Source organism: Pseudoxanthomonas sp. 134C1 (genome assembly GCF_057773065.1).
In genome coordinates this window covers 621996-677454 of the sequence record NZ_JBYMTH010000002.1, presented here as the reverse complement: position 1 = coordinate 677454, position 55459 = coordinate 621996, and the positions used below count along the sequence as shown (strand labels likewise).

Sequence of the window (55459 nt, the reverse complement as noted above, 5' to 3'; positions counted from 1 at the left end):
GCTCCGGATTATCCGGCGTCAGCGGGATCACGCACGGAAAGACATCCGTGCGTCACGCCCGACCGCGGACATCCTGTCCGGACAATCAGAAGGATGGTGGCAGCCGCCGCCGACCGCGAACCGTCGCCGTGCAGGGGGAAAAACATGGCGACGGTTGCGGCCGGGCTGGCGCTCCCATCCGGCGGGGCGTCATCGCCTTCCCCTCGATGCTGGAATCCGAAACGCCAGTGGCTGCCGCGCCGGATGCGGACACCGGCGGGAACGTTCCTGCGGTCCCTTTCAGGGCTTCCACCTAAACCGCCTTCGGCGCCCGCCGGCCGAACAGGGCGGTGCCGATGCGCACGGTGGTGGCGCCTTCGACGATGGCGATCGGGTAGTCGTCGCTCATGCCCATCGACAGCGTGTCCATCAGCGGATGCCGGGCGGCGAGTTCATCGAACAGCGCCTTCATCCGTCGGAACGCGGGCCGTCGCCGCTCCACCTCCGCGTGCGGGGCGGGAATGCACATCAGGCCGCGCAGGCACAAGCGCGGTTCGGCGGCGATGGCGGCGGCCAGGGCCGGAACGTCTTCCGGCGCACAACCGTGCTTGCTGGCCTCGTCGTCGATGTTGACCTGGACGAGCACGTTCAGCGGTGGCCGATCCGCCGGTCGATGCCGTGCCAGCGCGGCCACCAGCTTGGTCCGGTCCACCGTCTCCACCCAGTCGAACAGCACCGCGGCCAGGTCGGCCTTGTTGGATTGCAGGTGCCCGATCAGATGCCAATCCAGGGAAAGCTCGACCAGTTCACGGACCTTGGTGGCCGCTTCCTGCACATAATTCTCGCCAAACGACCGCTGCCCGGCGGCGGCCAGCGCGGCCACCGCCGCGGCCGGCTGGGTCTTGGACACGGCCAGCAGGCGGGGGGCTGGCCGATGCGCGGCATCCGCAGCGTTTTCAATACGTTGCAGGGTGTCGCGAAGGGTATCGGCGAGCGTCATCCGGGGGCGGTTGGAAGGTCATTGGGGAGCGCTATACTGCCCTTCGGGGCAGCATCGTTCCAGTTTTGCAGCACTATTTCGGGGAAGGCAAACGTATGGATATCGCCGAGCTGTTGGCGTTTTCGGTCAAGAACAAGGCATCGGACCTGCATCTGTCGGCAGGCCTGCCGCCGATGATCCGCGTCGACGGCGACGTCCGCCGCATCAACATTCCGGCCCTGGACCACAAGCAGGTCCACGCGCTGGTCTACGACATCATGTCGGACAAGCAGCGGCGCGACTTCGAAGAATTCCTGGAAGTGGACTTCTCGTTCGAGATTCCCAGCCTGGCCCGCTTCCGCGTCAACGCGTTCAACCAGAACCGCGGCGCCGGCGCGGTGTTCCGCACCATTCCCTCCGATGTGCTGACCCTGGAAGACCTGGGCTGCCCGCCGCTGTTCCGCGACCTCATCGCCCAGCCGCAGGGCCTGATCCTGGTGACCGGTCCGACCGGTTCGGGCAAGTCGACCACGCTGGCGGCGATGATCGATCACATCAACAAGAGCGAGTACGCGCACATCCTGACGGTGGAAGACCCCATCGAGTTCGTGCATACCTCGCAGAAATGCCTGATCAACCAGCGCGAAGTGCACCGCGACACCCACGGCTTCAACGAGGCGCTGCGTTCGGCGCTGCGCGAGGACCCGGATTACATCCTGGTGGGCGAATTGCGTGACCTGGAAACCATCCGGCTGGCGCTGACCGCCGCCGAAACCGGCCACCTGGTGTTCGCCACCCTGCATACCAGTTCGGCGGCCAAGACCATCGACCGCATCATCGACGTGTTCCCGGCCGGCGAAAAGCCGATGGTCCGCTCGATGCTGTCCGAATCGCTGCGCGCGGTGATCAGCCAGGCGCTGCTGAAGAAGGTCGGCGGCGGCCGTACCGCGGCCTGGGAAATCATGGTCGGCACCCCCGCCATCCGCAACCTGATCCGCGAGGACAAGGTGGCGCAGATGTACTCGGCCATCCAGACCGGACAGCAGTACGGCATGATGACCCTGGACCAGCACCTGCAGGATCTGGTCAAGCGCAGCCTGGTCACCCGCCAGCAGGCCAAGGAATACGCGAAGGACAAGCGGTTGTTCGAGTGAAGCCGGGAATCGGGAATGGAGCATCGGGAATCCTGAGAGCAAATGCAGTTCCCGAACCGTTTCCCAGGCCGCCGGCTTCTGACGATTCCCGATTTACGACTCCCCATTCCCGGCTCCGAAGGAGCATCCCATGAGCAGCATCGACTTCACCTCCTTCCTCAAGCTGATGGCGCACCAGAAGGCGTCGGACCTGTTCATCACCGCCGGCATGCCGCCGTCGATCAAGGTCCACGGCAAGATCTCGCCCATCACCCAGACCGCGCTGACGCCACAGCAGTCGCGCGATCTGGTGCTGAACGTGATGACGCCGGCCCAGCGCGAGGAATTCGAAAAGACCCACGAGTGCAACTTCGCGATCGGCGTGGCCGGCGTGGGCCGCTTCCGCGTGAGCTGTTTCTACCAGCGCAACCAGGTCGGCATGGTCCTGCGCCGCATCGAGACCCGCATCCCGACGGTGGAGGAACTCAACCTGCCGCCGGTGATCAAGACGCTGGCGATGACCAAGCGCGGCATCATCATCTTCGTCGGCGCCACCGGCACCGGCAAATCCACCTCGCTGGCGGCGATGATCGGTTACCGCAACCAGAACTCGACCGGCCACATCATCACCATCGAGGATCCGATCGAATTCGTGCACAAGCATGAAGGCTGCATCATCACCCAGCGCGAAGTCGGCATCGACACCGACAGTTGGGACGCCGCGTTGAAGAACACCCTGCGCCAGGCGCCGGACGTGATCATGATCGGCGAGGTGCGTACCCGCGAAGGCATGGATCACGCCATCGCCTTCGCCGAAACCGGTCACCTGGTGCTGTGCACCCTGCATGCCAACAACGCCAACCAGGCGATGGACCGCATCATCAACTTCTTCCCGGAAGATCGCCGCACCCAGCTGCTGATGGATCTCTCGCTCAACCTCAAGGGCGTGGTCGCGCAGCAGCTGATTCCGACCCCCGACGGCAAGGGTCGCCGGGTGGCGATGGAAATCCTGCTCGGCACCCCGCTGGTCCAGGACTACATCCGCGACGGCGAGGTCCACAAGCTGAAGGAACTGATGAAGGAATCCACCAACCTCGGCATGAAGACCTTCGATCAGAGCCTGTTCGAGCTGTACCAGGCCGGCGAGATCTCCTACGAGGACGCCTTGCGCTACGCCGACTCGCAGAACGAAGTCCGCCTGCGCATCAAGCTCTCCCAGGGCGGCGACGCCCGCACCCTGGCGCAGGGGCTGGACGGGGTGGAAGTGGCGGAAGTGCGCTGAGGCGCGCGTCCGGCTGATACCCAGGCATGGATGCCACCGTCCGCAGTCCCTATCAGGCACCCGAAGGACCCATCGAGGACTCCGCCAGCCGCAAGCGGAAACCTTTCTTCCTCGCACCGCCAGCGCACAAGCTGGCGGTGATGATCGTCGCCACCCTCGGCCTGTACCTCATCTGGTGGTTCTATCGCAACTGGCGCGCGGTGCAGCGCCACGAAGGCCGTCGGCGCGCGCCGGTATGGCGCGCGATGTTCTCGTTCCTGTTCGCCCATGGCCTGTTCAAGGCCATCAACCGCATCGTCGCCGGCCATGACGCCACCGCGCGCCTGAAGATCAACGCGGGCGGACTGGCAATCGCCTATGCCGTGCTTTACCTGTGCGCCTGGCTGCCACCGCCGTACTGGCTGGTGTTCGTCTCCTGCTTGTTCCCCCTGCTGCCGGTGAATGCACTGGCACGCCGCTACAACGAAGCCATCGACGGCGATCTCCATCGCGCGGAAGACGCTTTCAACATGTGGAACTGGCTGGGGATCGCACTGGGCGGATTGTTCTGGCTGCTGATTCTGCTGGGAATGGTGCTGACGGCGATTGCGGCTTGGTTGCCGGCGCAGGATGTGTCGCTTTGAGTCGCGCGCGGTCGGGAGGGCAGTGGACGTCCGGCAGGCGCTCTTCTTCTACTGATCCGAAGTGATACATGTCGTCCGAGGCCTCTTGAAACCCGAGGGGGATCGGATTCACAAGTTGTGCTTGTCCGCTGAGGGGCGTGAGGCTGGAAGACGATGGGATACGGAAAGCCCGGATATGGTCCGGTTCGCGAGCACTATCGAGTGAGCATTTGAGATTCTGCTCGGATGCGGATGGCAAACATCCTGGTCTCCGACGAATTCCGGAGAAGCCATCAGAAGATCAAAGATCCGGATGAACGAATGCATGAGCGCTGCCTGGGCTCGGCGAAGCATTTCATGAGGCGGTTCGTTATTTTAGGCGAATCAATGTGATATCTATCCACCATCGAGGTGGCAACAGGGAAGTGCAATGAAGGGGATGCTGGCCGTTCTGCTTTTTGTATTGTCGATGATGCCTGCAGGTGAGGCTCATGCGAATGTCTATGCGAACCAGGCCGAAGCCTATGCGGCTTGCATGGCGGATACAAAGATTCTGTTCGATAGCAGGGTGGGAAGATGGCCCTACTACGCCACGGACTACCGTTGTGAAATCCAGCCGGAGTTTACTGGCACTCGGCGATACAAGGGTCTTGTGTATGAGATTCCTTGGCAGGGTGGAACGTATGGATGGTCTGCCGGCGGTGTTTTTGATTGGCCTGAGCCGGGAATAGATTACGCAAAGGAGGCCGGCGAACAGAAGTGTTCTTCACCGAAAACGGTTTTCGGAAATCCGATCAGCGCGGCATCCGGAAACAAATTCCAGAAGGAAGTCGATATCGAGGCGCCAGGCCTGTCGTTCGTGCGGTATTACAACAGCACGCGGGACGGGGATGTGGGGTTCGGCCAGCGCTGGACTCATTCTTTCTCGGCGCGGATTGAGGTGGTTCCCGGCTCATCTTCTGATCTCGTTCTGCGCATGCATCGCCCAGATGGACAAACGCTGGAATTCTACAAGCGCACTTCCGGGGACTGGACTCCCGATCTGGATCAGGTCGGGAGAATTGAATCCCAGCAAGGTGGAGGATGGGCCTACTACAGTGGCGAGGCCGGTGAAGTCGAGAAATTTGATGACGCTGGTCGGTTGCAGAGACTGGAGCATCTGGGAGGGAGCTTCCAGCAAGTCATCTATGGTGTTCAGGGGTATCCGCAGAGAATAACGTCGGTCCATGCGAGGGACGGGCGTTCATTGGGTTTTTTCTATGCATCCACCGGACATATCCAGTCGGTAGTCCTGTCTACCGGGGAGGGGGGGACGTATGAAATCAATGGCGCAAACCAGTTGGAGGCGGTTGTCTATCTGGATGGTGGCAGAAGAGAGTATCTCTATGACGAGGCAACACTGCCACAAGGGCAATCCCAGGCGCTGTTGACCGGAATTGTCGATGAGGCCGGATACAGGTTTTCGTCGTACAGATACGACGCCAATTCGTGGGCCGTGGAATCCGTGCACGCAGGAGGCGTGGGGCGGGTGCTGATTCAGCACCAAGGAAACAATTCCACTGTGACACATCCGTCCGGACGTAACGAGTACATCCGGTTTGATTTCCTGACCATGGGCGCCCGACGAGTGTCGCAGTCCTATTCGTCGTGTGTCGGTTGCCAGGAAGATCTGATCAACTATTCCTACAGCCTTGATCGCAAGCTCACCCAGGAAAGAAGGAATGGCGTAACCACCACCTACGTGAATGGGCAATGCGGCGTGGTTCTGGAAAGGGTGGATGCACTCGCAACCGGGGTTTCCCGGAAGATACAGACGGACTGGGACGAACCCGCGCATTTGCCGCTGGAGCGGAGGGTCTTGGATACAAGTGGAATCGTCCGGAACAAGGAAGTTTGGGGTTACAACACGCGCGGCCAGATTCTGAATGCGACGAATTCCGATCCGGTGGCTGGTGTCGCAAGGAATTCGACGAGTTCCTATTGCGAAAGCGCGGACATCGCTTCTGGTTCGTGTCCTTGGATAGGGCTGAAAAAAAAATTCGACGGACCTAGAACGGATGTGTCGGATGTTTCGCAGTACTCGTACTATCAGAATGATGCTGCCACATGTGTAACCGATCCGCAGGATTGTCCACACCGCAAGGGCGACCTCTGGAAAGTCACCAACGCCCAGGGCCAGGTGACCGAGACCCTGAAGTACGACGGCGCCGGTCGCGTACTTTCGGTCAAGGACCCGAGCGGGGTCATCACCGACTTCGAGTACCACCCGCGCGGCTGGCTGACCGCCAGCAAGGTGCGGGGAACGAATGACGCGGTCGAGACCGACGACGCCATCACCCGCATTGCCTACTGGCCGACTGGCCTGGTGCAGCGGGTTACCCAGCCCGATGGCGCGTTCACCCACTATGCCTACGACCAGGCCCATCGCCTGACCGACATCACCGACAACGCGGGCAACACCATTCACTACACGCTGGACAATGCCAGCAACCGTATTGCGGAAGAGACCAAGGACGCCGGAGGCGCACTCAAGCGAACACTGAGCCGCATCTACAACCAGCTCGGCCAACTGGCCACGCAGGCCGATGCCCAGGCCCACCCCACCGACTTCACCTACGACGCCAATGGCAACCTCAACACGGTGACCGACGCGCTGGGCCGGGTGACCGACAACGACCATGACCCGCTCGACCGGCTGGCGCGCACCTTGCAGAACGTGGGCGGCATCGCCGCCGAGACCAAATTCCAGTACGACGCGCTGGATAACCTGACGAAGGTGACCGACCCCAAGGGCCTGGACACCACCTATACCTACAATGGCCTGGGCGACCTGACCCAGTTGCAGAGCCCGGACACCGGCACCACCACCTACACCTATGACAGCGCCGGCAACCGTGCCAGCCAGACCGATGCGCGCGGGATCACCACGACCTACGCCCATGACGTGCTGAACCGGTTGACGGCGGTGAACTACCCTGACACCAGCCTCAACGTCGGCTACACCTATGACACGACGCCGACGGTCTGCGAGGCCGGGGAAACCTTCAACGTGGGCCGGCTGAGTGGGATGGACGATGCCAGTGGCAGCACCCGCTACTGCTACAACCGCTTCGGCCACCTCGTGCGCAAGGTCCAGACCACGAACGGCGTGAGCTTCGTGGTCCGCTACGCCTACACTTTGGCCGGTAACCTGCAGGCGATGGTCTACCCGGACGGCACCACGGTGGACTACGGCCGCAACGCGCAGGGGCAGGTGACCGAAGTGGGCGTCACCCGCAGCGGCCAGCCCCGGCAGGTGCTGCTGAACCAGGCGGCGTACCACCCCTTCGGTCCGGTGGCCGGCTGGACGTACGGCAATGGCCGCACGCTGACGCGGACCCTGGACCAGGACTACCGCCCGCTCACCATCGAAGACCCGGACACCGGCGGCCTGTCGCTGGGCTTTGGCTACGACGCGGTGGGCAACCTGACGAAGCTGGGCACCGCGCAGGGCATGGCGAACCCAGCCATCGGCTTCGGCTACGACGCCCTGGGGCGGTTGACCCGCACCGAGGACGGCCCGACCCAGGCGGCCATCGATGTCTATGCCTATGACGCCACCGGCAACCGCACGGCGCACACCACGGCGGCGGGCACGACGGCTTACACGTACCCCACGACCAGCCATCGCCTCACGGACGTGGCCGGCGTCGCGCGTACTTATGACGCGGTCGGCAACACCACCGCCATTGGCGCCAACCGTGGCTTCGCCTACAACGACGCCAGCCGGATGAGCCTCGTGCAGCAGTCCGGCGTGACCACCCGCCAGTACGTCTACAACGGTCGGGGCGAACAGGTGCGTCGCTACCTCGGCACCACCAGCACCTACACCGTCTACGACGAAGCCGGCCACTGGCTGGGCGACTACGACGACACCGGCACGCCCGTCCAGCAGGCGCTATGGATGGATGACCTGCCGGTGGGCCTGCTGGCCAACGGCCATCAACTCCATTACGTGCAGCCCGACCACCTGGGCAGCCCGCGGGTGGTGATTGAAGCAGCCCGCAATGTGCCGGTATGGACCTGGGACCTGAAGGGCGAAGCCTTTGGCGGCACGACCCCGCAGCAAGACCCGGACGGGGATGGCATTCCGTTTGTGCTGGACATGCGGTTCCCGGGGCAGCGGTATGACGTGGCTTCTACGCTCAACCAGAACTACTTCCGGGACTACGAACCGGCCGCTGGTCGGTACACCCAGAGTGATCCGATTGGTCTGGATGGTGGAGTTGGCACTTACAATTATGTCTATGGGAATCCTGTAAGCGACATCGATCCTTTCGGATTGGTTAGTGGCGGAAAGGGGGAGCGTGGACGCACTCGTTCGCCTGGCGGAACCAACAATCCTGGCAAGCACTGGAGGGACAATCCAGATAGGCCTGGTTGGGGTTGGCAGAAAGATCAAAATGGCAAATGGATACCCAAGAAGAAGCCGCCATACTTGCTTCCGCCCAAAGCAGCTGGCCCCCTTCTTGCACTAAGGATAGCTCTCCAGGTGGCATGTGAAAGCGGGGATATTGCTTCTTGTCAGAGCTTGTGCACTATCTTTCCTGAAGCATGTGCTGAGATGGAGCCTCAATTTCCGGACTTGGCCGTCTGTCCGTCGACAAGCGCAGTGAGTGCGGGTTTTAGGTGAAAATCATGATGAAAAAGTAGTTGTGGCGTGTCGCATAAGCTCTTCTAAAGAAGTTTCGAGGAAATCTGAATATATGAGACCTACTAGAGCTCGTGTCCGAATCGACGATTCTGCTATTTCTCCTGAAGTCATTCGCAACGTCGTCCTGTCACTTTTTACTCGTCGCCATGACTATGGAGACGGGAGTGTTTCTGAGCTTGTTGCCGAGCTAAACGGATTTGGGATTACAACAAGAAAGCAGTTTCGGCTTCTTATGAAAAAGCATCGGAAGGCTATTCGTGAAGATGAGGAGCGGAAAATGTCGCGACCAGAAACGCTGTACCTGACCAAAGAGCTTGGTTGGGGCGGGGTAGACGTTCACGCAAATAAATCGTGGTTTGCAATTCCTGGATTGGTACGACAGGCCATGGAGCTTGAGTATGGTGAGGAAGCAAGCGTATATGTTGAACAGTCGTAGATTGCTTTGGTGATGTTCGGAAGTCCGAAAGTGCATTCAGTGCCGTGGTGATGCTCAATTGAAACGGGAAAGAGCAAAACAGGGATCGGGGGCCGAAACAGGAGGCAGAGTACCTTGTCATAACGAATGGCTCGTTTAGGAGATAGGTGCTCTGACCCTCTATTTCCCACGGCACACACCACCGCAGCGGGTTCATCGGCCTACACGCACCCCACGACCAGCCATCGCCTCACGGACGTGGCCGGCGTCGCGCGTACTTATGACGCGGTCGGCAACACCACCGCCATTGGCGCCAACCGCGGCTTCGCCTACAACGACGCCAACCGGATGAGTGGGGTGCAGCAGGCGGGCGTGACCACCCGGCAATACGCCTACAACGGCCGTGGCGAACAGGTCCGGCGGTACCTGGGCACCACCAACACTTACACGCTCCATGACGAGGCCGGTCATTGGCTGGGTGACTACGACGACACCGGTGCACCCCTCCAGCAGGCGCTGTGGATGGACGACCTGCCGGTCGGCCTGCTGGCCAACGGCCACCAGCTCCACTACGTGCAGCCGGACCACCTGGGCAGCCCGCGTGTCGTCATTGAAGCGGCCCGCAACGTGCCGGTGTGGACCTGGGACCTGAAGGGCGAAGCCTTCGGCAGTTCCGCTCCGCAGCAGGACCCGGACGGGGATGGCATTCCGTTCGTGCTGGACATGCGCTTCCCGGGGCAACGATACGATGCGGCGTCAGGCCTTAATCAGAACGGCTTTAGGGATTACGAACCCAATGGACGCTATGTTCAAAGCGACCCAATTGGGTTGAGAGGCGGGATTAGCACCTATGCCTATGTAGCATCTAGGCCGCTGTCTTATTCCGATCCGCTGGGCTTAGAAGGGCCAGGTTCGTGGAACTCTGCTCCGGTTCTTTACGAAATGGGAAGCAGGCACGGACAAGCCATTTCGGGAGCATATCGGGATTACAGAGGGTGGCGAGTTTGGGGCCATCAGCGATTCCCGGGAGAGAAGAATTCATTCGCCCGTCATTGCACGGTGAGTTGCATTCTTTCCAAGAAATACGGAACGGGAATAACCAGGACCACGGGGTATATCAATGAGTACCAGGGATTCTATGTTCACGACCTTTTGGATTTGCCAAGGAGGTTCCGTGGCGAACGCCCGTGGGCGTTCTAAACGGATGACCTTGCAGCAAATGAAGAAGGGTTCAAGTGCGCAAATAAACAGCAGTGCACGCCATCCGGTTCGGACGATGCTTCTATTGCAAAGGAATGCGAGAAATGCTGCACGACGGGGATCATGTATGGGTACTAACTTTTGCGCGGTTCTATTGATCGGCTTATTGGCATTGCTATTAGCCGGATGTGGTCGTGGCCCAAGCGGTGATGAGCTTATCTCGCAAACCAAACGCATCCTGTCGAAAGCGAACCCTGGCTGTGCGATTGACGTGGCTTTTAATGGCGTTGGCGAAGGTGATGCAGATAGCGCCTATGTGGCAATCCGACTCGAAGCCGGCCCGGCCAATGGCCGCCGATCCAAAGATGTAGAGGTTCTAGTCTCCGACTTGAAATCGGGTCGCTGGGATATCCAGCAAGCGGGTTCTACCCAACTGGTAGATGCGGCAATCCAGCTTTGTAAAAGTTAGAAATGCCATCGAAGCCCCGCCAAGTGCGGGGCTTCTTCTTAGCGGCTGTTGTTAGCGGTAGCCGGGCCAATCCGGCAGGGCTTCGGGGGCTGGGGTGCGGGGCGGAATATCCGTTCAGCCGGTGCTGACGTTGTTGCGCTGGCACCAGTCGTGCATGGTCTGGCCCATGAACCGCCGAGTCTTGTCCAGGTTCTCATCGCGGACATGGCGTTTGCCGTCGCGGGCGTGGGGGATGAAGCGCACGAAGTGGACTTGTCGGCTTCTTCGACGTGACGGGACACCCGCACCACGTCGGCATGAGTGGGTCGGTCGCCCGCGTTGACGCGTTGCGGCAGGCTAGCGTCGATCTCTTGCAGGAAGTGCCGGCTGCTGAGCGGATTGCCGTTGCCGGCTCCGTTGAGCAGGGTGTTGGCCAGCGGCTTATAGGCATCGCCCAGGTCGGCGTTGATCTCGTAGGTGTCGCTGACCTCGAACAGCAGCACCAAGTCGTGTCCCAGGGTCCCAGGTAGGCCGGGGCCAGTTCGTAGGGCCGCACGTCGGCCAGGAACACGCCCTCGAAGTTCAGGTGGTTGTGTTCGATCCGAAAGCGCACGCACTCCATGGGCACGGCGCGCATGTTGCAGGCCGTGCACGCGGCCACGCACCCGGCGGCGAAGCTGGAACGGCGGCACGTACCATGAGCACCGCACCCATTGGACCGGAGACGTGATCGCGGGCTTCCACTTCCGCAGGCCGGTGAGGCTAGGCAACAGGCGATGGATCTCTTTCTGCTGCGCCAATGACTCATCGATCGTTGCCTTGGCATGGCAGAGAAACACTCGATGAGGGTGGGACTCTGGGTTCGATGACGTGGTTTCACTGGTAAGAGAAAGTGATGGTGCTCGACGCTTCCACTTTGCCGCTCGTGATTTTTGATTTGGTTTGCACGTACTGTGCCTGGAAAGGGATGGTGATGTATCTGTTGCTGGCCGAAGTCTTGTCGACATACCATTGATTGGTGTTGTTCTTGCCGGAGGAGTCGGGTCCGAATCTCAACGGGGTCGACTCTCCCGACTTGTACAGCTTCAAGCCGATGCCGACCGCGTCGGATCCCGGGCCCAGGCTGAGCGTATCGCCGGTGTTGGCGGGCGTGATGGCGTCGGTCATGGTCGCGTACACGGAGATATCCGGATCACAGTCCACCGCCACGGAGAATCCCGCAGACTGGGATGAGAGACTGTCTACCCCGTTGAAGTCGCTGGTGCTTACGGGGGCAAGGTAACCGTCTGCAATACGGATCCCGGGGTAACCCTGCAGCCAGTGGCGTTTACATTGATGACGGTTGAATTGAGCCACAGGTTGACGTCGCTGATGCCGGGTATCACCTTGTAGTCCTTGTCCGCGGCTCTCATGGTGGCCACGATTCGGGCCGGGATCGTATAGCTTCCCGTGCGGAGCCGATCCGTCGCGATGAGCGTCATCTGTACGGTGAACCCCAGAGAGTCCTTTCCGCCGCCGGTCTGTCCAGGAGCAGGGTAGGTCTGTTGGTACGGTGGTTTGACGCTCATCCATTCGCTGGCGTTGGGGTCTCGAAGCCCGACCACATAGCCGATACCGTGCACGCCAGTGGGGTAGACGGGATAGGAAGTGCCGTTGGACTCATGGGTGAGTCCGGCAATCGGAGTGTCCACGGGATAGGAAAAACTGAAATGCCCGTTTTTGCTGCAACCAATGAAGTCAAAAACCACGTAGTTGGTTTGCGCGCCGGTCGAGTTTCCGAGTTGCTGTCCGAGCCAGTTGCTGTCGGCGGGGCCTGAATGGGAGTAAGGCGGCGTAGTGACCCTCATGCTTCCCACGGTCGAGCAAGCCAGAGCGGGAAGAGGAGCGAGCAGCAAAGAGGCTATGGAAACACGCCAGCCACGAAATGTATCCAGTGTCATTAAATTGCCTTTGTACTGAAGGTAATGGGCAGCCGGATTCTAGATCGAATATTCGTTAGAGTTGCTGACCATCTGCTTATGTCTGGCATGTCACATCTGAGTCGGTGGTGCTGCCACTTTCGCGAATGAATGTGCGGATGCATCGTGCGAAAAGTTGGTTGATGCACCAATTTATCGTGACGAAGACGGCATCGACACTTGAAACGGATGGACGAGCATCGTATGTGCTACCTGCCGGGCCAGTTTTTTTTGCAAGGTACTGCTCTAGGCGCCAACGTCCCTCGTACCTGCGGCTTGATTCTGGAATGCCGGCGACAATTCAGGCATGTCCATGCCGCCCTGAAGGTGCCGCCTCAACACCGGCGCCACCGTCACACTGGCAATCCCCGGCATCGCCACGATCCGCTCGCGCAGCGCGCTGAGCGCGGCGAGGTCGGTGGCGCGGACGGTGAGTACGGCATCCATCGGGCCGGAGACATGATCGCAGGCTTCCACTTCCGGCAGGCCGGTGAGGCTGGGGAGCAGGCGGTTGCACGGACGGCCTTCGATGCGGACGAAGAAATAGGCGCGCGTGCCGGGGAGATCCACCGGGCCGGTGGTGTCGATGGTGAAGCGCTTGATGACGCGGTTGCGCTTGAGGCGGGCCAGCCGGTCCTGCACCGCGCTGCGTGACAGCCCGACCGCGCGGGCCAGCGCCAGTACCGGTTGGCGGCTGTCGCGGCGCAGGAGTTCGACGAGCTGCCTGTCCACCTGATCCAGTTCGGCGGTTGCCATGTCCACGCGGGATTCCTTGGCCGGCATTGTGCCGGTCGGGCGACATATTGCGGGGAGAGAGCCGGCGGTGTCCGCGGGTAGTTTTCGCGTTCGAGCCACTTCGCGGAAACCTATCACATGCCCCACGCCACCGAACGCGCCGCGCGCATCCACGCCTACGGTCCACCTGAAACACTGCGTATCGAATCCATCGACAAGCCGGCGCCCGGTCCCCGTGAGGTGTTGATACGGCACACGGCCATCGGCTTGAACTTCGTCGAGGTGTATTTCCGTCGCGGAACGTTTCCGGTTCCCGCGTTCCCCGCCGTGCTGGGCAATGAGGGCGCCGGGGTGGTGGAGGCGCTGGGGGCTGAGGTGGATGGGCTCGCCCTAGGCGACCGCGTGGTCTACGCGGATGGCCCCCTGGGCGCCTATGCCACGGTGCGCACGTATCCGGCGGATCGCGTGGTCCGGATTCCCAACGGGATCAGTGATCAGCAGGCCGCGGCCTCGTTCCTGCGCGGTGTCACCGCGCGCATGCTGCTGAAGGAGGTTGTGCCGTTGCAGGCCGGCGACACGGTGCTGTTCCATGCGGCGGCGGGGGGCCTGGGACTGTTGTTCGCGCAGTGGGCGACGGCGCTGGGCATACGGGTCATCGGCACGGTGTCGGACGGCGCGAAGGCCGAGGCCGCGCGTCGGGCCGGCTGTGTCGAGATCATCGACCGCACGCGTGGCGACTTCGCCGCAGAGGCGCGTGCCTTGACGGATGGCGAGGGTGTCGCGGCGGTGTTCGACGCGGTGGGGCGCGATACCTTCCGGGCTTCGCTCGATGCGCTGCGGCCGCGCGGCACGCTGGTGGCGTTCGGCAAGGCGTCGGGTGACCCGCCGCCGCTGGATCCTTTCCTGCTGGCGCCGAAATCGCTGCATGTGACCTGGCCCATCCGGCCTACCTATACCGAAGGCCGGGAAGCGCTGGAACGTGGCGCCGCGGATCTGTTCGATGTCATCGCGCGCGGCGTCGTGGACGTGAAGCCTCGCTACGTCTATGCATTGGACGAGATCGTGGACGCGCATCGGGACATGGAGAGCCGGAAGCGGGTGGGCGCGGCGGTGCTCGAGGTCTGACATCCGGTACTGGGCGGCGTGGCCGCGCCGGAATGCGGGCGCCGGACCCGGCGGTTTTCCGCCGTATGATGACGGCATGTCGATTGCCCTCACCGCCCCGCATGCCGAGGCCGCCGGACGCCTGCGTGAATGGCTGCTTTCGTTTGAACGCGTGTTCGTGCTGACCGGCGCGGGGTGCAGCACGGCGTCCGGGATTCCGGACTATCGCGATGCCGATGGCCAATGGAAGCGCACGCCGCCGGTAACGTATCAGGCGTTCACCGGCGAGCCGTTGATCAATGCGCGCTATTGGGCGCGCAGTTTCATCGGTTGGCCGCGGATGGCGAAGTCGCAGCCGAACGCGGCGCACCGGACCCTGGCGGCATGGCAGGGTGGACGCCTGTCGCAACTGTTGACCCAGAACGTCGATGGCCTGCACGAGCGCGCGGGCAGTCGCGACGTGATCGATCTGCACGGGCGCATCGACCAGGTGGTGTGCCTGCAATGTCGCACGGTGTCATCGCGGGCGGAGTTGCAGGAACGGCTGCACGACGCCAATCCCGCTTGGCATGGACTGGAAGCGGCGACCGCGCCGGATGGCGATGCGGATCTGGACGGGCTGGATTTCAGCCGGTTCCGGGTGCCGCCTTGCGAGGCCTGTGGCGGGATGCTGAAGCCGGATGTGGTGTTCTTCGGCGAGAACGTGCCGCGTGAACGCTATGAGCGGGCGGTGGCGGCGCTGCCTGCGTCGGACGCGCTGCTGGTGGTGGGTTCTTCGTTGATGGTCTATTCGGGTTTCCGCTTCGCCCGCATGGCGCATGAGGCGGGCAAGCCCATCGCCTTGCTCAATCGTGGACAGACCCGCGCGGATGCGCTGGCGGATCTGAAGCTGGATGCCGATTGCGTGGCGGTGTTGCCTGCCGTGTAGGGCCTGCGGTGCAGCGAGGCTGGCCGCAGGGTCTTTTCTCATCCGGGGAGAGCGTGGCGCGTAGCGCCGGATGTGCGTTTCGCACGCGGACGGGTTGCCCCCATCCGCCTTCGGCACCTTCCCCCGCGGGGCGGGGGAAGGGAAAGGTCATGCGATGGCGGGGGAGGAAGGCGAGCAACGAGCAGTTGGGGGGGGGATAGTGGGTCGTGGGACGTACGGCCAGTGACGGCGCGAGCGTGCGTGCTATGGCAGGGCGCGGAGTTGGCGGAGCAGGACTTCGCAGTCGCTGGCGGTCATCGGCGGGGCGAACAGGTGGCCCTGCAGGCCGTCGCAGCCGAGGTCACGCAGGGTGTGGGCCTGGTGCTCGGTTTCCACACCCTCGGCAATCAACGACAGGCCCAGGCTGTGACCGAGTTCGATGATGCTGCGGATGATCGGATAGTGCAGGCCGGGTTCGGCGGACGCATCGATTTCGCAGATGAAGGAGCGGTCTATCTTCAGCGTGTCCACCAGCAGTTGGCGCAGGTAGTTCAACGACGAGTAGCCGGTGCCGAAGTCGTCGATCGCCACGCGCACGCCGAGGGCGCGCAGTTCGCGCAGGTGGCGGGCGGTGGACTGGACGTCCTGCATCACCAGGCTCTCGGTCAGTTCCAGTTCCAGTGAGGACGCGGGCAGTCCGGTGGCCTCCAGCACGCGGGCGACGGTGCGGGCCCAGTCCTCCTGCTGCAACTGCACCGCCGACAGATTGACCGCCATCAGCAGGTTGGCGACGCCGGCGTGCTGCCAGCGCGCCATCTGCCGGCAGGCGTGTTCCAGCGCCCAGTGTCCGATCGCCAGGATCAGGCCGGACTCCTCGGCGATGGGGATGAACACGCTGGGTGGAATCGCGCCGTGGCGCGGATGGTTCCAGCGCATCAGGGCTTCGAATCCGATCAATACGCCATCGGCGCGGTACTGCGGCTGGTAATGCAGCGCCAGTTGGCCTTCTTCCAGCGCGTGGTGGAGGTCGGCGCGCAGATCCAGCCGTTCGCGGCTGCCGGCGGTCAGTTCCGGCGTGAAGAATTCGAAACAGTTCTTGCCACGCGCCTTGGCCCGATACATGGCCGCATCGGCATTGCGTTGCAGTTGTTCGGCGTCGCGGGCGTCGTCCGGGAACAGCGCGATGCCGATGCTGCCGGTGACATACAGTTCGTGACCGTCGACGGGAATCGGGCGGCGCAGGGTTTCCAGGCAGCGATCGGCCATCCGGGTGGCGTCGGCCACGCTCTTCATGCCGGGCAGGATCAGGGTGAATTCGTCGCCGCCCATGCGCGCCAGCGTGTCGGTCTCGCGCAGCAGGCGGCGAATGCGGCGGGTGGCGGCCATCAGCACGTTGTCGCCCTGCTGGTGGCCCAGGGTGTCGTTGATGTATTTGAAGCCGTCCAGATCCAGGAACAGCACGCCCACCCGATGCTCCTCGCGGCGGGCGTGGGCGATGGCCTGGTTCAGCCGGTCCCGGAACAGGAACCGGTTGGGCAGATCGGTCAGGGCGTCGTGATGCGCCTGATGGTTGAGGTTGTCGGCGAGTTGGCGGTGGCCGATGGCGAGCGCGGCGAGGCCGCTGATCATCATCATCCATTCCAGATCCGATTCGCTGGGCGGACGGCCATTCGGCGATTGCAGGGCGAATTCGCCGACGTGCTCGCCATGCGCCGTGGTCAATGGCACCGACCAGGCGCTGCCCGCGCCATCGAGCAGGCCGCCGTCACAATGGCGGCGCCAGACCGGATGCCGGCGGACGTCGTCCACCCATTGGATCTGGCGTTGCTCGTGAGTACCGCCGGGCAGCCACGCCAGCGGCGCCTGGATGATCGGATTGCGGCCTTCCGCCAGCGGCCTGTCCGCATGGAACAGCTCGCCATCGGCGTGCACCGCGATGAAGCAGCGGCCGCCGGGCGTCTGCGCCTCGACCATGCGGGTGAGTTCGACCAGGATGCTGTGCAGCGGATGGTCCTGCACGATCCGCTCCAGGAAACTCTCCAGCGTCTCGGCCTGGATGCGGCGGCTGATTTCCTCCTGCAACTGCCGGTTCAGCGTGTTGGTCGCGACGGTCTGCGCCTGCAATGCCTGGAACGCGTGTTCGCGTTTCTGCTGTTCGACGTACAGCTCCAGGCTTTTTTCCTCGATGAACAGCTCCGCCGCGCGGCGGGCCTGCTTTTCGCGCTCCAGTCTCCGTCTGAGCAGTTGCAGTTCGTCCATGGATGGAGCGGCTCAGTCCACCCGGGTCAGCAGGAAACGGATCGCGGTACCGCCGCCTTCGGCGACCAGCGGCGTACGTTCGATCCGCACGCGCTCGCCGTAATGATCCACGCAGCCGGCGATCAGGCCTTCGGCCAGATCGCCCAGCGGACGGCTGGAGCGGTAGTCGAACACCATGTGCCGATCATCATGCCGTTCATTGCGGAAGCTGGGCAGTTCGGCGCCGGGATACAGTTTCAGCACCTCGACGTGCACATGGTTGTCCACTTGTTCGAGGAAATCGAACGCGGAGTGCACGTTCTCGAAGAAGCGCGGATAACTCTTCACGAAGCGCCCGAACAGGTAGTGGCCGAACTCGCGCACGAGTTGCGCGCCGGGCAGGCCGGTTTCGCGGCTGAGCTGCACGACCAGCGCCAGCAGTTCGGTATGATCGTAGGTGCCCACGGCAGTGTAGATGCCGCCGCTGGGCAGGTGCGCGGCTTCCAGCACGCGCTCGGTCAGCTCCGGCCCGAAGCGGCTGTCCATCATCTCCATGAACTCGGTGAACACGACTCCCTTCATGCCTGCCTCTCCCAAGCAGCGATGATGGCCGGAGTATGCCCGCAACCGTGAAATCGGACCACGCGAAGCCGGCTTTCCCGATATCGGAAGGCGATGCGGAAGATTGAGCGAAGTGGTAAGCCGTGCTTACCACTTCGCTCAGCGGCGCGGGTTCAGCCCGCCGATTGCCAGGGCGGCGCCAGCGCGAGGATGCGCAGATGGGCGGGGCAGCTGTCGCGATGCGCGCCGCGCAGGTAACCCAGGCTCATCAGGAACTCACCGGTGATCTCGCCGCCGGTGAACCGGAACGTGCGCTTGAACAGCTTGATCCACTCTGGCTTGTCCAGCGGGTGATGCGCGTCCAGCCAGGCGGCGAAACCACCGTGCGAACCGCGCAGCGTCTGGATGACCTGGGCGTTGTGGATGGCGGCGTCCACCTTCAGACGATTGCGGATGATGCCGGGGTCGGCCAGCAGGCGTTCCCGGTCGGCGTCGCCATAGGCCGCCACCGCGTCCACGTCGAAGCCGTGGTAGGCCTGCCGGAACCCCTCGCGCTTGCGCAGGATGGTCTCCCAGCTGAGCCCGGCCTGGTTGATTTCCAGCAGCAGGCGCTCGAACAGGACCGCCTCTTCCCGCTGGGGGAAACCGTACTCCTGGTCGTGGTAGGGGCCATGGACGGGATGGCCGGGGGCGACGTCGCAATATCCGCTCATGCGGTCAGGGTAGCGCGGTCGGGCTAAAATGGCGCCATGTCCGCCGAAACCTTCCTCGCCAACCAGCTGCTGATCGCCTCGCCGGCCTTGGATGACCCCAATTTCGCCCGCAGCGTGACCCTGATCTGCCAGCACGACGGCGAGGGCGCGATGGGGGTGATGGTCAATCGTCCCTCCGAGTACACGCTGGGCGAAGTGCTGCTGCAGATGCAGCTGGACACCCCGGACGAGGGCCTGCGCGAGCAGATCGTGCTGAACGGCGGCCCGGTCCACCCGGAGCGCGGGTTCGTGCTGCACGACGACGCGCGGGCGTGGGATTCGACTCTCACCGTGGCCGACGGGCTTTACCTGACCACCTCGCGCGACATCCTGGAAGCGATGGCCGCCGGCCAGGGCCCGGAACACGCGATCGTCACCCTGGGCTGCGCAGGCTGGGGTGCGGGCCAACTGGAATTCGAGTTGGGCGAAAATGCCTGGCTGACCGCGCCGGCCGATACCGGCCTGCTGTTCGATCTGCCGCTGGAACGGCGTTGGCAGGCGGCGGGCGGGCTGATCGGTGTAGACATGACCAGGCTCACAGACTACAGCGGACACGCATGAAACCCTGTCGCCGGAATCGTCATGCCGCACGCGGTGGGCAAACCTGCCCGCCGACGCCATCCGGCCGGCGTTCCTGGAGTCGGCCATGAAGTTGGATGGCACGGTGTTGGGATTCGATGTCGGTGCGCGACGCATCGGTGTGGCCGTGGGCAGCGCCTTCGGCAGTGGCGCGCGCGCGCTGGCGGTGGTGGACGTGCACGCGCACGGGCCGGACTGGCCGGCCATCGATCGACTGCATGCGGAGTGGCGCCCCGACGGCCTGGTGGTCGGCGATCCGATGACCCTGGACGGTGGCGATCAACCCAACCGCAAACGCGCGCAGGCGTTCGCGCGGGAACTGCATGCGCGCTACAAACTGCCGGTGGTACTGGTGGACGAACGCGCGAGCTCGGTTGAAGCCTCGCGGCGCTTCGCGCTGGATCGCGCCGAGGGCCGCAAGCGCAAGCGCGATGCCGCCGCGCTGGACGCGGTGGCGGCGGCGGTGATCATCGAGCGCTGGCTGGCCGCGCCGCAGGACGCCACGCAGGTGACCCTTTGATCGAGGTGGCGACCCATCCGGCCAGGATCGGGTACGCCCCCGTGCGATCGTCTTCTTTTCCCGTTCCGGTTCCCGCCGTCGGCGGAGTGTCCGGTTCCCTGTTTTCCAACTTCCCGTCGGACTCCGGCAAGCTTGCCGGTGCCCGGTCCCGACCCTTGCATTCCAGAACTGAGCCATGACCCAGCAAATCGATTCGGATGGACGCCTGCGGCACCTGCTGACCCTGGATGGTCTTCCCCGCGAAACCCTCTGCCGCCTGCTGGATCGCGCCGGCCAGATCCGCGATACGGCGCTGGGCCGCACCCAGCGCCGCAACCTGCTGGACGGCACCACGGTGTGCACGCTGTTCTTCGAACCGTCCACCCGCACCCGCAGTTCTTTCCAGATCGCCGCCCAGCGCCTGGGCGCGGACGTGCTGAACTTCGACGCCTCCACCTCGTCCACCCGCAAGGGCGAGACGGCGCGGGATACCCTGCGCAACCTGGAAGCGATGGGCGTGCGCGGTTTCGTGGTGCGGCATGCCGAGGACGGCGCGGTGGATGCGCTGGCCGAAGCGGCGGGCGAGGGGACCACCCTGGTCAATGCCGGCGACGGCCGCAGCGCGCACCCCACCCAGGGCCTGCTGGACGCGCTGACCCTGCGCCAGGCCAAGGGTGCGGACTTCTCGCGGCTGAAGGTGCTGATCGTCGGCGACGTCAAGCATTCGCGGGTGGCCCGTTCGGATCTGCATGCGTTGCGCACGCTGGGCACCGGCGAGATCCGCGTCTGCGGCCCGCAATCGCTGCTGCCCGATGACGATACCCTGGCCGGCTGCACCGTCGGCGACGATTTCGACGCCATGCTCGAAGGCGTGGACGCGGTGATGATGCTGCGCCTGCAACGCGAGCGGATGGAAGAAGGCCTGATCGCGTCGCTCGATGCGTATCACCGCGACTTCGGACTGACCCGGGCACGCCTGGGTCGCGCGGCGAAGGACGCGGTGGTGTTGCACCCGGGGCCGATCAACCGTGGCGTGGAAATCACCGACGAGGTCGCCGACGGCCCGCAGTCGCTGGTGCTGCGCCAGGTCAGCAACGGCGTCGCAATCCGCATGGCGGTGCTGGAAACCCTGCTGGGCTGATCGTCGCGGCGCGCGGGTCAGTCGCGCGCCGCCATCACCCGGTTCTTGCCGGCCGACTTGGCCTGGTACATCGCGCGATCGGCGCGTTCGACCAATGACGCCTGCGGCTCGCCGTCGCGCCACATCGCGACGCCGGCGCTGAAGGTCACCGCCAGCCTTTCGCGTTCGTGCAGCAGTGGGCGCTGCGCCAGCCGCTGCTGGGCGCGTTCGGTAATTCCCAGAGCTTCGCGGAACGACGTGTCCGGCAGCAGCAGCACGAACTCCTCGCCGCCGAAACGGCCGATGGCGTCGCTGCCGCGCAGCGCGCCGCGGACGACGGCGACCACGTGGCGAAGCGCGGCGTCGCCGCCGAGATGGCCGTGGGTGGCGTTGATCAGGCGGAAGTCGTCCAGATCCAGCAGGGCCAGGCACAGCGGCTGGCCACTGCGCAGCGCGCGGCTGGATTCGCGCCGGAACAGTTCCTCGAAGCCCCGGCGGTTCAACGCCTCCGTCAGCTGATCGATCCGCACGAGGTTGGAGACCGATTGCAGTTCCTGCTCCAGGCTGGCGACGCGACGTTCGGCGGCTTCCGCCTCGGCGCGCACCGCGTACAGATCGTCGCGGGCACGCAGCGCCTGTTGTTGCAGCTGGGCGGTGTCCTGCAGGATGTCCTCCATCCGCTTGCCCAGTTCGGCGACGCTGCGGCTGTCGCGGAGCGCCTGTGCGTGGAAGCTGATGCGGTCATGGAATTCGCCGGTGCTGCTGGCCATGCCGTCGAGGCGTTCGACGAAGGTGACCATCATGTCCTTCATCGCCGCCTTGGACTCGTTGAGTCCCTGCTTGAGCAGGCCCTGCTTGTAGATGACCTCGCGCAGGCCGGTACGGGTTTCCTCCAGCCGCTCGCGATCCAGTGGACCGGTCAGCAGGCCGCGCGCCGCCGCGATTTGATCCTGCAGCCAACTGCCGTCCTCCAGCAGTTCACCGACATTCTCCAGCAGCAGATCGAACAGGCTGCGCAGCAGTTCCTGCGCGTCGCTGGCCTCGTGGCTGCCCTGTCCGATGGCATGGCACAGGTCCTTGAGCTGGCCGTCGAGCCCGTCCAGCGGCTGGCCGGGTTGCCAGGCCTTCAGGTCGTCCGCCATCTGCTGGGTCTGCTGGTGCAGGCGCGCGTCTTCCCGCAGCAGGGTCTCCACCGCCATCACCAGGGTGTGGTGGAGCAGTCCGCGCAGCTGCTCGGATTCGCTGGGGGCATCGCTGCCGGGAACCGGTTCGTCCGGGATGGTGCGGATGTATTTGTCGATCAGCTGCCGCATGGCGCGGCCATAGGCCAGCCAGTCGCCGTCGGCACAGGCGGCCTGCAGGCGCTGGCCCATGCCGCGCAGTTCGCCGCCCAGTCCGGCCACGCCATCGGCGAAGGCGGACACCAGGGCCGGCGGCGCGTCCGCGTGCAGGAACAGACCCTGCAACTGGGCGGGGGTGATGAGCGGACGTGACGCGTCGTGTGTCGTCAAGGCCTTGCCCGTCGGCTGCGTGCGCTTGTGGCCGCGCGCCCACAGGCGGCGGAAGCCGCCGGTCAGGCCGGGAGGGACATCGGAGCGTTCGACCATGGATGCTGCTCGCCGCGGATCTTTCGTGAAGGGGCGCCGGGTTATCGGCGGTGCCGGACGGCAATTGAGGGCAGGGCGACGGGCGGTCCTAGCGCGAACCCAGGTGGCGTTCGGCTTCCTCCAGCAGGGCCAGCTGCTGTACCGCCTCGGGGTGGCCGGCCGCCGCCGCCGCGCGGACCTGCGCCAGATCCGGATGGCGGACGATCAGCAGCAGGTTGCCGCACTCCGGGCAGGCGTAGTCGGTCACCTCGTCCTGCAGGTCCATCTGCATCGCGCGCGAATCGCCCTGCCAGCCGCAGGCGCATTCGTACCGGTGTTCGCGCCAACCGGGGGTGAAGTAGTCGTTGAGCAGTTCGGCCATGGGATCTCAGCGATGCTGTTGGAACAGCCAGGTCCACAGTTCGGGCGTGGCGTAGGCCGGATCCCAGGAGTTGTGGTTGGCATCGGGGAATTCGGTATAGCGCACATCGCCGCCGGCCTGCTTCAGCGCGGCGTCCATCCGGCGCGACTGCTCCGGCGGCACCGCATCGTCCTTGCTGCCGTGGAAAATCCAGATCGGCACATGCCCGAGCCGGCGCGCGGCATCGGCGAACGGGTCCTGCGCGTCGGCGACGCTGTGCGCGACCATGCCGGGGCGCTGGTCGGTCCAGTCCACGGTCAGTCCGCCGCAGATCGGCACCAGCGCGGCGAAGCGCTGCGGCTGTTGCAGGGCCAGCTCCCAGGTACCGTAGCCACCCATGGACAGGCCGGTCAGATAGACGCGATCGGGATCGCCGTTGAACTCTTTCATCGAGGCATCGAGCGCGGCCAGGGCGATGGCGCCGGCTTCCTGCGTCCATTCGGTGTCGGCCGGTGCCTGCGGAATCACCACCACCGCCGGGAAGTCATCGAGATGCCTGCGCAGATGCGGCGGCAGGCCCACCTTCATCTGCAACTGGTTGTCCTCGCCCCGTTCGCCGGAACCGTGCAGGAACAGGATCACCGGCGCCTTGCCGCGACCATGGCCCGCCGGCACGAAAACCTGGTAGCGATGGACCTTGCCGGCGACCTGGACCTCGCGATCGACGAACGCGCCGTGCGAGGACACCGGGCCGCTCGCGCAGCCACCCAGCAACATGGCGGCGGATATCAGGGCGAGCATCAGCAGGACCACGCGAGGGGGAAGGAAGCGGCGTGGACGATCATGGACGGAGCCGGGCAGGGCGGTAGTCATCATGCGGGGGTTCCCAGGGCGACATGGAGGCAAAACGGTGGCATTGAGGGCGGCATGGAACAGCCAGGGCCCATGATGGACCCGGAACGGATGCGCAGCCAGTGCGGGAACAGCGCCGCAGGAAAAATACGTGGCAGTGACCACGGCTCCGGACATGCAGCACCTGCAGGCGCTGCAAAAATCACCGTCCGCACCGGGTTGGCCACGAGGGGGCAGGTACACGATCGGCCCGCAGCGCGGCGCAGCCTGCGGGTTACCGCAACGACCCCGTCACTGCAACAGGATCAGGGTCGCCAGGCCGAGGAAGCTGAGGAAACCCATCACGTCGGTGACGGTGGTCAGGATCACCCCGCCGGCCAGCGCCGGATCGAAGCCGAGCCGCTTGAGCGTGAGCGGCACCAGCACGCCGGCGGTCGCGGCGGTCAGCAGGTTGATGGTCAGCGCACTGCCGATCACCAGCGACAGGCCCAGCTGGTGGAACCACAGATAGACGATCACGCCCAGGCCGATGCCCAGGCACAGGCCATTGATCAGCGCGACCGCCAGTTCCTTCTTCAGCAGGGTCATCACGTTGGACGCGCCGATCTGGCCCAGCGCCAGGCCACGCACCATCAGCGCCAGCACCTGGGTGCCGGCGTTGCCGCCCATGCCGGCGACAATCGGCATCAAGGCGGCCAGCGCCACCAGCTTGGCGATGCTGCCTTCGAACTGGCCGACCACGCTCGCGGCGAGGAAGGCGGTACACAGGTTGATGCCGAGCCAGATCAGGCGGCGCCGGAACGCGCGCCGCACCGGCGAGAACAGATCCTCGTCCTCGTCCAGGCCGGCCGCGCTCATGGCCTGGTGCTCCGCCTGTTCGCGGATGATGTCGACCACGTCGTCGATGGTGATGCGGCCCAGCAGGATGTTGTTGTCGTCCACCACCGGCGCGGAGATCCAGTCGTGGTCGGAGAACTGGCGGGCCACTTCCTGCGCGCTCTCGCCGACGTCGATGGCCGGTTGCTCGTCATCGATCAGGCGGTTGATCGGCGTGCTGTCCTCGTGGGTGACCAGCGAGGCCAGCGAGACCCGTCCCAGGTACTGGTGGCGGCGGCTGACCACGAACAGGTGGTCGGTGTGATCCGGCAGCTCGCCGCGCAGGCGCAGGTAGCGCAGCACCACGTCCACGTTGACGTCGGCGCGCACCGTCACCACGTCCGGGTTCATCAGGCGGCCGGCGGTGTCCTCGGGGTAGGAGAGCACCTGTTCCAGACGCTCGCGGTTCTCCCGGTCCATCGACTTGAGGACTTCGTCGATGACGGTATCGGGCAGATCCTCGACCAGGTCGGCCAGATCGTCGATGTCCAGGTCTTCGACCGCGGCGATGATTTCGTCCGGGTCCATGTCCGCCAGCAGGCTCTCGCGGACCTCGTCGCCGACATGGACCAGCACCTCGCCGTCGTCCTCGGCATCCACCAGGCCCCAGACCACCTCGCGTTTGCCGGGCGGCAGGGATTCCAGCAGATTGCCGATTTCAGCGGGGGCGAGGGTGTTGACGAGCCGGCGCACAGGCCCCAGCCGGCCGCTGTCGAGGGCGTCGGAAAGGAGGCGCAGTTGGCGCGCGGTCTTGTCGTGGCGGACGGCTTCGGCCATGCAGTGCTCCGAAACGGGGCCGATCCGCAGGACGGATGCGACCGTGGCATCAGATGTTCATGGCGGCATTATCGCCTGCCGTTGAGATTATGGACACCCCACACGGGGCATTTTCTGCGTGGTTGCCGCGATCAGGCCGAAGCGGATTTCAGCCAGCGCTCGATGCCGGCGCGGTCCCGGACCTTGAGCAGCTTCTCGGTGGAGGCCTGCAGGGCGGCCCAATCGCTGCCGCGGATCACGCGGCGCAGTTCCAGCAGCGTGTTGGGATGCAGGCTGAACTCCCGCAGGCCCAACGCCAGCAGCAGCGGTGCCAGCCGGGGATCGCCGGCCATCTCCCCGCATACCGCCACGGGTATCTCATGGGCCTGGCCGATCGTGATCACGTGCCGCAGCAGGCGGATCACGCCCGGGTGCAACGGGGAGTACAGCTCACCCAATGCCTCGTTGTTGCGATCGGCGGCCAGCAGGTACTGCACCAGATCGTTGGTGCCGATGGAAACGAAATCCACCACGTCGACGAAGCCATGGATGGCGATCGCCGCGGCCGGCACCTCGATCATCGCGCCGAGTTGCACCTGGCCGGCGATTTCAAGTCCGCGCCTGCGCAACTGGGCGGAGACGCGCTTGATCAGGCGCCGGATCGCCAGGATCTCCTCGCGGCTGCTGACCATCGGAATCAGGATCCGCACCGGTCCGTAGGCCGAGGCCCGCAGGATGGCGCGCAACTGGGTGTCGAACACGCCGTCGCGGGCCAGCGACAGGCGCACCCCGCGCAAGCCGAGCGCGGGATTGTCCTCGTCGTCCAGCACCAGTCCGGTCCGATCGGCCTTGTCCGCGCCCAGGTCCAGCGTGCGGATGGTCACCGGACGGCCGCTCATGCCCAGCACCACGTCGCGGTAGGCGCGGAACTGCTCGTCCTCGTCCGGCAGCTCGTTGCGCTGCAGGAACAGGAATTCGGTGCGGTACAGGCCGACACCCGCGGCGCCCAGCGCATGCGCCCGCGCCACGTCGTCCAGCGACTCGGCGTTGGCGTACAGCGCGATGTCCATGCCGTCGCGGGTGCGGCTGGGCTTGGAACGCAGGCGGCCCAGCTCGCGCTCCTCGCGCGCGACCTCGCGCAGGCGTTCGCGATAGCGGTGCAGGTCGGCCGCGTTCGGATCCACCACCACCCGTCCGGTGGTGCCGTCGACGATCAGCGCGTCGCCGTCGTTGATCCGCTGCAGCGCCTGCGCCGCGCCGACGACCAGGGGCATGTGCAGGCTGCGCGCCAGGATCGCGCTGTGCGAGAGCGCGCTGCCGGCGGCGGTGACGATGGCGACCACGCCCTGCGATTGCAGTTGGGCCAGTTCGGAAGGGGCGATGTTGTCGCAGACCAGGATGTCGCCGGCCACGCCCTCGGCGTCGACCGCGCGCTGTTGAAGGTGCGCGTGGATGCGGCCGATGACGTGATCCAGATCGTCCATCCGGCTCTTGAGATAGGCGTCATCCATGTCGTCGAACACCGCCGCCAGACGATCCCGCTGCAGTCGCAGGGCGTAGTCGGCGCTATAGCGGCCGGTGCGGATCAGTTCGTCGAGGCCGTACAGCAGCTCCGGGTCGTCGAGCAGCAGGGCGTGCAGGTCCAGGAATTCGCCGACTTCCCTGGCAAGGGCGCCGTGCAGTCGATCGCGCAGGCGGTGCATTTCCTCGCGGGTGGCGTCGACCGCCAGGTGCAGGCGTTGCAACTCGGCCTCCACCGCGTGGGCGGGGATGCGCTGTTCGGCGACTTCCAGCGCGTGCGGCAGCCGGACCCGGGCGCGTCCCAGCGCGCTGCCGCGCGATGCGCCATGGCCCGACAGCAACGTCCGCATCAGGCGTCCTCGTCGAACCGTCGTTCGAACAGGGAAGCGACCGCGTCCATGGCGGCGGCTTCGTCCTCGCCGTCCACCCGCACGATCACCGGCGTGCCCTGGCCGGCGGCCAGCAGCATCACGCCCATGATGCTCTTGGCGTTGACCTCGCGCCCCTTCGCCGCAAGCGTGACGTTGCAGCGGAAGCCGGCCAGGGCCTGGACCAGCTTGGCGGTCGCGCGGGCGTGCAGGCCCAGGCGGTTGGAAACGGTGAGTTCGCGTTCAAGCATCGTCGTGGATGACTCCATTGCGTGCGCCGGCGGCCGCGGTCGCCGGCAGTTCGTCCAGTCCCTGTTCCGAATAGTTCATCACCCGCAACAGCATCGGCAGGCTCAGCGCGGATACCCTCCGGATGGGCGTGCCCAGGCGCGCCAGCTTTCCGGCCAGGTTGCTGGGGCTGGCGCCGTACAGATCGGTCAGCACCAGCACGCCATCGCCTCCGTCGACCCGTCGCAGCGCGGCCGAAGCCTGCGGCAGCAGCACGTCCAGATCGGCGTCGAACGGCACCTCGAAGGCTTCCGCCTTCAGGGGCAATTGACGCAACAGGGTCGCCGCGACGGCCAGGATGGACACGCCGATGCCGGGATGGGTAACGAGGAGGATGCCACAAGCCATTCCGGAACGTTAACAGACGGGCATGACATGCCGGAAGCGGTTTTCGCGGGACGCGGCGTTGCGCGTGAAGGCCGGGTCAAGGGCGGCGCGGACAGACTCACCGGCCGCGCCCGATGACCGCGTCTAGTCAAGTTCGCGATGGAAGGTGGCAACCTCTTCCCAGCCCTGGTTGCGGGCATGCTGGGCCAGGGTCTCGGCCAGGTAGACCGAGCGATGCTTGCCGCCGGTGCAGCCGAACGCGATGGTGACGTAGCTGCGGGTTTCCCCGCGCAGGCGCGGCAACCAGGTGTCGAGGAACTGGCTGACCTGGCCGACGTACTCGGCGACCTCCGGCTGGGAACGCAGGTACTCGCGCACCTTGGGATCGCGGCCGGAATAGGGACGCAGTTCCGGGTTCCAGTGGGGATTGGGAAGCACCCGGGCGTCGAATACGAAATCGGCGTCGCCAGGCACACCGCGCTTGTAGGCGAAGGATTCGAACAGCAGCGACAGGGCGGCGCCGCGGTTGAGCGCGAACTCGGCAATGATGCGCCGGCGCAGCTGGTGCACGTTGAGCTGGCTGGTGTCGATGACGACGTCGGCGGCCTCGCGCAGCGGCGCGGTGATTTCGCGCTCCCGGCGGATGGCTTCCTGCAGCGACACGCCGGTCTGGTTGTGGCTGAGCGGGTGCCGGCGACGGGTATCGGAATAGCGCCGCAGCAGGATTTCCTCGGCGGCGTCGAAGAAGATCAGCGTGCCTTCCAGGCCCAGTTGCGCCAGCGCCGCGCGCCACTGCGCCAGCTTGCCCAGTTCGGCGTGGCCGCTGCGGGCATCGATGCCGACCGCGATCTTCTGCGGCAGGGTGTCGCCCTTCATCAGGCTGCGCACGAACGACGGCAGCAGTTCGACCGGCAGGTTGTCGACGCAGTAGTAGTCCAGATCCTCGAAGGTTTTCAGTGCGACCGACTTGCCCGAACCGGACAGCCCGCTGACGATGACAACGGTGGGAGGAGTCGCCTGCACCGCCGGGGGGATCTCGTCTCCCGGGGAACTCATGGCGTACTCCGCTCCAGCAGGTTGCTGTGGCGGGCGATGAACATCGCCGCGGGATCGATGCCCTTGGTGCGCAGGATGTGCAGACGGGTGGCCGCTTCGGTCAGCACCGCCAGGTTGCGGCCCGGCATCACCGGCAGGGTGATCAGGGGCACGTCCAGGTCGAGTACGTGGCGGGTGCCGGAATCGCCGGTCAGGCGCTCGTAGCCGTGTGGATTGGGCTCGGTCATCGGTCGGGTCAGATGCACGATCAGGCGCAGGTACTTGTTCTTCTTGACCGCGGTATCGCCGAACATCTCGCGCACGTTCAGCACGCCCAGACCGCGGACTTCCAGCAGATCCTGCAGCAGTTCGGGACAGGTGCCGTCGAGTACGTCCGGGGCGATCTGGGTGAACTCGGGCGCATCGTCGGCGACCAGCCGGTGGCCGCGGCTGAGCAGCTCCAGCGCCAGTTCGCTCTTGCCGGAACCGGCTTCACCGGTGATCAGCACGCCGATGGAATAGATCTCCATGAACACGCCGTGGAGCGTCACCCGCGGCGCCAGCGTGCGCGCGAGGTGATAGGAAAGATGATTCAGCAGTTCGTGCCCGCGCTTGGGCGAGATCCACAGCGGCGTATCGGTTTCGTTGGCCGCCTCGCGCAGGTCCTCCGGGCACTGCTGGTTCTTGCTGATGACCAGCGCGAGCGGACGGAAGTGGACGATCTTCTCGATCGTTTCCCAGCGCTGGCGGGAATCCAGCGAATCCAGCCAGGTCAGTTCCTCGGTGCCCAGGATCTGCACCTTGTTGGGATAGACCGCGTTGAGGTATCCGGCCAGCGATGGCCGACGCGCGATGGTGTCGCCGGCTTCGAGGATCCGGTTCTCGCCCTTCTGGCCGGCCACCCAGCGCAGGGCCAGCTTCTCTTTCTGCTGCTCGAAGAGTTCGCGTGCGGTGATACTGGTATTCATCATGCGGCGAGAACGGACAGGGAGGAGAGGAGCACGCGCGCCGGAACGGCGTGGCATGGATACATCCGGGGCAAAACGAAATCTTCCCGCCCGGACGCGTCGGCGACACGGGCAGGGGGAGTGTAATCCGGAGGGAACGGAACTGCTAATGCAGTGTGAAGAACGCGGTCCTGCCCTTGCCCGGACCGCGATGGTCGCAGGCAAGGGCGGTTGGGGGCGGGAACCGCGTCAGCCGACCGCTTCCACGCGCGTGCCGCGCTGGACGTCGGTCTTCTTTTCCTTGTGCTTGACCAGCAGGCGATCGAGCTTGTCAGCCAGGATGTCGATGGCGGCGTACATGGTCTGCGCGCCGGCGTCGGCGTGGAGGGTACGGCCCGCGAGGGATACGGTCGCTTCGGCGACGTAATCGGGTTTGCGCGTACAGAGTTGGGTACGAACTTCGAAGGGTTGGTCGAAATGGCGCTCCAGGCGCTTCAGCTTGGTTTCCACGTATTCGCGCAGGGCGGGAGTGACTTCGATTTCATGCCCGTAGGTCTCGATACGCATCGCTTGCCTCCTTCTGTCGGTGATGCAGTGCTGTCGGCACTGCGAAGAACGCGTTGTCGTGTTCTATGACAACGGAATCGGGTTCGGGTTCCAGACATCTCCGGCAGCGCGGCCAATCGCCGCACTGACAAGATGGATCCGATCCCGGTGGCGATCAAGCGCCTGCGGACGAAAAGTGATGTTTCAGTCCAGGCGCACGCGTTCGTGCGATGACAGGATGTGCAGGGCTTCACGGTATTTGGCCACCGTACGCCGTGCCACGGGGACGCCCGAGGCTTTCAGCAGATCAGCCAGCTTGGCGTCGGACAGCGGCTTGCGCGGATTTTCCTGTTCGATCAGGCGCCGGATCATGGCCTGGATCGCGGTGCTGGAGGCCTCGCCGCCGCCCTCGGTGTCGATGCCGGAGGCGAAGAACGCCCGCAGGGGCAGGGTTCCACGTGGGGTTCGCACGTACTTGCGGGCGATCGCGCGTGAAACCGTGGATTCGTGCAGACCGACTTCGCCGGCGACTTCGCGCAGGGTCAAGGGGCGCAGCGCCTGTTCACCGAACTCCAGGAAGCCGGACTGTTCGCGAATCAGGCAGCGGGTGACCTTGAGCAGCGTTTCGCCCCGCGCTTCCAGGCTCCTGAGCAGCCAGCGGGCTTCCTGCAACTGGCCCTTCAGATAGCCGGCGTCGCTCTCGCCGCACTGCCGGATCATCTGTTCATAGCCCCGGTGTATGCCGATGCGGGGCAGCGTGTTTCCGGCCAGCGCGGCCCGCCAGATCCCGCGCTGGCGCCAGACCACGCAGTCGGGGACCACATAGGTATCGCTGCCGAGTTCACCGATCTGGGCGCCGGGCTTGGGATCCAGGGTGCGAAGCAGGGCCACCGCGGTTTCGACCTCGGGCACGGGTTGCCTGAGTTCGGCGGCGATGCCGGCGATCCCGCTGCGTGGCAGCCGATCCAGCGGACCATCGGCGATCCGTATCGCCAGGGCCCTGCCGGGTGTGTCGTCGCTGAGCACGGCCAATTGCAGACGCAGGCATTCGCCCAGCGAACGCGCGCCGACGCCTACCGGATCGAAGCGCTGCAACTGATGCAGGACCACGCCGATCTCCTCCTCGTCGACGTCCAGTTCGGGCTTCAGGGCCTCGGCGATGCCGGCGAGGGGCTCGCGCAGGTAGCCATCTTCCTCCAACGCATCGATCAGTGTGCTGCCGATGCGGCGATCACGCGGGGAAAGATGGGAGAGGTGCAACTGCCAGAGCAGGTGATCGCGCAGGGTGTCGGCTTCGGCGATCCGTTCGGCGGCGCTGCCGGGGTCGTCATCGTCGAAGGAGCCGCCCCCCGAAGTGGCCCACGGCCCTTCGTCGGGCGCCCAATCGTCCCCGGCCGGACCCTCGTCGTCGTGGCGGGTTTCCTGGGCCTCGCCGTTCGCTTCCGTCGACGGTCCATCCTCGCCGGTGGCGGGGGCGTCGTCGGTCCAGTCCAGCAGCGGATTGGATTCCACGGCCTGGGTGATTTCCACTTCCAGTTCCGCGGTCGACATCTGCAGCAAACGGATGGCCTGACGCAGCTGCGGCGTCATGACCAGTTGCTGTCCCAGCGATGTCTGGAGGCGTGGTTTCATCCGATGTCCGAAGGCGACGGCATGGCCTGCGGTCCGGGTGGTGCGGCATCGCCCTCAGAGACGGAAAGTTTCCCCCAGGTACACGCGCCGCACATCCGGATTGGCCAGCAGCGCGTCCGGTGCCCCCTGCGCCAGCACGCTGCCCTCGTTGAGGATATACGCCCGGTCGCAGATTCCCAAGGTCTCGCGCACGTTGTGGTCGGTGATCAGCACGCCGATGCCCCGGTTCTTGAGGTGCTTGACGATGCGCTGGATTTCGCCGACCGAGATGGGGTCGACACCGGCGAACGGCTCGTCCAGAAGCATCAGGCGGGGCTGGGCCGCGAGGGCGCGGGCGATTTCGCAACGCCGCCGCTCGCCGCCGGACAGGCTGGCGCCCAGCTGGTCGGCGACGTGGCTGATCTGGAGTTCGTCCAGCAGCGAGGCCAGTTCCTTCTCGATGCCTGCCCCGTCCAGGTCCTCGCGCAGTTCCAGGACCAGGCGGATGTTGTCGGCCACGCTCAGCTTGCGGAACACCGAGGGTTCCTGCGGCAGGTAACCCACCCCCAGCTTGGCGCGCTGGTACATCGGTTCGGCGGTGATGTCCTGGCCGTCCAGTTCGATCCGGCCGGCGTCGGCGGCCACCAGGCCGACAATCATGTAGAAACAGGTGGTCTTGCCGGCGCCGTTCGGCCCCAGCAGGCCGACCACTTCGCCGGCTTCCAGGCTCAACCCGAAATCGCTGACGACCTTGCGCTGGCGATAGGTCTTGCGCAGGCCCTGTGCGGTCAACATCACTTGGTGCCCTGCGGTTGCGCCGACTTCGGCTTGATCACGGTCCGCACGCGGGTGCCGTCGCCGCCGCTTTCCATGTTGCCGGTCTTGGTGTTGTAGACCATCTTCTGGCCGCTGTTGGAGCCGCGCGGCGATTTCACCGTGTAGTTGCCGATGAAGGTGATGGTTTCGGTCGCCATGTCGTATTCGACGCGATCGGCGGTGGCGTCCATCCAGGAGCCATCGTCCATCTGCTGTTTCAGCTTGACCTGTTGGCCGGTGAACACGGCGCGGGAGATCTCGCCATTGTTCATGAAGATCTCGCCGGCGCTGGAACGGATGTCCAGCGAGCCCTGGACGACGGTCACGCCCTTGCTCAGCACGATCTTGCTGTTGCCTTCGTAGGAGCCGTTCTGGTGGCCGGCATCGATGATCATGTCCTGGTTCCGATCGGACGACTTGGCCCAGACCGCGGCACAGGCCAGCAGGAGCGGAAGCAGCAGGGCGCTAGCGCGCAGACTTGGGTGCATAGACACTTTTGACCTGGGATTTGAATTCGTAGGTTTTGTTCTTCAGGTGCGTCTCGAAGCCGACGCCACTGAGTATAGAACCGGGCCGGGTGATGGTAACCGCCAGTTCGGTGGTCGCCAGATTCTTGTCCGGGAAGATGTCCAGCCGTTGGGTCCTGAACACCGTTGGCGGGGGGGCGTCGGTCGGGCTGGTGCCCTGGACGTCCGTGAGCAGCCGCAATTCGGAGTGATCCGGGCTCATCCAGCCGGTCTTGGAACGCATCTGCCAGTACTTGCCCTCGCTGTCGGGCAGCAGGAACAGCGGAGTGGTGATCGACAGGCTTTCGTCGGCCGGGTTGCGGTGCATCTCCGGGGCGCGCAGGGTCACCGCTTCCTTGCCCTGCTTGTCGAGGGCGACGACTTCGAAGTCATGCATGACGTAGTCGGACCGGTCGGGCCCGGCGGCGACGGCTTCCGGACGGGCGCGCTGCTTCCATGCCGACCAGCCGCTGAAGATCGCGGCCACCAGCAGCACCAGGCCAATGGTCAGGCGCCAGTTCATGCGATGCCCTCCCACAGGCCGGCGGCGTGGCCTTGCGCCCCCAGCAGCAGATCGCAGGCCTCGCGGGCGGCGCCGCGACCGGCGCGGGCGCGGGTGCGCCAATGGGCGTGGCGGGCGGTCCAGGCATGGGCATCGGACGGCGCGATGGCGAGGCCGACCGCGCGCAGGGGTGCCAGATCGGGCAGGTCGTCGCCCATGAAGGCCACCTGCGCACGATCCAGGCCGAGCTCGGCACAGAGGGCGTCGACCTGGGCCAGCTTGTCCTTGACCCCGACATGGATGCGCACGCCCAGTTCGCGCGCCCGCCGTTCGGCGGCAGGACTGTGGCGGGCGGTAATCAGCGCGACTTCGACCCCGGCGCGCCGCAGCAGCACCAGGCCCTGTCCGTCATGGATGTGGAACGCCTTGGACTCCCGCCCCTCGTCGTCATAGATCAGGCGGCCATCGGTCAGCGTGCCGTCGACGTCGAAGCAGGCCAGCCGTATCCCCCGGGCGCGGGCGATCAGGGCATCGTCGATGTCGGCGAGATGGGACAGGGGCATGGTTAGGGCGGACTGGTGAATCGAAAGGGAGAACCGGAGCGGGAGGGGCGGATTCCCCGCCGCCCTTTCCGGTTCCGGGGCTTCTTAGACCACGCGCGCGCGCAACAGGTCATGAATGTTGAGGGCGCCGACCGGCCGTTGTTCAGCGTCGACCACGATCAGACCGCTGATTTTATGGGTTTCCATCATGCGGGCGGCCTCCACGGCCAACTGGTCGGCACCGATGGTCTTGGGCTGGCGGGTCATCAGGTCGGCGATGCGGGCGTGGCGGATGTCCAGGGCGGGGTTGTCCAGGGTCCGGCGCAGGTCGCCGTCGGTGAACAATCCCACCAGACGTTGCCCCGCGTCCACCACCGCGGTCATGCCCAGGCGCTTGCGGCTCATTTCCATCAGCGCTTCGCTCAGCGTCGCGCCCTCGGTCACCCGGGGGACGTCGTCGCCGGCATGCATGACGTCGGTGATGTGCAGCAGCAGGCGCCGGCCGAGACTGCCGGCCGGATGGGAACGGGCGAAGTCGTCGGCGGTGAAACCGCGGGCTTCCAGCAGGGCCACCGCCAGCGCATCCCCCATCGCGAGGGTCGCGGTGGTGCTGCTGGTCGGCGCCAGATCCAGCGGACAGGCTTCGGCCGGGACGCTGACGTCCAGATGGATGCTGCACTCCCGGGCCAGGGTGGACGCGGGCTTGCCGGTCATGGCGATCACGGTGTTGCCCTGGCGCTTGAGCACCGGCAGCAGCATCAGCAGTTCGTCCGACTCGCCGGAATAGGACAACGCCAGCACCACGTCGGCGTCGGTGATCATGCCCAGATCGCCGTGACCGGCCTCGCCGGGGTGCACGTAGAAGGCCGGGGTGCCGGTGGAGGCCAACGTGGCGGCGATCTTGCGGGCGATGTGCCCGGACTTGCCCATGCCGGTGGCGACGACCCGGCCGTGGCAGGCCAGGATGGCGCGGCAGGCCGCCGAAAAGCCGCCGTCGATGCGGTTGGCCAGCGCGGTCAACGCCTGCGCCTCGATCTCGATCACCCGTCGCCCGCTCGCGACCAGTTGGGCGTCCTGCACGGCCGGGTTGGAGGAGAGCGTCTGGGGCATGCGGGAGCCGGGCGGAGGGATAGAATAGGCGGCCATTTTATTAGGAAATGCCTGTTGGACACCGAAACCATACGTAAACTCATCGAATCCGGCCTGCCGGGCGCGCAGGCGCAGGTCGAGGGAGCGGACGGAGTGCACTTCGAGGCGACGGTGGTGGCGGAAGCGTTCCGCGGCAAACTGCCGCTGGCCCGGCACCGGATGGTCTACGCGACCCTGGGCGACCTGATGGGCGGCGCCATCCACGCGCTGGCCCTGAAGACGGTCACCCCGGACGGCAAATAGGCCGGATGACGGCGCAGTCCGCCCCGGTCGCTTCCGGCAGCTGCCTGTGCGGCGGCATCCGCTACCGCGTGCGCGGCGGGCTGGGGGCGATGGTGGTCTGCCATTGTTCGCGATGCCGCAAGGCCAACGGTTCGGCGTTCCAGGCGGTGGTGCCGATCGCGACCGCCGGTTTCGAACTGCTGGAAGGGACCGAACTGCTGGCGGGATACGAATCCTCGCCCGGTGTCCACCGGATGTTCTGTCGCCGCTGCGCGTCGCCGTTGTACAGTCGCCGCGACGCGATGCCGGAGCAGCTGCGGCTGCGCGTGGGCAGCCTGGATACCCCCTTGTCCGCCGGGCCCGCGATGCACATCTTCGTGGGTTCCAAGGCGGACTGGTACGAGATCCACGATCGTGCCGAGCAGCATCAGACCCGTCCCGGCGAATGAGCCGGACAACTCTCCCCTTTTTCCATTCGAGTGATCCATGCAGAAAATCGTAGTGACCGGCGGCATCCCGCTCCAGGGTGAAGTCACCATCTCCGGCGCCAAGAACGCGGTGCTGCCGATTCTTTGCGCCACCCTGCTCGCCGACGCGCCCGTTGAAATCACCAACGTCCCGCATCTGCACGACGTGGTGACCACCATCAAATTGCTGGGCGAACTCGGCGCAGGCATCAGCATCGACGAGGGCACGCTGTCGCGCGGCAGCGGCATCATCGTCGACCCGCGCAGCGTCAATCAGCACGTGGCGCCGTATGAACTGGTCAAGACGATGCGCGCGTCGATCCTGGTGCTCGGTCCGCTGCTGGCGAAGTACGGCGCGGCCGAAGTGTCGCTGCCGGGCGGCTGCGCGATCGGATCGCGCCCGGTCGATCAGCACATCAAGGGCCTGCAGGCGCTGGGCGCGGACATCGTGGTCGAGAACGGCTACGTGAAGGCCAAGGCCAAGCGGCTCAAGGGCAACCGCTACGTGTTCGACATGGTCACCGTGACCGGCACCGAGAACGTGCTGATGGCGGCCACACTCGCCGAAGGCACCACGGTGCTCGAGAACGCGGCGATGGAGCCGGAGATCACCGATCTGGCGGACTGCCTGATCGCGCTGGGTGCGGACATCGAGGGCGCGGGCACCCCGCGCATCGTGGTGCGTGGTGTCGAGCGACTCAACGGCGGTCGCCATGCGGTGCTGCCTGACCGCATCGAGACCGGAACCTTCCTGGTGGCCGCGGCAATGACCGGCGGCCGCATCATCGCCCGCCGTGCCCGTGGCGACACCCTGGACGCGGTGCTGGACAAGCTGAGCGAGGCGGGCGCCTCCATCGAGACCACCGCCGACACCATCAGCCTGGACATGCAGGGCAGGCGCCCGCGCGCGGTCAGCCTGACCACCGCGCCGTACCCGGCGTTCCCGACCGACATGCAGGCGCAACTGATGGCGCTGAACTGCGTGGCCGAAGGCGTTGGCGTGATCAACGAGACCATCTTCGAAAACCGCTTCATGCACGTGAACGAGCTGCTGCGCCTGGGCGCGGACATCCGCGTGGAAGGGCATACGGCGATCGTGCGCGGTGTGGAGAAGCTCAGCGGCGCGCCGGTGATGGCGACGGATCTGCGCGCATCGGCCTCGTTGATCCTCGCCGGCCTGGTGGCCGGGGGCGATACCGTGATCGACCGCATCTATCATCTGGATCGCGGCTACGAGAACATCGAAGAGAAGCTGGGCGCGCTGGGCGCCCGCATCCGCCGGATTTCCTGAGCACGCCACGATGTCGACGACAAAGCGCGCACGTTTCTCGCCCCGGCGCAAGGCGCTGCTGGTGTTCTTCGCCCTGCTGCTGGCCGTGCTGGCCTATCTGCATTTCACCGGAGCAGCCGGCACCAGCGGTATTTCCAACAAGGACATGGACTGGAACGGCGACGGCAACGTCACCGAGCAGGAAATCATGCAGGCGTTCTACGCGGTGGTGGTGGAGAAGCACACCGAAGGCCGCCGCGAATGCCGCTCCTACACGTGGCGCAGTGACGGCAAATCGATCCGGGTGGATTGCCGGACCACGGTCGCCACCCGCGAAGAACCCGCGAAGTGAAGCGATGAAAAAAAGCCCGGCAATCGCCGGGCTTTTTTCGGTCCGCCGGATCAGCGCCAGGACTTGATGGTCAGGTCGATGGAATCCTGACCGTTCTCGCGCTGCAGGATGCGTGCCGGCACCGGCATGTCAGGCACCACCCAGACGATCATCTGCTTGTTGCCGTCGGTGCGGATGACCTTGGTGGCTTCCTGGGACTTGCCGGCCACGGTGATGCGCTCCTTGCCGGCCACCTGGTAGGTCATCGGCTTGGCGCGACCGTTCTCGACCATGCGATAGCGCAGCGGCTTGCCGGCGGCGACATCGCGCACGATCGCCAGGTTCACCAGCAGCGCATCCATGTCCCCCGGCTGCAGCTTCAGCGGGCCGGCTCGATCGGGCTTGATGTCGCCGCTCCAGGTGGCCTGCGACTTGCCCCAGTCGTAGACGGTGTCCACCGACTTCTTCTTGACCAGAATGCGCGAACTGTCGCTGCTGGACAGCGGGCGCAGGCGGCCGTTCTGCTCGTCGAACACGGTCTTCTGGCTCAGGTCGACCAGCTGGTTGCGGATGCTCAGGCTGTACTGCCAGCGGTTGTTGCCCTGGGGGGCGACGCTCATCTGGCCTTCGCCGAGCATGCCCAACGCACTGGCCTGATACTGGGCGGTGAATGCATCGACGGCCCAGGCAGGCGCGGTGGCCAGCGCCAGCAGGGCCGCCAGCGCGGGCAGGCGGAACATGCGGAAAGGAAGCAACGAGGCGATCTTCTTGTTCATGGCTTACGGTACTCCTTGGTACTCGATCAGGCGCAGATCCAGTTTGTCCTCGCCATCTTCCCGCTGGAGGATGCGGACCGGCGTCGGGACGCCCTGGGCCACCCAGAAAATGGTTTCGTCATTGCCGCCATTGGTGCGGTCCACACGCATGGCGTCGTAGCTGAGGTCGTCCACCGTGACGATTTCGGTCTGCGGCGCGACCGCGTACTGGTAGTCACGGGTTTTGCCGAAATCGACCACGCGGTAATGCAACTGGCGGCCGGGTTCGGCGTCGCGGATGACCGCCAGGTTGACCAGCAACGCGCTCATGTCGCCAGGCTGCAGCGGAACAGGCGCGCGCCGGTTCTTCTTCAGATCACCCTGCCAGCGGGCCGACAGGACGCTCCAATCATAGACGCCGACCACCTTCTTGCCGGTGAAAAGCGCGCTCTGGGTCGTGGCCTGGCTGAGCGGCCGGAATGCCTCGCCCGCGGTGTCGAACAGCGTGCTCTGCTGGATGTCCAACCCCGACAGGCGGGCCAGGCCGCGGGTTCCGCGCACGCCGAGATCGACTTGCCAGCGCCCGTCGCCCGGCACCTGCGCGACCTTCATCGTCGCGCTGCCCGCCAGCTTGCCGGCGCGATAGGCGTCGTAGGTGGCCACGAAAGGCTCCAGCGCCCATGTGGGCGCGCTGATCAGCAGCAGGGTGGCCAGCAGCATTGCGCGGGTCGGGAGCGGCGTCATGTCGCGATGGGGAGGGTCAGTTGACCGGCAGAATCTAGGGACAGAGGTTTTAATAAGGGCTGACCATCCAGCCAGACCACGTCTCCCTGTTCAGTGAGACGGCCGGAGATCACCAGCGCCACGGTGGTCGCCAGCAGGGCGTGCTCGCGGGGCAGCAGGCGGGCGGCCAGATCCTCGGGGGCATCACCCGGAAGCACCGGGATGGTGGCCTGGGCGATGACCGCGCCCGCGTCCAGTTCCGGCACTACCCAGTGCACGCTGACGCCATGCTCGCGGTCGCCCGCTTCCAGGGCCCGTGCGTGGGTATGCAGGCCCCGGTACCTGGGCAGCAGGGAAGGATGGATGTTGAGCAGGCGGCCACGGAAACGGGCGGTGAAGGCCTCTCCGAGGATGCGCATGTAGCCGGCGCAGATCACCCAGTCGGGGCGGACCGCGTCCACGGCGTCCGCCAGGGCCGCGTCGAAGTCCGCGCGATCCGGGAAGCGCCGCGCGTCCGCGCTCCAGCGCAGCGGTTCCGGTACGCGGGCCAGCGCGGGCGCCTTGGGCTTGTCGGAGAACACGCCGACGATCCGCGCGTCCAGCCGGCCGGCATCGATGGCGTCCAGCAGCGCCTGCAGATTGCTGCCGCGTCCGGAGACCAGGATGGCGATCCGATTCTTGTTCATGGTCGGCGTGGTTCCCGGCGCTCGCGCCGCATCAGCGGCCGCATCGCCAATGCGCCGAGGGTGGCCAGCAGCATGTCGGCGTGCGCGTCCCAGACATCCCCCTGCTGACCGTTGTAGGACTCGGCCGCCTCCGGCGACAGCGTCAGTGCGATGCCCCATTCCAGCCATTCGTACAACAGGCTGGTGCACATGATCAGCATCACCGCGATGGCGAAGCCCTGGCCAGCCGTCAGCGGCCAGCGCTGGCGCAGCCAGTGCCACACCGCCGGGGTGAAGCAGATGCCGTAGAGCAGATGGATGAGGCGATCGAAATGATTGCGGCGCCAGCCGAACAGTTCGCTCAGCGTCTGTCCGGTCAGCGCGCGCGCCCATTGATCGTACGGCACGTTGGAGTACAACCAGCGCGCACCGATGCAGTGCAGGGCGATGAAGACGCAGACGAGGGTGAAATGCGACGTGCGCATGGGCCAGCGTCGATCGTGCGCGAACAGCCAGATCAGGCCGACCACGGTCAGGCTGCTGTGCAACGTCTGCTCGAACGGCCAGCGCGGCGCGATCCAGCTGAGGGCGAAGATCGCCAACGCCGAGGCGAAGGCGACCCGTTTGCCGGACTGCATGGGGATCAGCCGATCGAAACGCGCTCGGCGTCGCCGGCCCTGGTCACTTCGCCGATGCGCCAGTTCGGCAGCTGCAGGCGGGCCAGGTCGGCTTCCACCGCGGCGACCTCGCCGGGCGCGACCACCAGCACGAAGCCGATGCCGCAGTTGAAGGTGCGCCACATTTCGCTGTTTTCCACCGCGCCTTCGCGCTGCAGCCAGTCGAATACCGGCGGCAAGGTCCAGGCGCTGGCATCGATGCGCAGGCCCAGGCCGTCCGGCACCACCCGGATGATGTTCTCGGTCAGGCCGCCACCGGTGATGTGCGCCATCGCGTGCATGTCGTGCGTCTTCAGCAGCTCCAGCACCGGTTTGACGTACAGGCGGGTCGGGGCCATCAAGGCATCGACCAGCTTGACCCCGCCGAGATCCAGATCACCGGGACGGCCGGCGCGATCGTAGATGCGGCGGATCAGCGAATAGCCATTGGAGTGCGGGCCGCTGGAGGCGATGCCGATCAGCAGATCGCCCGCGCGGACCTTGGCGCCGTCGAGCAGCTTCGACTTCTCCACCGCGCCGACGGTGAAGCCGGCCAGGTCGTACTCGCCTGGCGGGTACATGTCGGGCATCTCGGCGGTCTCGCCACCGATCAACGCGCAGCCGGACAATTCGCAGCCCTTGGCGATGCCGCCGACCACCGCGACCGTGGTCTCCACGTCCAGCTTGCCGGTGGCGAAGTAGTCGAGGAAGAACAGCGGTTCGGCGCCCTGCACCAATACATCGTTGACGCACATGCCGACCAGGTCGATGCCGATGGTGTCATGGCGGTTCAGCTGCTGGGCAAGCTTGAGCTTGGTGCCGACGCCATCGGTGCCGGAAACCAGCACGGGCTCCTTGTATTTGCCGGACAGATCGAACAGCGCGCCGAAACCACCCAGACCGCCCATCACCTCCGGGCGGAAGCTGCGCCGGACCAGCGGCTTGATGCGTTCGACCACCTCGTTGCCGGCGTCGATGTCGACCCCCGCTTCGCGGTAGGTCATCGGGGTGGGGGCGGGAGGCGTCGGCTGGGTCACGGCAATGGGTCGCAAGGGCAAGGCGCGTGATTTTAAAGGAATCCGCGCCCGGTTCGGACGTTCCCTGAACGGCCGGCGTTGGCGCTGGCGACTCATTCGGGCAACAATTCCCCCGATTTGCGGAGCACAGGGACGCTCGATGCGCTGGATGAGAGCTTTCGTATTCGCCGCGGCCACGCTGATGGCCGCCTCGTGGACGGTCACCCCGGCCCAGGCCCAGAGCGGGCTGCGCACCGAGGGGGACGTTGCCGCCGCGCGCGGCACCTACGAGGCCGAGGTGCCGGTGAACGGGCAGGGCGAGGCGGAACGCAACGGCGCGTTCGCGCGCGCGCTGGGCGTGGTGCTGGCCAAGATGTCCGGCGACCGGGCGGTGACCGGACGGCCCGGCGTGGGCCAGGAACTGCGCAACGCCCGCAATCTCGTCGACAGCTACGACTACCGCCAGGACCAGGGCACCTCGCCCAGCGGCGCCCCGACGTTCCGCACCACCCTGATCGTCCGATTCGATTCCGATGCCGTCGACGGCATGGCCGCGGTCCTGGGCCTGCCGGTCTGGCCGCAGCCACGCCCCAAGCCGGTGGTCTGGCTGGCCATCAACGATGGCAGTGGCCCGCGCCTGGTCGGCCTGTCGCAGGCCAATGCGGTGCGTCCGCTGCTCAGTCGCGCGCAGGACCGGGGCTACAGCCTCGGCCTGCCGGCCGGCAATGCGGCCGAACAGGCGCTGGTGGGGGCGATCTGGCGCCAGGACGCGGCGGCGGTGGCGCGCGCCTCGGCCCGCTACAACCCGCCGATGCAGTTGATCGGCAAGCTCTACCGGAACAAGGGCGGCTGGACCGCCGACTGGGTGTTCGTCGACGCCGGCAAGGTCCTGTCCACCTGGTCGACCAGCGATGTCGATGCGCGCCGGGCGATGGCCGGTGGCGCGGATGGCACCGCCGACGCGCTGGTCAAGCGTTACGCCAAGCGCGGCGCGGCCGGCCCGGCCGGAACCTACCGCGTGGTGTTCGCGGGCATCAACAGCACCGACGACTACCTGCGCCTGATGGGCCAACTGCAGAAGATGGCGGTGGTGCGGCGAATCACCCCCGTGCGCGCCAGTGGCGACACCCTGGAACTGGATCTGGAGCTGATTTCGGGCCTGTCCGGCTTCCGCCGCATGCTGGGCGAAGACAGTCCGCTGATCGGTGGCGAGGGCGAGCCGCCGGTGTTCCGCCTGAAGTAAATCCTCCCGTACCCACAGGACGTTCATTCGCATGGATCTTTCTTCCACTCCGGTCGGCACGCTGGCGAGGCGCTGGCAATGGCTGTTGATCGCCGCCATCGTCGGCTGGGTGATCTACCTGCTGGCGCCGGTGCTGACGCCGTTCGTCTGCGCGGCGCTGCTGGGGTGGCTGGGCGATCCCTGGGTGGATCGGCTGGAACGCACTGGCCGCTCGCGCACGACCTCGGTGGTGCTGGTGTTCACCCTGATGCTGCTGTTGCTGGTGCTGGCGCTGCTGATCCTGGTGCCGATGCTGGAACGGCAGATCGTGACGCTGGTGGAATCGCTACCGGAATACCGGGACTGGTTCGTGCAGCGCGCGCTGCCGTGGGTCGAACAGCACACCGGCCTGGAACTGGTGGCCTGGCTGGATCCGGACCGGATCATGGAATGGCTGCGCGGGCACTGGCAGCAGGCTGGCGGCGTGGCCGCGACGTTCTTCGGCTATCTGTCGCGTTCGGGCTTCGCGATGATGGCCTGGGTGGCCAACATCGTGCTGCTGCCGATCCTCACTTTCTACTTCCTGCGCGACTGGGACAAGCTGGTCGAGCGTGTGGCCGCGCTGATACCGCGCGATCACGTCGCCACCGTGGACCGGCTGGCGTTGGAATCCAACGACGTGCTGGGCGCGTTCCTGCGTGGACAGTTCCTGGTGATGCTGGCGCTTGGCGCCATCTACGCCATCGGCCTGTCGGTGGTGGGGCTCAAGCTGGGTCTGCTGATCGGCATCATCGCCGGCTTGATCAGCTTCGTCCCGTACCTGGGCACCGCCAGCGGCATCGTCCTGGGCGTGATCGCCGCGCTGGTCCAGACCGGCGGCGACTGGAGTCTGGTGGCGCTGGTGCTGGTGGTGTTCGTCATCGGGCAGATGCTGGAAGGCTACGTGCTCACGCCACGCATCGTCGGCGATCGCATCGGTCTGCACCCGGTGGCGGTGATCTTCGCGATCATGGCCGGCGGCCAGTTGTTCGGTTTTCTCGGGATGCTGTTGGCGCTGCCGGTGGCGGCGGTCGCCAATGTGCTGCTGCGCTATGCGCACGAGCGCTATACGCAGAGCAAGCTGTATGCCGGCGAGCATCCAACCATCCTGCTCGACTCCTATGTCGACAAGAGCACCCTGGACAGGGGCACGCAGGACGAGGGCGGCGACAAGTCGAACAGCGAAGGCCAGTGAAGTGAGTCGTCCTTCTTCTCCCGGCGGGCTGACGCCACAGCTGCCGCTGGCGCTGCGCTATCCGCCGGACCAGCGTTTCGAGAGTTTCGTCGGTGCGCCGGACGGCGCGCTGGCGCAGCTGCGCGCGCTGGCCGAGGGCACCTCCTCCGACTGGCTGTACCTGGTGGGGGCGCCGCGGACCGGCAAGACCCATCTCTCACTCGCCCTGTGCGCGCATGCCGAACAAAACGGCGCGCGCGCGGCGTTCCTTCCGATGGCGGCGGCGGTCGGGCGGCTGCGCGAAGCGCTGCAGTCGCTGGAAGGGCATGACGTGGTGGCGCTGGACGGACTGGATCTGATCGCGGGCAACCGCGAGGACGAAGTCGCGCTGTTCGACTTCCACAACCGCGCGCGCCCCGCCGGCATCCGCGTGCTGTACACCGCGCGCGACGTGCCCACGGAGATCGGACTGGTGCTGCCGGATCTGTGCTCGCGGCTGTCGCAGTGCACGCGGGTGATGCTGGTGCCGCTGGACGATGACGGGCGCCGCGAGGTGTTGCGCGAACGTGCGCAGCGGCGCGGCCTGGTGCTGGAGGACGCGGCCATCGACTGGCTGCTGACCCGCACCGATCGCGATCTCGGCCGCCTGGTGGCGGTGTTCGAGCAACTGGATCGGGCGTCGCTGGCGGCGCAACGGCGAATCACCGTGCCGTTTCTGCGCAGCGTGCTGGAGCCGCGCTGAGTCATCGCGCGCGGCGACGGACGGGTGTGATGATGCGCCGCCGTTCCATCCACTGGTGAAAAAACAGCCAACCGGCTTGACACGCCCGCCCCGTGGGGCGGTCCGTCACTTATCCACATCTTTGTCGGTTTTTCATCCACACCGATTGTGGACAACCCTTCATGCCGGCTCAGCCGCGCAGGGCCGCGTCCAGCTGCGCCAGCCGCTCCGGCGTGCCGACATCGGTCCAGCCTCCGCCCCAGTACTCGCCGTGGATGGCGCCCTCGGGCATGTGCGCGCGCAACAGGTGCACGAGCGCGAAGCGCGGCGGCATGCCGACCTGATCGCCAACGATCGCGTTCCAGTCGTCGAGCAGAGCGGGGCGGTAGACACCCAGGCCCGCATAGGTGAGGCGCCGTGCGCCATCGTCGCGGACCGTACCGTCGTCCTCCAGCGCGAAGTCGCCGTGGGTCTTGTGGGCGGGTGTATCCACCATGACGAGGTGCGCCAGTCCGTCCGGTTCGGCGGGCAGGCGGGTGAAGTCGTAGTCGGTCCAGACGTCGCCGTTGACCAGCAGGAAGGGCTCCTCGCCCAGCAGCGGCCGCGCGTGCAGCATGCCGCCGCCGGTTTCCAGCGGCGTCGGTCCTTCGTGCGACCAGTGCAGTCGCAGGCCCCAGCGTTCGCCATCACCCAGCATCTGCGGGAACTGTCCTGCCAGCCAGCTGATGTTGATCACCACATCGCGGATGCCCATCGCGGCGAGCTTTTCGAGGTGCCAGACGATCAGCGGTTTGCCACCCGCCTGCAACAGCGGCTTGGGCGTGTGATCGGTGAGCGGACGCATCCGCTCACCCAGGCCGGCGGCGAGGATGAGCGCTTTCATGCCGTCGGCTCCTTCGCCTGCATGGCGGGCTTGATGCGTTCGTCCAGCAATTGGCGCAGGTCCGCCAGCAGTGGGTGCCGGGGCAGCACCTCGTCAAGGAAGGTGATGAAACGCGGGGCGTCCGGCAGATAGCGCATCTTGCCGTCGCGGTAGTGGAGGCGGGCAAAGATGCCGAGGATTTTCAGGTGTCGCTGGATGCCCATCCAGTCGGCATCGCGCAGGAACACCGGCCAGGCGTCGGGCACCGGGATGCCGGCCTGCCGCGCCCGCGCGTGGTATTGCGCCAGCCAGCCGTCGACCCGTTCCAGCGGCCAGCTGAGGAAGGCGTCCTTGAACAGGCTGACCGGGTCATAGGCCACCGGTCCCCAGACGCAGTCCTGGAAATCCAGCACGGTCGGCAGGGGGCGTGTCGGCATCAGATTGCGCGGCATGTAGTCGCGGTGGGTCAGTACGCGCGCCTGCGCCAGCGCGTTGTCCATCAGGCGTCGCTGCGTCCGTTGCAGGCGTTCGCCTTCGCCGCAATCCAGGGTGATGCCCAGATGGCGGCCGAGGAACCATTCCTCGAACAGGCCCGCGTCCCGCTGCAGCAGCGCTTCGCCGAACTCGCCGGTACCTTCCGGCGGGGTGATTCCCTGCAGCTTGATCAGTTCGTCGATGGCCAGGTCGAACCAGCCATCCGCGCTGCCGGCGTCGATGCTCTGGGCCAGGGTCGGTCCACCCAGATCCTCCAGCAGCAGGAAGCCGGCCTCGACGTCGCGCGCGATGACCTGCGGCACGCGCACACCACCACCCGCGAGCAAATCGCGCGCCTTCAGCCAGGGGCGCACATCCTCCAGTCCCGGTGGGGAGTCCATCACGATCCGGCTGGGTTGCGCCCCTTGCGTGCGCCAGTAGCTGCGGAATCCGGCGTCGACCGAGGCCCGTTCCAGCGCCAGCGCGGGCATGCCCACGACGGTCCTTGCCCAGGCAAGGCGTTGCGCGGCGCGGGCATCTTCGTGGAGCTCGGTGGTCATGCGTTGTCCGGACAGGGGTGGTTGCGGGCTAAAGGGTAAACTGCCGTCCTCATTTCGTGCGAGAGACCCATGGCCGCACTCCAACCCGTCCTGCTCTCCGGTGGCTCCGGCACGCGCCTGTGGCCGCTGTCGCGCGAGGCTTACCCGAAGCAGTTCCTGCCGTTGGCCGGTGACCGGACGATGGTCCAGGACACCTGGCTGCGGATCGCGCCGCTGGCCGGTGCCCGGCCGATCGTGGTGGCCAACGAGGAGCACCGTTTCCTGGTCGCCGAACAGCTGCGCCAGATTGGCGCGCCCGCGCCGCACATCGTGCTGGAACCGGTGGGTCGCAATACCGCGCCGGCGATCGCCGCGGCGGCATTGCAGGCGATGGCGGAGGGTGACGACCCGGTGTTGCTGGTCCTGCCATCCGATCAGGTCGTCCGCGATGCAGAGGGTTTCCGGCGCGCCGTGCAAGCGGCGTTGCCGGCCGCCGAGGCGGGTGCGCTGCTGACTTTCGGTATCGTGCCCGATGCACCGGAAACCGGCTTCGGCTATATCCAGGCCGAAGCCGGCGAGGGCATGCGCAAGGTATCGCGCTTCGTCGAAAAACCGGATGCTTCCATCGCGCAGTCCTATCTCGATGCCGGTGGCTACTACTGGAACAGCGGCATGTTCCTGTTCCGCGCCAGCCGCTATCTGGATGAGCTGGAGCGATTCCGGCCCGACATCATCACCGCGGTACGCGCGGCCTTTGCGGGCGCCAACAGTGACGGCGATTTCGTACGCCTGGACAAGGAGGCTTTCGCGGCCAGCCCTTCCGATTCCATCGACTACGCGGTGATGGAAAGAACAAGCCATGCGATGGTGCTGCCGGTGGACATCGGCTGGAACGATGTCGGCAGCTGGTCCGCGTTGTGGGAAGTCGGACAGCGCGACGAGGATGGCAACGCCCACCACGGAGACGTCATCGCGGTCGACACCCGCAACAGCTATGCCTACGCACAACGCCTGGTCGCTCTGGTGGGGCTCGATGACATCGTGGTCGTGGAAACCGACGACGCCGTGCTGGTGGCGCGCAAGGATCGCGTGCAGGAAGTGAAACAGGTCGTCGCCCAGCTCAAGGACGGCCAGCGCAGCCAGGCGGTCCTGCATCGCGAAGTGCACCGGCCCTGGGGCAGTTACGATTCGGTGGACATGGGCGTGCGCCATCAGGTCAAGCGGATCAAGGTCAAACCGGGCGCAAAGCTGTCGCTGCAATCACACGCGCATCGGGCCGAACACTGGATCGTGGTCAAGGGCGTGGCGCGGGTTACCCGCGACAACGACGTCTTCGAGCTGTACGAGAACCAGTCCACCTACATCCCCATCGGGGCCAAGCATCGGTTGGAGAACCCCGGCAAGGAGCCGCTGGAATTGATCGAGGTGCAATCCGGCGACTATCTGGGTGAAGACGACATCGTCCGCTACTCGGATATCTACGGGCGCAGCGAGTAGGCGGTGAGCGACGCGGTGCGCTTCGGCCTGGATGATTTGACGATCGACCTGGAGCGCCAGCGCGTCGAACGTGATGGCGCTCCGCTCAACGTGGCCGGCCTCAGTTTCCAGTTGCTGCGCTACCTGCTGCTGCAGGGCAACCGGGTGGTGGGGTTCGACGAACTGATCGAACAGGTGTGGGCGCCGGCGATCGTCAACGAGGAAACCGTGACCCAGCGGGTCAAGCTGCTGCGGCAGGCATTGGGGGATGACGGACGGCAGCCGCGCTACCTGCGTTCGGTCCGAGGGCAGGGCTATCAGTTGTGCGCGCTGCCCAGGCCGCTGCCGGATGGAAGGGAAACCATCGACGCGCCACAGCCCATTCCACCTGCGCGCCGCGTGCCGGTTGTCTGGCTGTGGGGAACGGGCGTGCTGCTCGTTCTCGCCGCCGTGTTGTTCTGGGCATACCGAACATCGGGTGCGGGAACGACGGACCCGTCGGCTGCCCCGGCGCCCGTGGACGGTCTGGTCCAGCGCGCCGCCTATTACGCCGGCATTGGCCAGCGCGACAACAACGAGCGCGCCATCGGACTCTACCTGCGCGCCTTGCAGGAACGTCCAGGCGATATCGAAGCGCGGCTCGGCCTCAGCCGTGCCTACAGCGCGCGGGTCTGCCTGTTCAATTTCCCGCCCGAATGGGCGATGCGCGCGCAACAGCTGGCGGAGCAGGCCATCAAGGCACATCCGGAGCTGGCGTCGGCGCACGCCGCGCTCGGGTACGCACATGATTGCCGGGGTCGCATCGATGATGCGCTTGCGGGCTACGAGCATGCGGTGGCGCTGGATCCGGCGGCCGACAGTACCCGCGCCTCGGCGGCCTATCTGTATGATCGCAAAGGCCGTCTGGCCGACGCGTTGGTCGCCAATACATCGCTGCGGGGTGATCCGGCACGGGTGCGCTACCTGCAACTGCAGATCGCCAACAACCTGGATCTGCTCGGTTATCCGCAGGCCGCCGAAGCGCGCTATCGCCGCAGTTTTGAGCTGTATCCGGACAATGTGTTCTCCAATATCGCCTGGCCGCGCTACCTGTTCCGGCATGGCCGCCTGAGCGAAGCGCAGGCGGCGCTGGAGGAGGCGAAGAAGCGGGGCACCGCGCACGCCGACCTGCACCTGCTGGATGCGGAGCTGGCACGCCTGCGTGGCGACCGCGTCGCGGCCGCGCACGCCTACCGGGAAGCCGCGGCGCTGCGACCGCAGGCCAGCCTGCCGACCACGCTGGCGCGCATCGATGCCGGCAACGCGGACGCCGCCTGGGCGCGCGAGCGCGCCGAACGCCTGTCGATGGAACTGGTGGCCGGCGCCGGCTATCCCGCCGACTGGCTGGAGGTGGCATTGCTGCACGATGCCGCCGGTGACCGTGCCGCGGCGTTGACCGCCATCCAGCGGGCGGTCGACGGCGGCTACAACGATGCGGACTACCTGCGGGTTTCGCCTTTGTTCCGCGCGATGGCGACCGAACCCGCGTTCGTGCGCGGGCTCGATGCCATCAGCCGCCACAACGCCGATGAACGCGCGAAAGTGCCGGCGCCGTTGCTGGCGAAGCTCACGGCATCGCCGTGAGCAGGTAATCACCGAACATCCGTTGCGATTGCGGATGCACGTCGCGCTGGTTGTAGGAGGTGCGCGTGATCACCGCCACCAGTTTCAGCTCCGGCACCATGAACACGTAATTGCCGCCGTTGCCGGACATCGTCCAGGCAGGTTGTTCGCGCCCCTCCCGGGTGAAGCGGAAGCGCCAGAACTGGTAACCGTAGTCGGCATCCTCGCGTGCCTGCGCATGGACGGTCAGCACCTGATCCGTCCACCGGTCGGAGAGGATGCGCTTGCCCCGCCAGGTCCCGCCGTTGACGACCAACTGGCCGAGTTTGGCCAGATCCCGGCTGCGATAGCGGGTGCCGCCGCCGCCCATGCCGACGCCTTCGCTGGAACGGTTCCATTGCACCCGGGTGATGCCCAGGGGACCTTCCAGTGTTTCGGCGGCGAATTCCGGCAATGGCTTGCCGCTGGCTCGTTCCACCAGCGCGCCGAGCAGGAAGCTGCCGGCGGTGCAATAGGAGAACGTGCGGCCATGCGGACTCTGTTCCGGCCTCATCACCCACGGCGCATAGCCGCGCAAGGGCAGATCCAGGGCAAAGCGGGTCCAGTTCTCGCTGACGTACATGCGTTCCTCGTTGCCGGACGAGAACGGATTGTCGTCGTCGCAATCCCAGGCCGAGCTCATCGTCAGCAGATCCTCGACGGTGATCGCCTGCTTGCGCGCGCTGTCGTGCTGCCATGGTGCCAGGTCGCGGAAGTGGTCGTACACGCGCGCCCGCGCATCCGGAATCAGGCCGCGATCGATCGCCGCGCCGACCAGCAGCGCGGTCACGCTCTTGGTGGCCGAGCGGGTGTCGTTGAGCACGTCCGGGCCACCGCCATTGAAATAGCGTTCGTAGAGCAGGTGACCGTCCCGCGCCACCAGCACGCTGGTGACACCGGGGAAGTCGCCGCGGGCAATCGCGGCCTCCAGCGCGGCGAATCGTTCCAGTTTCCAGCCTTCACGACTGGCGTCGGCCACCTCCCAGCCATCGGAACGGGAGACGGGCGCCTGGTAGGCGGCCGGCGCCTGCGCGTGCGCGCGGGCAGGGGCGAGCAGGGCAACGCAGGACATCAGGATCAGGGGGCGCAGGCAACGCATCGTTCGGCTCCAGGGAAAGGAGCCGGGATTGCATGGCCTGTCCGGCTGAAGCGCCTGAAATCCGGATGAAGAATTATGAAGCCGGCCGTTTCCGGCGCCCTGCGCAGAAAAAAAGCCCCGCGGGGCGGGGCTCTTTCTGACGCCGGATGTTCACGCCCTTTTCTTTTTCGCCAGGCCGTAGATGAACAGCAGGATGATGGCGCCGACCACCGAAGCGATGAAGCCCGCCGGCTCCTCCGGCCCATACCAGCCCAGCGCACCACCGATGAAGCGGGCCAACAGCGCGCCTGCCACGCCCAGCACGATCGTCCAGATGATGTTGAGTTTGTCGTCGCCGGGCTTTAGCGCCCGCGCCAGCAGGCCGGCCAGGAAGCCGATGAGCAAGGTCCACAGGATGCCGCCACCAAAGATCTGTTCCATCTGCACACTCCGGTCGGGAAAGTGGGGGGTGGCCGCAGGGTAACCCAAGCGGCGGCCGGCGCACATCCGTACCGGTGGCTGGATGGCCGGAAACGAAACGAGCCGGGTCGCCCCGGCTCGTTTCGTTCGTCCACGCCTGCCGGGAATCAGCAGCAGCCGTGATCGCCGTGCTGCTCGCCGCCGGCCACCGCCGCGACGCCGGCGGTTTCGCCGCGCACGCTCGCCGCATGGTGCTCGGTGATGACCCGGGCCACGCAGGCGGTGACCTTCTTGCCCATCGGAATGTGCAGGAATTCGTTGGGGCCGTGGGCGTTGGAGTGCGGACCCAGCACGCCGGTGATCATGAACTGCGCGCCGGGGAACTTCTCGCCCAGCATGCCCATGAACGGAATCGTGCCGCCTTCGCCCATGTACATCGCCGGCGCGCCGAAGAACTCGCGGCTGGACGCATCGATCGCCTTCTCCAGCCAGGGCGACATCGCCGGGGCGTTCCAGCCGGTGCTGGCCTTTTCCAGATCCAGGCTGACCCGCGCGCCATTCGGCGGATCCTTCAGCAGCAGTTCCTTCAGCAGTTCACCGGCGCGCTTGCCGTCCAGGGTCGGCGGCAGGCGCAGCGACAACTTGACCGAGGTATGCGGGCGCAGCACGTTGCCGGCGGAGGACAGCGGGGGCATGCCATCCACGCCGGTCACCGACAGGGCGGGGCGCCAGGTGCGGTTGAGCACCAGCTCGGTCAGATCCTCGGCCATCGGGGTCATCCCCGGCAGGAACGGGAACTTGTCGAACACCGCCGTGTCCAGCACGCGCGCGGCTTCCTGCGCCTGGGTCAGGCGATCGGCGGGAATCTCGACCTGCAGGCCCTCCGGCAGGATGTGGCCGGTGTTCTCGTCCTCCAGCCGCGAGAGCAGCTGGCGCAGCAGGCGGAAGCTGGACGGCACCACGCCGGATGCGTCGCCGGAATGCACGCCTTCCTCCAGCACCTTGACCGTGAAGTTGCCGCCGGCCAGGCCGCGCAGCGAGGTCGTGCACCACAACTGTTCGTAGTTGCCGCAGCCCGAATCCAGGCACACCACCAGCGACGGCTTGCCGATCCGGTCCGAAAGGTGATCGACGTAGGCGGGCAGGTCGTAGCTGCCGGATTCCTCGCAGGCTTCGATCAGGATCACGCAGCGCGCATGCGGCGCGCCCTGCGCCTGCAGCGCCTGGATGGCGGCCAGCGAGCCGAAGATGGCGTAGCCGTCGTCGGCGCCGCCGCGGCCGTACAGCCGGTCACCCTTCAGGACCGGCGTCCATGGCCCCAGGTCGGCGTCCCAACCGGTCATTTCCGGCTGCTTGTCCAGGTGCCCGTACAACAGCACCGTGTCGGCACCGGTTTCCGGGCCGGATGCAGGAATCTCGATGAAAATCAACGGGGTACGGCCATCGAGGCGAACCACCTCCACCTGCATGCCCGGAATCGGCTGCGCGCGCGCCCAGTCGTCCATCAGGCGGACCGCCGCCTCCATGTATCCGTTGGCCACCCAGTCCTTGTCGAACATGGGCGACTTGTTCGGGATGCGGATGTACTCGACCAGCTGCGGAACGATGTCGTCGTCCCATTTCTCGGCGACGTAGCGGTCGACTTTGGCGGTGTCCATGGTGTCTCCAAACGGGTACGGAATCAGCCGCCCATTCTACGCTTCCCCGCGGGGTAGGAATTTTCCTACACGATGCTGCGGGGTTTCCCGGCAGCTTTTGACAGCGCCGGGCGATATGTTTTCTCCCAGTGGCGGATGAGACTGTTTCCGCTGGCAGACGAAGCGATTCGGAGCCGGCAGGAGCCACAGGGGAGAAAACCTCTGTACGAAAGGAATCACCCATTTGCCACAAGGAGAGTTGCCCATGAAATCGCTGACCACCGTGTTGAAATCGGTCGCGTTGTCCCTGGTTCTGGCCCTGAGTGCCCAGGCCGCAGACAGGGTGAACATCAACACCGCGGACGCGGCCACGCTGCAGACGGTCCTGATCGGGATCGGCCAGGCGAAGGCGGAAGCCATCATCGAGTACCGCAAGACCAACGGCCCGTTCAAGAGCGCCGAGGAACTCGCGATGGTCAAGGGCATAGGCTTGAAGACGGTGGAACGCAATCGTGAACGGATCGAATTGCGCTCTTCCGCCGAACCGGCCGCCAAGCCGGCGGCCGCATCCCGCCAGGCGCCGGTGACACGGCGCTGACGGAGACCCAGGGACCCAAGCCGCGGTTACTGCAGGATGCAGACCGACCCGGTTGACGGGGCAGGAAGCCAGGGGACAGGCAAGGACGCCGACAGGGATGTACCCATTTCGCATCAGCGTGCAGGACGCACGGAAACAGGAGCAGGCAGGACGCCTGTGATTCGGCAGGAGCCGACAGGGACGTATCATCGCCCGGACACGCAGGGAGCGTGTCCGGGCGATGCTTTTTGAAGCGCTAGAATCCGGACTGGATTCCCGTCGAAGAAGAACAGTCGTGTCCCGAGCGCGCGTCATTCCCGCCAATGAATACGTCCGGACCCGCTGGAAGAACGGACAGGGGTGGACGCGTGAAATCCTGCGCGTGCCTGATCGGGACAACTGGGATTGGCGGCTTTCGATTGCCGAGATCGAGCAGGATGCGGCGTTCTCTTCATTTCCAGGCATCGACCGCGAACTGATCCTGCTGCAAGGAAATGGGGTTCGTCTCGAATTCGCGGATGGCGAGCCGGTCGAGTTGGAACCACCGCATGGGCGCCTCCGTTTCGCCGGGGAGCGCGAGGTTTTCGGAAAGCTCCGGGACGGCACCACCCACGACTTCAACCTGATGTGGCGGCGCGAAGCGGTGGACGCCGAACTGCTGCATCGTCCGCTGGTCGGGCCGATGCTGTTCTTCGTGGATGTCGATACCACCTGGGTCATCCACTTGCTGGCCGGGCAGGCAGAGTTCGAGGCCGACGCGGGCTCGCGGGCGATACGGCGGTGCTGCCCGCGCAGGCGGAGCGCCGCCGGTTCGCACTGCAGGGAGGAGGCGAATTGCTGGCGGCGCGCATCACCCCGGTGAAGCACGCCGGAACCGCGGATCAGTAGACGTCGCGGCGGTAACGGCCATCCAGCCGGAGTTGTTCGAGTGTGTCCGCGCCCAGGATGTCGTGCAGTGCGGCGTCCACGCCCGGGGCCATGCCTTCCAGGCTGCCGCAGACATAAATGGCCGCGCCGGCGTCGATCCATTGCCGGAGTCCGTCGCCGGCATCACGCAATGCGTCCTGGACGTAGCGGCGTGCCGGCGGATCGCGCGAGAACACCAGATCCAGGCGGGTCAGCGTACCGTCCACCTGCCATGCCTGGATGTCTTCCCGATGGAAGAAATCGTGTGCGGCCTGCCGTTCGCCGAACACCAGCCAGTTGCGACGCGCTCCGGATTCGGCGCGCGCCTTCAGATGCGCGCGCAGGCCGGCGATGCCGGTGCCGTTGCCAATCAGGATCAGTGGACGATCCGGATCGGGCGCATGGAAGTTGGCGTTTTCGCGGATGCGCAGCGAAATCGTGCTGCCCAGGACGGCGTGTTCGCACAACCAGCCACTGCCCAGGCCTGGCGCGCCGTCCGGACGCAGCATGCGCCGTACCAGCAGATGCAGCGCGCCGTCGCCGGGAATCGAGGCGATGGAATATTCGCGGTGTGGCAACGCGGTGAATCCGGCCACTGCGGAGGGTGCGTCGCGCCCACGCAATGGGACCGGATCCGACAGGTGCACCTGGGCCAGCACATCGGCCAGCGATTGCCGGCTGCCTCGCCATTCCACGGGGAGTTGCGGATCCCAACCCGCGGCCTGGACGAAGCTGGCCACCGCCGCCAGTGAATTCCGCGGACCGATTTCGGCGATGTCGCCCGCACGCCACTTGGGCAATGTTCTGTCGAGGGG

Annotated in this window: 56 protein-coding genes and 2 pseudogenes (1 of these 58 running past the window's edge); 23 read left to right on the top strand and 35 right to left on the bottom strand. The window is 65.8% G+C overall.

Translation table 11 applies throughout. The features are described from left to right. Positions 1-292 precede the first annotated feature (292 nt). Positions 293-979, bottom strand: coding sequence for a YggS family pyridoxal phosphate-dependent enzyme (locus AC3DEZ_RS07010; RefSeq protein WP_488387557.1), 687 nt, complete (start codon positions 977-979; stop codon positions 293-295). A 95-nt stretch (positions 980-1074) separates the two neighbouring features. Here AC3DEZ_RS07010 and AC3DEZ_RS07005 point away from each other — a divergent pair, with 95 nt between their 5' ends. The 7 genes and pseudogenes from AC3DEZ_RS07005 to AC3DEZ_RS06975 all read left to right on the top strand — a co-directional run bounded on the left by AC3DEZ_RS07005 (position 1075) and on the right by AC3DEZ_RS06975 (position 10752). Beyond that, positions 1075-2112, top strand: a complete 1038-nt coding sequence (locus AC3DEZ_RS07005) for a type IV pilus twitching motility protein PilT (protein WP_447104921.1) — start codon at positions 1075-1077, stop codon at positions 2110-2112. Between the two features lie 130 nt (positions 2113-2242). After that, positions 2243-3373 carry a PilT/PilU family type 4a pilus ATPase gene (locus AC3DEZ_RS07000; RefSeq protein WP_447104922.1) on the top strand — a complete coding sequence of 377 codons (1131 nt, stop codon included), beginning with the start codon at positions 2243-2245 and terminating at the stop codon, positions 3371-3373. Between the two features lie 26 nt (positions 3374-3399). After that, the gene (locus tag AC3DEZ_RS06995) at positions 3400-3996 is read left to right on the top strand and encodes a hypothetical protein (protein ID WP_488387556.1); all 597 of its coding nucleotides are present in this window, start codon (positions 3400-3402) and stop codon (positions 3994-3996) included. A gap of 409 nt (positions 3997-4405) precedes the next feature. Next, complete coding sequence (locus AC3DEZ_RS06990) at positions 4406-8647, top strand: RHS repeat-associated core domain-containing protein (RefSeq protein ID WP_488387555.1); 4242 nt, start codon at positions 4406-4408, stop codon at positions 8645-8647. After that, the gene (locus AC3DEZ_RS06985; protein WP_488387554.1) at positions 8631-9104 is read left to right on the top strand and encodes a hypothetical protein; all 474 of its coding nucleotides are present in this window, start codon (positions 8631-8633) and stop codon (positions 9102-9104) included. The genes AC3DEZ_RS06990 and AC3DEZ_RS06985 overlap by 17 nt, the downstream gene beginning before the upstream one ends. Before the next feature lie 201 nt (positions 9105-9305). After that, positions 9306-10283: pseudogene (locus AC3DEZ_RS06980) on the top strand (RHS repeat-associated core domain-containing protein); the annotation flags it as partial. Then, a complete protein-coding gene (locus tag AC3DEZ_RS06975) occupies positions 10258-10752 on the top strand; it encodes a hypothetical protein (protein ID WP_488387553.1) in 495 nt (164 codons plus the stop codon). The pseudogene AC3DEZ_RS06980 and the gene AC3DEZ_RS06975, both read left to right, overlap by 26 nt. Before the next feature lie 38 nt (positions 10753-10790). Here the strand turns inward: AC3DEZ_RS06975 and AC3DEZ_RS06970 are convergent, their stop codons facing one another. From AC3DEZ_RS06970 to AC3DEZ_RS06955, 4 genes are all read right to left on the bottom strand, one after another. Next, positions 10791-11348 carry a DUF6037 family protein gene (locus AC3DEZ_RS06970; protein ID WP_488387581.1) on the bottom strand — a complete coding sequence of 186 codons (558 nt, stop codon included), beginning with the start codon at positions 11346-11348 and terminating at the stop codon, positions 10791-10793. A gap of 259 nt (positions 11349-11607) precedes the next feature. Then, a complete protein-coding gene (locus AC3DEZ_RS06965; protein ID WP_488387552.1) occupies positions 11608-12087 on the bottom strand; it encodes a fimbrial protein in 480 nt (159 codons plus the stop codon). Beyond that, positions 11997-12671 (bottom strand): hypothetical protein, encoded by a 675-nt coding sequence (locus tag AC3DEZ_RS06960; RefSeq protein ID WP_488387551.1) that lies wholly within the window; start codon positions 12669-12671, stop codon positions 11997-11999. The genes AC3DEZ_RS06965 and AC3DEZ_RS06960 overlap by 91 nt, the downstream gene beginning before the upstream one ends. A 264-nt stretch (positions 12672-12935) precedes the next feature. Beyond that, positions 12936-13445 (bottom strand): Lrp/AsnC family transcriptional regulator, encoded by a 510-nt coding sequence (locus AC3DEZ_RS06955; RefSeq protein WP_488387580.1) that lies wholly within the window; start codon positions 13443-13445, stop codon positions 12936-12938. A gap of 117 nt (positions 13446-13562) precedes the next feature. On the opposite strand from AC3DEZ_RS06955, the gene AC3DEZ_RS06950 reads away from it, so the two are divergent. Continuing rightward, positions 13563-14549 (top strand): quinone oxidoreductase family protein, encoded by a 987-nt coding sequence (locus tag AC3DEZ_RS06950; protein WP_488387550.1) that lies wholly within the window; start codon positions 13563-13565, stop codon positions 14547-14549. Positions 14550-14625: 76 nt separating this feature from the next. Continuing rightward, the gene (locus tag AC3DEZ_RS06945; RefSeq protein ID WP_488387549.1) at positions 14626-15456 is read left to right on the top strand and encodes an NAD-dependent protein deacetylase; all 831 of its coding nucleotides are present in this window, start codon (positions 14626-14628) and stop codon (positions 15454-15456) included. Positions 15457-15699: 243 nt separating this feature from the next. Here the strand turns inward: AC3DEZ_RS06945 and AC3DEZ_RS06940 are convergent, their stop codons facing one another. The 3 genes from AC3DEZ_RS06940 to AC3DEZ_RS06930 all read right to left on the bottom strand — a co-directional run bounded on the left by AC3DEZ_RS06940 (position 15700) and on the right by AC3DEZ_RS06930 (position 18947). Beyond that, on the bottom strand, positions 15700-17694 hold the full coding sequence (locus AC3DEZ_RS06940) for a putative bifunctional diguanylate cyclase/phosphodiesterase (RefSeq protein WP_488387548.1): 1995 nt from the start codon (positions 17692-17694) through the stop codon (positions 15700-15702). A 12-nt stretch (positions 17695-17706) separates the two neighbouring features. Beyond that, on the bottom strand, positions 17707-18255 hold the full coding sequence (locus tag AC3DEZ_RS06935; protein ID WP_488387547.1) for a heme NO-binding domain-containing protein: 549 nt from the start codon (positions 18253-18255) through the stop codon (positions 17707-17709). A gap of 152 nt (positions 18256-18407) precedes the next feature. Further along, entirely contained in the window at positions 18408-18947 is a 540-nt protein-coding gene (locus AC3DEZ_RS06930; RefSeq protein ID WP_488387546.1) for a DNA-3-methyladenine glycosylase I, read from the bottom strand. Positions 18948-18983: 36 nt separating this feature from the next. Between AC3DEZ_RS06930 and AC3DEZ_RS06925 the strand changes: the two genes are divergently transcribed. The 3 genes from AC3DEZ_RS06925 to AC3DEZ_RS06915 all read left to right on the top strand — a co-directional run bounded on the left by AC3DEZ_RS06925 (position 18984) and on the right by AC3DEZ_RS06915 (position 21205). After that, positions 18984-19547, top strand: coding sequence for a YqgE/AlgH family protein (locus AC3DEZ_RS06925; RefSeq protein ID WP_447104929.1), 564 nt, complete (start codon positions 18984-18986; stop codon positions 19545-19547). A gap of 85 nt (positions 19548-19632) precedes the next feature. Further along, positions 19633-20085: a Holliday junction resolvase RuvX gene (ruvX, locus tag AC3DEZ_RS06920; protein ID WP_447104930.1), complete on the top strand. Its 453-nt coding sequence runs from the start codon at positions 19633-19635 to the stop codon at positions 20083-20085. Between the two features lie 175 nt (positions 20086-20260). Further along, the gene (locus tag AC3DEZ_RS06915) at positions 20261-21205 is read left to right on the top strand and encodes an aspartate carbamoyltransferase catalytic subunit (RefSeq protein WP_447104931.1); all 945 of its coding nucleotides are present in this window, start codon (positions 20261-20263) and stop codon (positions 21203-21205) included. Positions 21206-21222: 17 nt separating this feature from the next. Here the strand turns inward: AC3DEZ_RS06915 and AC3DEZ_RS06910 are convergent, their stop codons facing one another. From AC3DEZ_RS06910 to AC3DEZ_RS06835, 16 genes are all read right to left on the bottom strand, one after another. Next, entirely contained in the window at positions 21223-22791 is a 1569-nt protein-coding gene (locus tag AC3DEZ_RS06910) for a GGDEF domain-containing protein (RefSeq protein WP_488387545.1), read from the bottom strand. Between the two features lie 88 nt (positions 22792-22879). Beyond that, positions 22880-23152, bottom strand: coding sequence for a hypothetical protein (locus AC3DEZ_RS06905; protein ID WP_488387544.1), 273 nt, complete (start codon positions 23150-23152; stop codon positions 22880-22882). Positions 23153-23158: 6 nt separating this feature from the next. After that, positions 23159-23932, bottom strand: a complete 774-nt coding sequence (locus tag AC3DEZ_RS06900; RefSeq protein WP_488387579.1) for a carboxylesterase family protein — start codon at positions 23930-23932, stop codon at positions 23159-23161. Between the two features lie 342 nt (positions 23933-24274). After that, complete coding sequence (gene mgtE, locus AC3DEZ_RS06895) at positions 24275-25636, bottom strand: magnesium transporter (protein ID WP_447104934.1); 1362 nt, start codon at positions 25634-25636, stop codon at positions 24275-24277. 131 nt (positions 25637-25767) lie between these two features. Further along, the gene (ptsP, locus tag AC3DEZ_RS06890; protein WP_488387543.1) at positions 25768-27486 is read right to left on the bottom strand and encodes a phosphoenolpyruvate--protein phosphotransferase; all 1719 of its coding nucleotides are present in this window, start codon (positions 27484-27486) and stop codon (positions 25768-25770) included. Next, positions 27486-27755, bottom strand: coding sequence for an HPr family phosphocarrier protein (locus tag AC3DEZ_RS06885; RefSeq protein ID WP_447104936.1), 270 nt, complete (start codon positions 27753-27755; stop codon positions 27486-27488). The genes ptsP and AC3DEZ_RS06885 overlap by 1 nt, the downstream gene beginning before the upstream one ends. After that, positions 27748-28140 (bottom strand): PTS sugar transporter subunit IIA, encoded by a 393-nt coding sequence (locus tag AC3DEZ_RS06880; RefSeq protein ID WP_488387542.1) that lies wholly within the window; start codon positions 28138-28140, stop codon positions 27748-27750. Before AC3DEZ_RS06880 ends, AC3DEZ_RS06885 begins: the two co-directional genes overlap by 8 nt. Positions 28141-28263: 123 nt before the next feature. Further along, positions 28264-29142, bottom strand: coding sequence for an RNase adapter RapZ (gene rapZ, locus AC3DEZ_RS06875; RefSeq protein ID WP_447105219.1), 879 nt, complete (start codon positions 29140-29142; stop codon positions 28264-28266). Positions 29143-29171: 29 nt separating this feature from the next. Beyond that, complete coding sequence (gene hprK / locus AC3DEZ_RS06870) at positions 29172-30122, bottom strand: HPr(Ser) kinase/phosphatase (RefSeq protein WP_295378755.1); 951 nt, start codon at positions 30120-30122, stop codon at positions 29172-29174. A 228-nt stretch (positions 30123-30350) separates the two neighbouring features. Next, positions 30351-30668 (bottom strand): ribosome hibernation-promoting factor, HPF/YfiA family, encoded by a 318-nt coding sequence (hpf, locus tag AC3DEZ_RS06865; protein ID WP_295378752.1) that lies wholly within the window; start codon positions 30666-30668, stop codon positions 30351-30353. A gap of 183 nt (positions 30669-30851) precedes the next feature. After that, positions 30852-32279: an RNA polymerase factor sigma-54 gene (locus AC3DEZ_RS06860; protein ID WP_488387541.1), complete on the bottom strand. Its 1428-nt coding sequence runs from the start codon at positions 32277-32279 to the stop codon at positions 30852-30854. A gap of 54 nt (positions 32280-32333) precedes the next feature. Then, entirely contained in the window at positions 32334-33053 is a 720-nt protein-coding gene (gene lptB, locus AC3DEZ_RS06855; RefSeq protein WP_447104940.1) for an LPS export ABC transporter ATP-binding protein, read from the bottom strand. Further along, a complete protein-coding gene (gene lptA / locus AC3DEZ_RS06850; protein WP_488387540.1) occupies positions 33053-33469 on the bottom strand; it encodes a lipopolysaccharide transport periplasmic protein LptA in 417 nt (138 codons plus the stop codon). Before lptA ends, lptB begins: the two co-directional genes overlap by 1 nt. 70 nt (positions 33470-33539) lie before the next feature. Beyond that, positions 33540-34103 (bottom strand): LPS export ABC transporter periplasmic protein LptC, encoded by a 564-nt coding sequence (gene lptC, locus AC3DEZ_RS06845; RefSeq protein WP_488387539.1) that lies wholly within the window; start codon positions 34101-34103, stop codon positions 33540-33542. Further along, positions 34100-34645: a KdsC family phosphatase gene (locus AC3DEZ_RS06840; protein WP_488387538.1), complete on the bottom strand. Its 546-nt coding sequence runs from the start codon at positions 34643-34645 to the stop codon at positions 34100-34102. Before AC3DEZ_RS06840 ends, lptC begins: the two co-directional genes overlap by 4 nt. Before the next feature lie 84 nt (positions 34646-34729). Then, positions 34730-35734, bottom strand: coding sequence for a KpsF/GutQ family sugar-phosphate isomerase (locus tag AC3DEZ_RS06835; protein ID WP_488387537.1), 1005 nt, complete (start codon positions 35732-35734; stop codon positions 34730-34732). A gap of 54 nt (positions 35735-35788) precedes the next feature. Here AC3DEZ_RS06835 and AC3DEZ_RS06830 point away from each other — a divergent pair, with 54 nt between their 5' ends. The 4 genes from AC3DEZ_RS06830 to AC3DEZ_RS06815 are packed head-to-tail and all read left to right on the top strand — an operon-like array spanning position 35789 to position 38084. Further along, the gene (locus AC3DEZ_RS06830; RefSeq protein ID WP_447104945.1) at positions 35789-36016 is read left to right on the top strand and encodes a BolA family protein; all 228 of its coding nucleotides are present in this window, start codon (positions 35789-35791) and stop codon (positions 36014-36016) included. A 5-nt stretch (positions 36017-36021) separates the two neighbouring features. Next, positions 36022-36444, top strand: a complete 423-nt coding sequence (locus tag AC3DEZ_RS06825; protein ID WP_488387536.1) for a GFA family protein — start codon at positions 36022-36024, stop codon at positions 36442-36444. 37 nt (positions 36445-36481) lie between these two features. Beyond that, positions 36482-37753, top strand: coding sequence for a UDP-N-acetylglucosamine 1-carboxyvinyltransferase (gene murA, locus AC3DEZ_RS06820; protein ID WP_488387535.1), 1272 nt, complete (start codon positions 36482-36484; stop codon positions 37751-37753). 10 nt (positions 37754-37763) lie between these two features. Continuing rightward, positions 37764-38084: an EF-hand domain-containing protein gene (locus AC3DEZ_RS06815; RefSeq protein WP_488387534.1), complete on the top strand. Its 321-nt coding sequence runs from the start codon at positions 37764-37766 to the stop codon at positions 38082-38084. Between the two features lie 50 nt (positions 38085-38134). Here the strand turns inward: AC3DEZ_RS06815 and AC3DEZ_RS06810 are convergent, their stop codons facing one another. From AC3DEZ_RS06810 to purM, 5 genes are read right to left on the bottom strand one after another with little or no spacing between them, the layout of a single operon-like run. Then, a complete protein-coding gene (locus AC3DEZ_RS06810; RefSeq protein WP_488387533.1) occupies positions 38135-38839 on the bottom strand; it encodes a DUF3108 domain-containing protein in 705 nt (234 codons plus the stop codon). A 3-nt stretch (positions 38840-38842) separates the two neighbouring features. Then, positions 38843-39562: a DUF3108 domain-containing protein gene (locus AC3DEZ_RS06805; protein WP_488387532.1), complete on the bottom strand. Its 720-nt coding sequence runs from the start codon at positions 39560-39562 to the stop codon at positions 38843-38845. Continuing rightward, positions 39559-40227, bottom strand: coding sequence for a phosphoribosylglycinamide formyltransferase (gene purN / locus AC3DEZ_RS06800; RefSeq protein ID WP_488387531.1), 669 nt, complete (start codon positions 40225-40227; stop codon positions 39559-39561). The genes AC3DEZ_RS06805 and purN overlap by 4 nt, the downstream gene beginning before the upstream one ends. Continuing rightward, a complete protein-coding gene (locus tag AC3DEZ_RS06795; protein WP_488387530.1) occupies positions 40224-40844 on the bottom strand; it encodes a DUF2238 domain-containing protein in 621 nt (206 codons plus the stop codon). Before AC3DEZ_RS06795 ends, purN begins: the two co-directional genes overlap by 4 nt. A gap of 5 nt (positions 40845-40849) precedes the next feature. Then, positions 40850-41899 (bottom strand): phosphoribosylformylglycinamidine cyclo-ligase, encoded by a 1050-nt coding sequence (gene purM, locus AC3DEZ_RS06790; protein ID WP_488387578.1) that lies wholly within the window; start codon positions 41897-41899, stop codon positions 40850-40852. A gap of 148 nt (positions 41900-42047) precedes the next feature. Between purM and AC3DEZ_RS06785 the strand changes: the two genes are divergently transcribed. From AC3DEZ_RS06785 to hda, 3 genes are read left to right on the top strand one after another with little or no spacing between them, the layout of a single operon-like run. Next, a complete protein-coding gene (locus AC3DEZ_RS06785; RefSeq protein WP_488387529.1) occupies positions 42048-43121 on the top strand; it encodes a DUF2066 domain-containing protein in 1074 nt (357 codons plus the stop codon). A gap of 31 nt (positions 43122-43152) precedes the next feature. Then, positions 43153-44334, top strand: coding sequence for an AI-2E family transporter (locus AC3DEZ_RS06780; protein WP_488387528.1), 1182 nt, complete (start codon positions 43153-43155; stop codon positions 44332-44334). A gap of 28 nt (positions 44335-44362) precedes the next feature. Further along, the gene (gene hda / locus AC3DEZ_RS06775; RefSeq protein ID WP_488387577.1) at positions 44363-45055 is read left to right on the top strand and encodes a DnaA regulatory inactivator Hda; all 693 of its coding nucleotides are present in this window, start codon (positions 44363-44365) and stop codon (positions 45053-45055) included. Positions 45056-45224: 169 nt separating this feature from the next. Here hda and murU read toward each other — a convergent pair whose 3' ends face one another. Both murU and AC3DEZ_RS06765 read right to left on the bottom strand, forming a co-directional pair. Next, the gene (murU, locus tag AC3DEZ_RS06770) at positions 45225-45917 is read right to left on the bottom strand and encodes an N-acetylmuramate alpha-1-phosphate uridylyltransferase MurU (protein ID WP_488387527.1); all 693 of its coding nucleotides are present in this window, start codon (positions 45915-45917) and stop codon (positions 45225-45227) included. Beyond that, entirely contained in the window at positions 45914-46930 is a 1017-nt protein-coding gene (locus tag AC3DEZ_RS06765; protein WP_488387526.1) for an aminoglycoside phosphotransferase family protein, read from the bottom strand. Before AC3DEZ_RS06765 ends, murU begins: the two co-directional genes overlap by 4 nt. 69 nt (positions 46931-46999) lie before the next feature. Between AC3DEZ_RS06765 and AC3DEZ_RS06760 the strand changes: the two genes are divergently transcribed. Together AC3DEZ_RS06760 and AC3DEZ_RS06755 are read left to right on the top strand one after the other, a co-directional pair. Then, positions 47000-48406 carry a mannose-1-phosphate guanylyltransferase/mannose-6-phosphate isomerase gene (locus tag AC3DEZ_RS06760; RefSeq protein ID WP_488387525.1) on the top strand — a complete coding sequence of 469 codons (1407 nt, stop codon included), beginning with the start codon at positions 47000-47002 and terminating at the stop codon, positions 48404-48406. Positions 48407-48409: 3 nt separating this feature from the next. Continuing rightward, positions 48410-50008 carry a winged helix-turn-helix domain-containing protein gene (locus tag AC3DEZ_RS06755; RefSeq protein WP_488387524.1) on the top strand — a complete coding sequence of 533 codons (1599 nt, stop codon included), beginning with the start codon at positions 48410-48412 and terminating at the stop codon, positions 50006-50008. Here the strand turns inward: AC3DEZ_RS06755 and AC3DEZ_RS06750 are convergent. From AC3DEZ_RS06750 to AC3DEZ_RS06740, 3 genes are all read right to left on the bottom strand, one after another. Continuing rightward, positions 49992-51125 (bottom strand): serine hydrolase domain-containing protein, encoded by a 1134-nt coding sequence (locus AC3DEZ_RS06750; protein WP_488387523.1) that lies wholly within the window; start codon positions 51123-51125, stop codon positions 49992-49994. The genes AC3DEZ_RS06755 and AC3DEZ_RS06750 overlap by 17 nt on opposite strands. Positions 51126-51275: 150 nt before the next feature. Continuing rightward, on the bottom strand, positions 51276-51545 hold the full coding sequence (locus AC3DEZ_RS06745; RefSeq protein ID WP_447104960.1) for a GlsB/YeaQ/YmgE family stress response membrane protein: 270 nt from the start codon (positions 51543-51545) through the stop codon (positions 51276-51278). A gap of 146 nt (positions 51546-51691) precedes the next feature. Then, positions 51692-53182: a M20 family metallopeptidase gene (locus AC3DEZ_RS06740; protein ID WP_488387522.1), complete on the bottom strand. Its 1491-nt coding sequence runs from the start codon at positions 53180-53182 to the stop codon at positions 51692-51694. Between the two features lie 244 nt (positions 53183-53426). On the opposite strand from AC3DEZ_RS06740, the gene AC3DEZ_RS06735 reads away from it, so the two are divergent. After that, entirely contained in the window at positions 53427-53759 is a 333-nt protein-coding gene (locus AC3DEZ_RS06735; RefSeq protein ID WP_488387521.1) for a ComEA family DNA-binding protein, read from the top strand. A gap of 220 nt (positions 53760-53979) precedes the next feature. After that, positions 53980-54626 (top strand): annotated as a pseudogene (locus AC3DEZ_RS06730) (HutD/Ves family protein). Here AC3DEZ_RS06730 and AC3DEZ_RS06725 read toward each other — a convergent pair. Continuing rightward, on the bottom strand, positions 54620-55459 hold the 3' portion of the coding sequence (locus tag AC3DEZ_RS06725; RefSeq protein ID WP_488387520.1) for a sulfite reductase subunit alpha. It continues 792 nt past the right edge of the window; the window shows 840 of its 1632 coding nt (coding positions 793-1632); its start codon lies off the right edge, out of view — the gene reads right to left on this strand; it ends in the stop codon at positions 54620-54622. The pseudogene AC3DEZ_RS06730 and the gene AC3DEZ_RS06725 sit on opposite strands and share 7 nt — an antisense overlap.

Bases quoted from the DNA above. Each gene is read 5' to 3' on its own strand.
- AC3DEZ_RS07010 (WP_488387557.1), bottom strand. From the start codon at position 979: ATGACGCTCGCCGATACCCTTCGCGACACCCTGCAACGTATTGAAAAC.
- AC3DEZ_RS07005 (WP_447104921.1), top strand. From the start codon at position 1,075: ATGGATATCGCCGAGCTGTTGGCGTTTTCGGTCAAGAACAAGGCATCG.
- AC3DEZ_RS07000 (WP_447104922.1), top strand. From the start codon at position 2,243: ATGAGCAGCATCGACTTCACCTCCTTCCTCAAGCTGATGGCGCACCAG.
- AC3DEZ_RS06995 (WP_488387556.1), top strand. From the start codon at position 3,400: ATGGATGCCACCGTCCGCAGTCCCTATCAGGCACCCGAAGGACCCATC.
- AC3DEZ_RS06990 (WP_488387555.1), top strand. From the start codon at position 4,406: ATGAAGGGGATGCTGGCCGTTCTGCTTTTTGTATTGTCGATGATGCCT.
- AC3DEZ_RS06960 (WP_488387551.1), bottom strand. From the start codon at position 12,671: ATGACACTGGATACATTTCGTGGCTGGCGTGTTTCCATAGCCTCTTTG.
- AC3DEZ_RS06955 (WP_488387580.1), bottom strand. From the start codon at position 13,445: ATGGCAACCGCCGAACTGGATCAGGTGGACAGGCAGCTCGTCGAACTC.
- AC3DEZ_RS06950 (WP_488387550.1), top strand. From the start codon at position 13,563: ATGCCCCACGCCACCGAACGCGCCGCGCGCATCCACGCCTACGGTCCA.
- AC3DEZ_RS06945 (WP_488387549.1), top strand. From the start codon at position 14,626: ATGTCGATTGCCCTCACCGCCCCGCATGCCGAGGCCGCCGGACGCCTG.
- AC3DEZ_RS06940 (WP_488387548.1), bottom strand. From the start codon at position 17,694: ATGGACGAACTGCAACTGCTCAGACGGAGACTGGAGCGCGAAAAGCAG.
- AC3DEZ_RS06935 (WP_488387547.1), bottom strand. From the start codon at position 18,255: ATGAAGGGAGTCGTGTTCACCGAGTTCATGGAGATGATGGACAGCCGC.
- AC3DEZ_RS06930 (WP_488387546.1), bottom strand. From the start codon at position 18,947: ATGAGCGGATATTGCGACGTCGCCCCCGGCCATCCCGTCCATGGCCCC.
- AC3DEZ_RS06925 (WP_447104929.1), top strand. From the start codon at position 18,984: ATGTCCGCCGAAACCTTCCTCGCCAACCAGCTGCTGATCGCCTCGCCG.
- ruvX (WP_447104930.1), top strand. From the start codon at position 19,633: ATGAAGTTGGATGGCACGGTGTTGGGATTCGATGTCGGTGCGCGACGC.
- AC3DEZ_RS06915 (WP_447104931.1), top strand. From the start codon at position 20,261: ATGACCCAGCAAATCGATTCGGATGGACGCCTGCGGCACCTGCTGACC.
- AC3DEZ_RS06910 (WP_488387545.1), bottom strand. From the start codon at position 22,791: ATGGTCGAACGCTCCGATGTCCCTCCCGGCCTGACCGGCGGCTTCCGC.
- AC3DEZ_RS06905 (WP_488387544.1), bottom strand. From the start codon at position 23,152: ATGGCCGAACTGCTCAACGACTACTTCACCCCCGGTTGGCGCGAACAC.
- AC3DEZ_RS06900 (WP_488387579.1), bottom strand. From the start codon at position 23,932: ATGCTCGCCCTGATATCCGCCGCCATGTTGCTGGGTGGCTGCGCGAGC.
- mgtE (WP_447104934.1), bottom strand. From the start codon at position 25,636: ATGGCCGAAGCCGTCCGCCACGACAAGACCGCGCGCCAACTGCGCCTC.
- ptsP (WP_488387543.1), bottom strand. From the start codon at position 27,486: ATGCGGACGTTGCTGTCGGGCCATGGCGCATCGCGCGGCAGCGCGCTG.
- AC3DEZ_RS06885 (WP_447104936.1), bottom strand. From the start codon at position 27,755: ATGCTTGAACGCGAACTCACCGTTTCCAACCGCCTGGGCCTGCACGCC.
- AC3DEZ_RS06880 (WP_488387542.1), bottom strand. From the start codon at position 28,140: ATGGCTTGTGGCATCCTCCTCGTTACCCATCCCGGCATCGGCGTGTCC.
- hprK (WP_295378755.1), bottom strand. From the start codon at position 30,122: ATGAATACCAGTATCACCGCACGCGAACTCTTCGAGCAGCAGAAAGAG.
- hpf (WP_295378752.1), bottom strand. From the start codon at position 30,668: ATGCGTATCGAGACCTACGGGCATGAAATCGAAGTCACTCCCGCCCTG.
- AC3DEZ_RS06860 (WP_488387541.1), bottom strand. From the start codon at position 32,279: ATGAAACCACGCCTCCAGACATCGCTGGGACAGCAACTGGTCATGACG.
- lptB (WP_447104940.1), bottom strand. From the start codon at position 33,053: ATGTTGACCGCACAGGGCCTGCGCAAGACCTATCGCCAGCGCAAGGTC.
- lptA (WP_488387540.1), bottom strand. From the start codon at position 33,469: ATGATCATCGATGCCGGCCACCAGAACGGCTCCTACGAAGGCAACAGC.
- lptC (WP_488387539.1), bottom strand. From the start codon at position 34,103: ATGAACTGGCGCCTGACCATTGGCCTGGTGCTGCTGGTGGCCGCGATC.
- AC3DEZ_RS06840 (WP_488387538.1), bottom strand. From the start codon at position 34,645: ATGCCCCTGTCCCATCTCGCCGACATCGACGATGCCCTGATCGCCCGC.
- AC3DEZ_RS06835 (WP_488387537.1), bottom strand. From the start codon at position 35,734: ATGCCCCAGACGCTCTCCTCCAACCCGGCCGTGCAGGACGCCCAACTG.
- AC3DEZ_RS06825 (WP_488387536.1), top strand. From the start codon at position 36,022: ATGACGGCGCAGTCCGCCCCGGTCGCTTCCGGCAGCTGCCTGTGCGGC.
- murA (WP_488387535.1), top strand. From the start codon at position 36,482: ATGCAGAAAATCGTAGTGACCGGCGGCATCCCGCTCCAGGGTGAAGTC.
- AC3DEZ_RS06815 (WP_488387534.1), top strand. From the start codon at position 37,764: ATGTCGACGACAAAGCGCGCACGTTTCTCGCCCCGGCGCAAGGCGCTG.
- AC3DEZ_RS06810 (WP_488387533.1), bottom strand. From the start codon at position 38,839: ATGAACAAGAAGATCGCCTCGTTGCTTCCTTTCCGCATGTTCCGCCTG.
- AC3DEZ_RS06805 (WP_488387532.1), bottom strand. From the start codon at position 39,562: ATGACGCCGCTCCCGACCCGCGCAATGCTGCTGGCCACCCTGCTGCTG.
- purN (WP_488387531.1), bottom strand. From the start codon at position 40,227: ATGAACAAGAATCGGATCGCCATCCTGGTCTCCGGACGCGGCAGCAAT.
- AC3DEZ_RS06795 (WP_488387530.1), bottom strand. From the start codon at position 40,844: ATGCAGTCCGGCAAACGGGTCGCCTTCGCCTCGGCGTTGGCGATCTTC.
- AC3DEZ_RS06785 (WP_488387529.1), top strand. From the start codon at position 42,048: ATGAGAGCTTTCGTATTCGCCGCGGCCACGCTGATGGCCGCCTCGTGG.
- AC3DEZ_RS06780 (WP_488387528.1), top strand. From the start codon at position 43,153: ATGGATCTTTCTTCCACTCCGGTCGGCACGCTGGCGAGGCGCTGGCAA.
- murU (WP_488387527.1), bottom strand. From the start codon at position 45,917: ATGAAAGCGCTCATCCTCGCCGCCGGCCTGGGTGAGCGGATGCGTCCG.
- AC3DEZ_RS06765 (WP_488387526.1), bottom strand. From the start codon at position 46,930: ATGACCACCGAGCTCCACGAAGATGCCCGCGCCGCGCAACGCCTTGCC.
- AC3DEZ_RS06760 (WP_488387525.1), top strand. From the start codon at position 47,000: ATGGCCGCACTCCAACCCGTCCTGCTCTCCGGTGGCTCCGGCACGCGC.
- AC3DEZ_RS06750 (WP_488387523.1), bottom strand. From the start codon at position 51,125: ATGCGTTGCCTGCGCCCCCTGATCCTGATGTCCTGCGTTGCCCTGCTC.
- AC3DEZ_RS06745 (WP_447104960.1), bottom strand. From the start codon at position 51,545: ATGGAACAGATCTTTGGTGGCGGCATCCTGTGGACCTTGCTCATCGGC.
- AC3DEZ_RS06740 (WP_488387522.1), bottom strand. From the start codon at position 53,182: ATGGACACCGCCAAAGTCGACCGCTACGTCGCCGAGAAATGGGACGAC.
- AC3DEZ_RS06735 (WP_488387521.1), top strand. From the start codon at position 53,427: ATGAAATCGCTGACCACCGTGTTGAAATCGGTCGCGTTGTCCCTGGTT.